General features: G+C 60.0%; 52 protein-coding genes and 1 tRNA gene (2 of these 53 cut by a window edge). 3 read left to right on the forward strand and 50 right to left on the reverse strand.

The genetic code is table 11. The annotated features are described in order from the left end of the window. The 22 genes from VI215_09370 to VI215_09475 all read right to left on the reverse strand — a co-directional run. A protein-coding gene (locus VI215_09370) for a DUF2795 domain-containing protein (protein HEY6192516.1) crosses the window boundary here: on the reverse strand, positions 1 to 87 show its 5' end (the start). The gene continues 138 nt to the left of window position 1, outside the view; 87 of the gene's 225 nt are visible here — the first part of the coding sequence; the start codon lies at positions 85 to 87; its stop codon lies off the left edge, out of view. A gap of 84 nt (positions 88 to 171) precedes the next feature. Next, positions 172 to 1167, reverse strand: coding sequence for a M23 family metallopeptidase (locus VI215_09375; GenBank protein HEY6192517.1), 996 nt, complete (start codon positions 1165 to 1167; stop codon positions 172 to 174). A gap of 100 nt (positions 1168 to 1267) precedes the next feature. Then, positions 1268 to 2284: an HPr(Ser) kinase/phosphatase gene (hprK, locus tag VI215_09380; GenBank protein ID HEY6192518.1), complete on the reverse strand. Its 1017-nt coding sequence runs from the start codon at positions 2282 to 2284 to the stop codon at positions 1268 to 1270. Then, on the reverse strand, positions 2281 to 2640 hold the full coding sequence (gene raiA / locus VI215_09385; protein ID HEY6192519.1) for a ribosome-associated translation inhibitor RaiA: 360 nt from the start codon (positions 2638 to 2640) through the stop codon (positions 2281 to 2283). Before raiA ends, hprK begins: the two co-directional genes overlap by 4 nt. A gap of 39 nt (positions 2641 to 2679) precedes the next feature. Next, a complete protein-coding gene (locus VI215_09390) occupies positions 2680 to 3585 on the reverse strand; it encodes a tyrosine recombinase (protein ID HEY6192520.1) in 906 nt (301 codons plus the stop codon). Between the two features lie 9 nt (positions 3586 to 3594). Beyond that, positions 3595 to 5925 carry a type I DNA topoisomerase gene (gene topA, locus VI215_09395; protein ID HEY6192521.1) on the reverse strand — a complete coding sequence of 777 codons (2331 nt, stop codon included), beginning with the start codon at positions 5923 to 5925 and terminating at the stop codon, positions 3595 to 3597. An 18-nt stretch (positions 5926 to 5943) separates the two neighbouring features. After that, positions 5944 to 6369, reverse strand: coding sequence for an rRNA maturation RNase YbeY (gene ybeY, locus VI215_09400; protein ID HEY6192522.1), 426 nt, complete (start codon positions 6367 to 6369; stop codon positions 5944 to 5946). After that, positions 6366 to 6830: a hypothetical protein gene (locus VI215_09405; GenBank protein ID HEY6192523.1), complete on the reverse strand. Its 465-nt coding sequence runs from the start codon at positions 6828 to 6830 to the stop codon at positions 6366 to 6368. Before VI215_09405 ends, ybeY begins: the two co-directional genes overlap by 4 nt. A gap of 104 nt (positions 6831 to 6934) precedes the next feature. Continuing rightward, the gene (locus VI215_09410; GenBank protein ID HEY6192524.1) at positions 6935 to 7144 is read right to left on the reverse strand and encodes a cold shock domain-containing protein; all 210 of its coding nucleotides are present in this window, start codon (positions 7142 to 7144) and stop codon (positions 6935 to 6937) included. 94 nt (positions 7145 to 7238) lie between these two features. Beyond that, positions 7239 to 8183 (reverse strand): MBL fold metallo-hydrolase, encoded by a 945-nt coding sequence (locus VI215_09415; protein HEY6192525.1) that lies wholly within the window; start codon positions 8181 to 8183, stop codon positions 7239 to 7241. Beyond that, complete coding sequence (locus tag VI215_09420) at positions 8146 to 8658, reverse strand: gamma carbonic anhydrase family protein (protein HEY6192526.1); 513 nt, start codon at positions 8656 to 8658, stop codon at positions 8146 to 8148. Before VI215_09420 ends, VI215_09415 begins: the two co-directional genes overlap by 38 nt. After that, a complete protein-coding gene (locus VI215_09425) occupies positions 8655 to 9527 on the reverse strand; it encodes a DUF3108 domain-containing protein (protein HEY6192527.1) in 873 nt (290 codons plus the stop codon). Before VI215_09425 ends, VI215_09420 begins: the two co-directional genes overlap by 4 nt. A gap of 31 nt (positions 9528 to 9558) precedes the next feature. Continuing rightward, positions 9559 to 11163 carry a S41 family peptidase gene (locus tag VI215_09430; protein ID HEY6192528.1) on the reverse strand — a complete coding sequence of 535 codons (1605 nt, stop codon included), beginning with the start codon at positions 11161 to 11163 and terminating at the stop codon, positions 9559 to 9561. Between the two features lie 78 nt (positions 11164 to 11241). Then, the gene (locus VI215_09435) at positions 11242 to 11979 is read right to left on the reverse strand and encodes a glycosyltransferase (GenBank protein ID HEY6192529.1); all 738 of its coding nucleotides are present in this window, start codon (positions 11977 to 11979) and stop codon (positions 11242 to 11244) included. A 70-nt stretch (positions 11980 to 12049) separates the two neighbouring features. Then, the gene (locus VI215_09440) at positions 12050 to 12691 is read right to left on the reverse strand and encodes a hypothetical protein (GenBank protein HEY6192530.1); all 642 of its coding nucleotides are present in this window, start codon (positions 12689 to 12691) and stop codon (positions 12050 to 12052) included. Next, positions 12681 to 15206, reverse strand: coding sequence for a TonB-dependent receptor (locus VI215_09445; protein HEY6192531.1), 2526 nt, complete (start codon positions 15204 to 15206; stop codon positions 12681 to 12683). The genes VI215_09440 and VI215_09445 overlap by 11 nt, the downstream gene beginning before the upstream one ends. Before the next feature lie 2 nt (positions 15207 to 15208). After that, the gene (gene lysS / locus VI215_09450) at positions 15209 to 16681 is read right to left on the reverse strand and encodes a lysine--tRNA ligase (GenBank protein HEY6192532.1); all 1473 of its coding nucleotides are present in this window, start codon (positions 16679 to 16681) and stop codon (positions 15209 to 15211) included. A gap of 132 nt (positions 16682 to 16813) precedes the next feature. Beyond that, on the reverse strand, positions 16814 to 18982 hold the full coding sequence (locus VI215_09455; GenBank protein ID HEY6192533.1) for a hypothetical protein: 2169 nt from the start codon (positions 18980 to 18982) through the stop codon (positions 16814 to 16816). A gap of 8 nt (positions 18983 to 18990) precedes the next feature. Further along, positions 18991 to 21234 (reverse strand): S9 family peptidase, encoded by a 2244-nt coding sequence (locus VI215_09460; protein ID HEY6192534.1) that lies wholly within the window; start codon positions 21232 to 21234, stop codon positions 18991 to 18993. A gap of 36 nt (positions 21235 to 21270) precedes the next feature. Beyond that, entirely contained in the window at positions 21271 to 23085 is a 1815-nt protein-coding gene (locus VI215_09465; GenBank protein HEY6192535.1) for a M14 family metallopeptidase, read from the reverse strand. Positions 23086 to 23092: 7 nt separating this feature from the next. After that, on the reverse strand, positions 23093 to 23230 hold the full coding sequence (locus VI215_09470; protein HEY6192536.1) for a hypothetical protein: 138 nt from the start codon (positions 23228 to 23230) through the stop codon (positions 23093 to 23095). A 10-nt stretch (positions 23231 to 23240) separates the two neighbouring features. Further along, positions 23241 to 23459 (reverse strand): PspC domain-containing protein, encoded by a 219-nt coding sequence (locus tag VI215_09475; GenBank protein ID HEY6192537.1) that lies wholly within the window; start codon positions 23457 to 23459, stop codon positions 23241 to 23243. Between the two features lie 117 nt (positions 23460 to 23576). Here VI215_09475 and VI215_09480 point away from each other — a divergent pair, with 117 nt between their 5' ends. Continuing rightward, positions 23577 to 24824 (forward strand): acetate kinase, encoded by a 1248-nt coding sequence (locus VI215_09480; protein HEY6192538.1) that lies wholly within the window; start codon positions 23577 to 23579, stop codon positions 24822 to 24824. A gap of 14 nt (positions 24825 to 24838) precedes the next feature. Here VI215_09480 and VI215_09485 read toward each other — a convergent pair whose 3' ends face one another. From VI215_09485 to VI215_09570, 18 genes are all read right to left on the reverse strand, one after another. Continuing rightward, complete coding sequence (locus VI215_09485) at positions 24839 to 25570, reverse strand: pseudouridine synthase (GenBank protein ID HEY6192539.1); 732 nt, start codon at positions 25568 to 25570, stop codon at positions 24839 to 24841. A gap of 92 nt (positions 25571 to 25662) precedes the next feature. Further along, positions 25663 to 26406 carry an SMC-Scp complex subunit ScpB gene (scpB, locus tag VI215_09490; protein HEY6192540.1) on the reverse strand — a complete coding sequence of 248 codons (744 nt, stop codon included), beginning with the start codon at positions 26404 to 26406 and terminating at the stop codon, positions 25663 to 25665. Continuing rightward, positions 26406 to 27131, reverse strand: coding sequence for a segregation/condensation protein A (locus tag VI215_09495; protein HEY6192541.1), 726 nt, complete (start codon positions 27129 to 27131; stop codon positions 26406 to 26408). The genes scpB and VI215_09495 overlap by 1 nt, the downstream gene beginning before the upstream one ends. Positions 27132 to 27319: 188 nt before the next feature. Continuing rightward, positions 27320 to 28300 (reverse strand): tryptophan--tRNA ligase, encoded by a 981-nt coding sequence (gene trpS, locus VI215_09500; GenBank protein HEY6192542.1) that lies wholly within the window; start codon positions 28298 to 28300, stop codon positions 27320 to 27322. Positions 28301 to 28355: 55 nt separating this feature from the next. Then, positions 28356 to 28859 carry an HNH endonuclease gene (locus VI215_09505; GenBank protein ID HEY6192543.1) on the reverse strand — a complete coding sequence of 168 codons (504 nt, stop codon included), beginning with the start codon at positions 28857 to 28859 and terminating at the stop codon, positions 28356 to 28358. A 272-nt stretch (positions 28860 to 29131) separates the two neighbouring features. Next, complete coding sequence (locus VI215_09510; GenBank protein ID HEY6192544.1) at positions 29132 to 30583, reverse strand: pitrilysin family protein; 1452 nt, start codon at positions 30581 to 30583, stop codon at positions 29132 to 29134. Positions 30584 to 30590: 7 nt separating this feature from the next. Continuing rightward, positions 30591 to 31940: a pitrilysin family protein gene (locus tag VI215_09515; protein HEY6192545.1), complete on the reverse strand. Its 1350-nt coding sequence runs from the start codon at positions 31938 to 31940 to the stop codon at positions 30591 to 30593. Positions 31941 to 32271: 331 nt separating this feature from the next. Beyond that, a complete protein-coding gene (locus VI215_09520) occupies positions 32272 to 33801 on the reverse strand; it encodes a Do family serine endopeptidase (protein HEY6192546.1) in 1530 nt (509 codons plus the stop codon). Between the two features lie 102 nt (positions 33802 to 33903). Continuing rightward, positions 33904 to 34695, reverse strand: a complete 792-nt coding sequence (gene recO, locus VI215_09525; GenBank protein ID HEY6192547.1) for a DNA repair protein RecO — start codon at positions 34693 to 34695, stop codon at positions 33904 to 33906. Next, positions 34692 to 35744 carry an S-methyl-5-thioribose-1-phosphate isomerase gene (gene mtnA, locus VI215_09530; GenBank protein ID HEY6192548.1) on the reverse strand — a complete coding sequence of 351 codons (1053 nt, stop codon included), beginning with the start codon at positions 35742 to 35744 and terminating at the stop codon, positions 34692 to 34694. Before mtnA ends, recO begins: the two co-directional genes overlap by 4 nt. 9 nt (positions 35745 to 35753) lie before the next feature. Then, the gene (locus tag VI215_09535; protein HEY6192549.1) at positions 35754 to 36677 is read right to left on the reverse strand and encodes a PfkB family carbohydrate kinase; all 924 of its coding nucleotides are present in this window, start codon (positions 36675 to 36677) and stop codon (positions 35754 to 35756) included. A 4-nt stretch (positions 36678 to 36681) separates the two neighbouring features. Next, positions 36682 to 38316 carry a M20/M25/M40 family metallo-hydrolase gene (locus VI215_09540; protein ID HEY6192550.1) on the reverse strand — a complete coding sequence of 545 codons (1635 nt, stop codon included), beginning with the start codon at positions 38314 to 38316 and terminating at the stop codon, positions 36682 to 36684. A 41-nt stretch (positions 38317 to 38357) separates the two neighbouring features. Then, positions 38358 to 39755: a M20/M25/M40 family metallo-hydrolase gene (locus VI215_09545; GenBank protein HEY6192551.1), complete on the reverse strand. Its 1398-nt coding sequence runs from the start codon at positions 39753 to 39755 to the stop codon at positions 38358 to 38360. 380 nt (positions 39756 to 40135) lie between these two features. After that, a complete protein-coding gene (locus tag VI215_09550) occupies positions 40136 to 41176 on the reverse strand; it encodes a PDZ domain-containing protein (GenBank protein ID HEY6192552.1) in 1041 nt (346 codons plus the stop codon). 114 nt (positions 41177 to 41290) lie between these two features. Next, positions 41291 to 41755, reverse strand: a complete 465-nt coding sequence (locus VI215_09555) for an NUDIX domain-containing protein (GenBank protein HEY6192553.1) — start codon at positions 41753 to 41755, stop codon at positions 41291 to 41293. A gap of 2 nt (positions 41756 to 41757) precedes the next feature. Further along, positions 41758 to 42489: a pseudouridine synthase gene (locus VI215_09560; protein HEY6192554.1), complete on the reverse strand. Its 732-nt coding sequence runs from the start codon at positions 42487 to 42489 to the stop codon at positions 41758 to 41760. A 115-nt stretch (positions 42490 to 42604) separates the two neighbouring features. Continuing rightward, positions 42605 to 43723, reverse strand: a complete 1119-nt coding sequence (locus VI215_09565; GenBank protein ID HEY6192555.1) for a hypothetical protein — start codon at positions 43721 to 43723, stop codon at positions 42605 to 42607. A 104-nt stretch (positions 43724 to 43827) separates the two neighbouring features. After that, on the reverse strand, positions 43828 to 45639 hold the full coding sequence (locus VI215_09570; protein ID HEY6192556.1) for a long-chain fatty acid--CoA ligase: 1812 nt from the start codon (positions 45637 to 45639) through the stop codon (positions 43828 to 43830). 488 nt (positions 45640 to 46127) lie between these two features. On the opposite strand from VI215_09570, the gene VI215_09575 reads away from it, so the two are divergent. Then, positions 46128 to 48896, forward strand: coding sequence for a vitamin B12-dependent ribonucleotide reductase (locus VI215_09575; GenBank protein HEY6192557.1), 2769 nt, complete (start codon positions 46128 to 46130; stop codon positions 48894 to 48896). Positions 48897 to 48937: 41 nt separating this feature from the next. Beyond that, on the forward strand, positions 48938 to 49381 hold the full coding sequence (locus tag VI215_09580; GenBank protein ID HEY6192558.1) for a hypothetical protein: 444 nt from the start codon (positions 48938 to 48940) through the stop codon (positions 49379 to 49381). A gap of 4 nt (positions 49382 to 49385) precedes the next feature. On the opposite strand, the gene rpiB is transcribed toward VI215_09580, so the two are convergent. The 10 genes from rpiB to VI215_09630 all read right to left on the reverse strand — a co-directional run. Continuing rightward, a complete protein-coding gene (gene rpiB / locus VI215_09585) occupies positions 49386 to 50039 on the reverse strand; it encodes a ribose 5-phosphate isomerase B (protein HEY6192559.1) in 654 nt (217 codons plus the stop codon). Then, positions 50036 to 50482: a septal ring lytic transglycosylase RlpA family protein gene (locus tag VI215_09590; protein ID HEY6192560.1), complete on the reverse strand. Its 447-nt coding sequence runs from the start codon at positions 50480 to 50482 to the stop codon at positions 50036 to 50038. The genes rpiB and VI215_09590 overlap by 4 nt, the downstream gene beginning before the upstream one ends. After that, complete coding sequence (locus tag VI215_09595; GenBank protein ID HEY6192561.1) at positions 50479 to 51567, reverse strand: mannose-1-phosphate guanylyltransferase; 1089 nt, start codon at positions 51565 to 51567, stop codon at positions 50479 to 50481. The genes VI215_09590 and VI215_09595 overlap by 4 nt, the downstream gene beginning before the upstream one ends. Positions 51568 to 51592: 25 nt before the next feature. Beyond that, positions 51593 to 52705, reverse strand: coding sequence for an alanine racemase (gene alr, locus VI215_09600; protein ID HEY6192562.1), 1113 nt, complete (start codon positions 52703 to 52705; stop codon positions 51593 to 51595). Positions 52706 to 52792: 87 nt separating this feature from the next. Further along, positions 52793 to 53212 (reverse strand): ATP synthase F1 subunit epsilon, encoded by a 420-nt coding sequence (gene atpC, locus VI215_09605; GenBank protein ID HEY6192563.1) that lies wholly within the window; start codon positions 53210 to 53212, stop codon positions 52793 to 52795. 35 nt (positions 53213 to 53247) lie between these two features. Beyond that, positions 53248 to 54654 carry a F0F1 ATP synthase subunit beta gene (gene atpD, locus VI215_09610; protein HEY6192564.1) on the reverse strand — a complete coding sequence of 469 codons (1407 nt, stop codon included), beginning with the start codon at positions 54652 to 54654 and terminating at the stop codon, positions 53248 to 53250. Between the two features lie 240 nt (positions 54655 to 54894). Continuing rightward, entirely contained in the window at positions 54895 to 55872 is a 978-nt protein-coding gene (locus tag VI215_09615) for a YpdA family putative bacillithiol disulfide reductase (GenBank protein HEY6192565.1), read from the reverse strand. Positions 55873 to 55951: 79 nt separating this feature from the next. After that, positions 55952 to 56024, reverse strand: a tRNA-Thr gene (locus VI215_09620). A gap of 6 nt (positions 56025 to 56030) precedes the next feature. Beyond that, entirely contained in the window at positions 56031 to 56432 is a 402-nt protein-coding gene (locus VI215_09625; GenBank protein HEY6192566.1) for a 4Fe-4S binding protein, read from the reverse strand. A 178-nt stretch (positions 56433 to 56610) separates the two neighbouring features. After that, positions 56611 to 57671, reverse strand: the 3' portion of a protein-coding gene (locus VI215_09630) for an aspartate ammonia-lyase (protein ID HEY6192567.1). The gene runs 319 nt beyond the window's last position; 1061 of the gene's 1380 nt are visible here — the last part of the coding sequence; the start codon falls outside the window, past its right edge — the gene reads right to left on this strand; it ends in the stop codon at positions 56611 to 56613.

Genomic DNA, 57671 nt, shown 5'->3' on the forward strand with positions numbered 1-57671 from the left:
ACGCATCGCATAGTCTATGAGCTCTTCCTTTGTGGCGGGCCAGGGAGCTTCATCGAGATACGAAGCGAGTTCCATAGTCCAAATCATCGTGCACTCCTCGATCGTCCGATTGCTTCAATACAACTAACAACAGCCAACGTTCAATGGTTCAATGATTGTACCGCATGCCGCTCAGCGTGCCGCAACACGGGCACGGTAATCGAGGGGATTGACATCATCCAGGAAATAGTCGGCGGGATTCTTGCTCACACCGTTGTACCGCACTTCATAGTGGAGGTGGGGACCGCTTACAAGCCCTGTCTTGCCGCTCTTTGCAATCAACTGGCCGCGCACCACGTGCTGACCCGCATGGACAAGGACTTTGGAAAGATGGGCGTACAATGTCTGGTATCCGTAACCGTGCCGGAGCACGACCGTGATGCCGTACCCTCCGCCGCTCTGTCCGGCCATTTCGACGACGCCGTCGCCGGCAGCCACGACCGGAGTGCCGACATCGTTGACGATATCAAGTCCTTCGTGCGTCTTGAATATTCCAAGCACCGGGTGCATCCGCAAACCGAATTCCCCCACCGAGTAGAACCCCTCCATCGGTTTCAGCGCGGGGAGCGCGGAGAAGTACCCCTTGTTGTACTCGGATTTCTTTACGATCTGCCGATAGCTCTGCTCCTGAACTTTGAGCCGGCCTTCAAGTTCCCGGAGCGTCGCGGAAGCGGAACGCATCACGCTTCCCGCATCGCCCGGAGCGGACTCGGGATCGGCTGCGGCGCCGCCAGTTCCGGCGGTCGCAGCCGCGTCATCGAGCCGGGGGAGGTCCACCAGCAGCCGGAGGCGGTTGCCCTGCTCGTTCAACAGAGCGAACGCGCCTTCCAGTTCCTTCAATTTGCCGTTGATTCCGGCCATCCGTTCCTGGAGCGCCTCGTTCTCGCGCTGGAGCCGGGTCGCACGGATATATCCGAGACCGAGAGGATCCTCGAACAGATGATTCGCCAGCAGCACGAGGACGAGACAGAGCAACGTGGAAAGCGCCACGGCGGCGGCAAACTTGAGCGGAACGCGCTTGACGCGGCGAAGGCGGGATCCGTCTTCGAGGCAAAAATATTCCCGCCGGTGCCGTTCTCCCGGACGAATACCGATCGAGATCAGTTTTTTGATGAACCTCAGTGCCACGTTAGTGCTTAAATTGGAGAAAAGAAGGCGTTTTTTAAGAACTTCCGAAAATAAAGAATATTTACCAGTTTGTCAAGGGTTATCTTGACGGCGACCGGGGCTATTCGAAGTCGTGTTCGAAGTAATCGATCGCCCGTTCGCCCATATGTTTGGTCTTCTCGGTGATCACCGCCTCCAGCCGCTTCGAGAATTCCTTGGCCGCATCGTAGCCGTAATGTTTCAGGAGGTGGTTGAGGGCGATCACTTCGCAGATCACCGTCACGTTCTTGCCGGGGAAAATCGGAAGCTCGACCCTCGGCAGCTGCACCTCGAGAATCGCGATTCCCTGGTCGTCGAGCCCGGTCCGCGTGTAATCCTGATCGGGACGCCATTCCATCAATTCGATGACCAGTTCCACCCGCTTCTGGAACCGGATCGCCCGGATGCCGAACATGCTCCTGACGTCGATAAGGCCGAGGCCCCGGATTTCCATGAAATGCTTGACGAGGTCGGTTCCCGACCCCATCAGAATCCCCTCCCCCTTCCGGGTGATCATCACGACGTCGTCGGCGACGAGGCGGTGCCCCCGCTCGACGAGGTCGAGGGCGCTTTCGCTCTTCCCGATCCCGGAGCGGCCGACCAGCAGGACCCCGACCCCGTACACGTCGACGAACGACCCGTGGACCACGGTCTGGGGCGCGAATTGGTCGTCGAGAAAATCCGAGAGAAAATAGATGAATTTCGTGGTCTCGAACGGAGTCCGGAGGACCGGCACCTTGTGCTTGAGCGCGGCCTTGAGAAGGATGTCGTCCACCTTGTTGTCGCTCGTGACCACCACGCAGGGGACGTCGAAGCAGAAAATCGTTTCCAGCGCCCGCGCGCGCTGGTCGGGTTCGAGCTTTTCGAGGTAGCTGACTTCGGTGTTGCCGAACACCTGGACCCGGTCGTAGCGGAACAACTCCACGAACCCCGCGAGCGCCAGGCCGGGGCGGTGCACGTTCTTGTCGGTAATCTCCTTGTCGAAGCCCAGGTCGCCCGTCAGGGACGTCAGGCGCAGCCGCTCCTTGTTCGATTCCACGAGGAAACCGATCGTGATGCTGCTCTTTTTCCTCGTCTCCTTCGCGCTTTCGAGACTCATTCCTCCTCCCCGTTCACAGGCTGCGTGCTGTCTTCCTTGACGCGGCGGAGCGCCTTTTTATTCTTCATCCGGAGCTTCATCTTGTACTTCGCAAGCCGCCGCTCGAGCTTGCCCACGGCAAGGTCGATCGATTTGTAGAAATCCTCCGACTTGTCCTTCGCCGTGAGGACGGTCCCGTCGACATGCAGATTGATCTCCGCGGACTTGACGCTCTTGAGGGTGCGCTCGAAACTGAGGATGACGTCGCTCCGAACGATGCCGTCATAGAACTTATCGAGCTTCCGGATCGCGTCGACCGCATGTTTCCTGATCGCCGCGTGGGGCTTGAAACGCCGTGCCGTAAAATGGATTTCCATGGTGTTGTCCCCCTATGCATTGAGGTTCGCCGGATCTCATCATGCTTTCGGATGAGCCTGTTTATAAATACGCTTGAGCCGGTCAACTGTTACATGGGTGTACAATTGCGTTGTCGAAAGACTTTCATGCCCGAGCAGCTCCTTCACGGCCCGGAGATCCGCGCCTCGGTTCACCAGGTGTGTGGCGAACGTATGGCGCAGAATGTGCGGGCTCTTCTTGGCGATGTCCGAAACGAGCCCGATGTAGCGGTGGACGACCCGGTAGACCCCTCTCGCAGAAATGCGCCGGCCGCGGTCCGAGAGGAAGAGGGCGCCGGGGTCGCGCCGGGAGCCTTTCGCGCCGGATTCTTCGTCTCTCCGGAGCCGGTAGCTGCGGATCGCCTCTTTCGCTCTTCGTCCGAGCGGTACGATCCGGTGCTTGCTCCCCTTGCCGAGGACTTTGATGGTCCCGTCGCTCAAATCGAGGCTCGCGGTATCCATCTGCACAAGCTCGTTCACGCGGATTCCCGTCCCGTACAAGAGCTCCAGGAGCGCGCGATCGCGGAGGCCGTTGACGGTGGAAGTGTCGGGAAGGGTCATCATCGTTTCCACAGCCGGCTCGTCGAGAAAAAGCGGGAGGCGCCTCGGCAGGCGGGGGGATGAAACGGCCGCCGCGGGGTTGTTCGCCAGCGCGCCGCGCCGGACCTGCGCGTCGAGAAAAGACCGTACGGATGAGAGCTTCCGCGCGGCGCTCGTCTTGCTGGCCCCCCGCTCCAGGAGATCTCCGAGGAAAAGCCGGATGGTCAGGCGATCGATCCCGTTCAGGTCGACGGGCGCGCCCGATCCGTGCCGGAGGAGAAATTCATGAAACTGGGAGAGGTCGTTCCCGTAGGCGGCAATCGTATGAGGCGAGTACCGTTTCACATCCGAACAATGATCGAGATATTCGCGGATCGCGCGTTCCATCGGCCCTCTTCAGCCCGCCAGAGCGGCGGCCTCCTCCTCCCTGGCAATCTCCGCCTTGCAGGAGGGACACTTCAGATACTCGCCCCGTTTCTGCGAGAACTTGAGGACCATGTAGGGAGATCCGCACGTGTCGCACACCCTGTTCAGAGGCTTGTCCCATGACGCAAAATCACACTCGGGATAGCGGGAGCAGCCGAAGAACGACCGCTTCCGCTTCGTCTTCCGCTCGATGACATCCCCCACGGTGCACTTCGGACATTTGACGCCGGTGGAAATCGGCTTGGTGTTCTTGCATTTCGGATAATTGGAGCAGCCGAGGAACGTGCCGAACTTGCTCGACCTGACGAGCAACTCGCCGCCGCACAGCTCGCACTTGAGCCCGACGAGGTGCTGGTGTTTTTCCTGGTCCTCGGGCAGCGGCTTGGTGTTCTTGCAGGTGGGATAGCCGCTGCATGCCATGAACTTCCCGTTGCGGCCCCATTTGATGATCATCGGCTTTCCGCAGAGCTCGCAGGCTTCCTCGGTGACCACCTGCATCGACTTCTTGATCGCGGTGGTTTTCTGGGAGACCCGCTCCAGGGATTCGCTGAACGGCCCGTAAAAATCATCGAGGACGGTCTTGTAGTCGCTCTTTGCCGACGCGATCGTATCGAGCTCCTCCTCCATCTTCGCCGTGAACTTTACATTGAAGACCTGCGGAAAGTGGGTGGTGAGAAGCCGGTTGACCTCCATGCCCAGGTCGAGCGCGTAGAGTTTGCGCTCGCGTTGTTCCACATAGTTTCTGTTCATGATCGTTCCGACGATCATCGCGTAGGTGCTCGGCCGTCCGATCCCGAGCGCTTCCAGTATTTTCACGAGGCTGCTCTCCGTGTACCGGGGAGGGGGCGAGGTTTCGTGCCGGTGCGGGATCAGGTTCCGGAGCTGCGCCGCCTGGCCGGCTGCGAGATCGGGCGGCAGCTTCTCGTCGGCCACTTCGGGATCTTCCTCTTCGCGGTCGCCCTCGCGATCGGCCGCGTCCTCGTACACCTGGAGGAATCCTCTGAACGTATAGACGGAAGAAGTCGCCTTGAACACGAAAGGGCCCCCTTCCACGAGCACCGTGGTGGTCTCCATCACGGCCGCCTCCATCTGGCAGGCTACGAACCGGTTCCAGATCAACTCGTAGAGGTTGTAGAGCTCCTTGTCGAGATACTTCCTGACCGCCTTGGGGGAGTATTTCATCGAGGTCGGGCGGATCGCCTCGTGGGCGTCCTGTGAGGTTTTCTTCTTCTTATAGACCTGGGGGGTTTTCGGCACATACTCTTTCCCGTAGTTATTCAGTATGTGCTCCCGGACCGCGGCGACGGCATCATCGCTCAGCCGCGTCGAATCGGTCCTCATGTAGGTGATCAGGCCGACGGAGCCTTCCGCGCCGAGTTCGATCCCTTCGTAGAGTTTCTGCGCCAGCTTCATGGCGCGGGATGCGGAGAGCCGGAGCTTCCGCGAGGCCTCCTGCTGGAGCGTACTGGTGATGAACGGCGGCAAGGGATTCCGCCTGGTCTCCCGCTTTTGGACGCTCGAAATGGCGTACGCGTGCTTCTTGATCTCCTCGATCGTGGCCTGCACTTCGGGCTCGGAACGGATATACGTATGCTTCGCGGCCGTCCCCCGGTGCTGGATGTCGGCGAGATTCTCCTTCGAAGGAACGAACAGGTCCTTTCCCCCCATCCGGACGAGCTTCGCGAAAAACGGGGCGCCCCCGCGGGACAGGAACTCCCCGATCACCGACCAGTATTCCGTCGGACGGAACGACCTGACCTGCTCTTCACGCTCGCAGATCAGCCGGAGCGCAACCGATTGCACCCGCCCCGCGGAGAGTCCGTAAAAAAGGGTCTTCCAGACAAAGGGGCTGACCTTGTATCCGACGATCCGGTCCATGACGCGGCGCGCCCTCTGGCTGGCAACCAGATGCTCGTCAATCCTTTTGGGTTGCCGCATCGCCTCGGCGATCCCTTTTTCGGTGATTTCATGGAAGAGCACGCGGAAGATATTGGGATTCTTCGCCGTGACTTCCTCGGCGATATCCGCCGCGATCGCTTCTCCCTCCCGGTCGGGATCTGTCGCGATGAACACCGTTCCGGCGCGGGAGGCCGACTCCCGGAGGTCTTCGATGACGCCTTCCTTCCCCGCAATCGTCTCAAACGTCGTCGCAAATCCGTCTTCCACATCGACGCCGAGCGTGCTTTTGGGAAGATTCTTGATATGGCCGACGGAGGCCTTTACGACGTACTCCTTCCCCAGGTATTTGTTGATCGTTTTCGCCTTCGCGGGCGATTCCACAATTATCAGCGACTTATCCACCGTTCGTCCCTTCCAGATTCATCTGCTCAACCTCAGAAGATATGCGTCCTCGAGCCGGCTCATCTCGCGCTTTTCGCGGGCGAGCTTGTCATCATAGTCCAGCAAATGCAACACACCGTGAATCACCAGCCGGGCCGCTTCGTTCTTCAGGGTCACGCGGTACCGGCGGGCCTGCCTCCGGGCCTGATCGAGATTGACGTACACCTCACCCTCGACGTACTTCCCGGGGCCGTCCCCCAGGGGGAAGCTGAGAACGTCCGTGGCATGCCGGCGGCGGAGATACGTCGAATTCAACCGGATCATCGAACGGTCGTCTATATAGATAATCCTCAGTTCCGCCCGTTTCCTCCGTTCACCAGTCAGAACACGCCTCGCGATCCGGATAGTTTCATCCCGCCGCAAGGGCCGCCGCGAGGCGGCATGAAACACGCTCACGCTGATCATGAGGGCTTTTTTCGCTTGCGGGCCTTCGGGGCGGGCAGAATTCCCTCGGTCAGCGAGAGAGCGATGCCGGAAAGCATGATTTCGGGGCCCAGCTGCGTGAAGTCACCGGAGAGGAGTTCCCGGTCCACGTTCGCATAGAGGGAACACCCCCCCTCTTTCTCGACGATCAGGCCGGAGAGCTTTCCCTGATACTCCCCGACAAAGGTCACCTCGTTCAGCATCGTGCTCACGACAAACCCGGAGCAAAAATGAAGCTGCAGGTGGGCGCTCGGGGTGTAGACGGAAACCAAGTTTCCCCGGCGCTTGCCGATCGGAAGGTCCGGGTAGATCTCCACCGCAAGTTTCCGGCCCGTGCCCTTGTTCTCGAGCTCGTACCGGATATTGTTCCCCTTATGCTTTGCCGGGACCCCGAGCGCACGGCTCAGTTTCTTAAAGTCCTGTACTTTAAATGCGAACGCCATTCCGCTTCCTGATCCTTATCGTCAGCATGAGAATAAAAACCCCGACTGTTCACTCGCACAGACGTGCACACTCGGGGATGCTCCAACCCTCCGTCGTGGTCTTCTTATGAGACCACCACGACGTTGTGGGCCTGCAACCCGTTCTTCCCCTCCTGCACATCGAACTGAACCACCATCCCCTCCTTCAGCGACTTGAACTCATTTTCGGTCTGGATCGAGCTGTAGTGCACGAAAATATCCCCTCCCCCTTCCTCCGGCACGATGAAGCCATACCCCTTTTTCCCGTCGAACCACTTGACCCTGCCTCTTGTCATGGACGTGTCCTCCTCCTGGCCGATGAAAAGCGCGCGTTCGGTTGTGCAAATATAATAGAGGGTCGCTATCAATGTCAAGTAGGGGCGGTGACGCTCAGAGATCCAGCTCCATTCCCTCCGCCGCCGCGATGCAGTCGAAGGTGTACTGGCGTTTGCGAATTTCCTTCCTGCACTTCTTGAGGATGTCGTCCACCTTCTCGTCGCCGTGCGCCGGATCGTGGTGAAAGAGGATCAGCCGCTTCACGTTCCCTTCGGCCGCGACCTTCAGGGTGAACAGATAGTGGGAGTGTCCCCACCCGACGCGATCGACGTACTCTTCCGGCGTGTAGGTCGCATCGTGGATCAGGACGTCGGCATCCCGCACAAAATCGAATATTCGCTGGTTCGGATCGCCCGTGGACTTCAAAAAACGGTCGATAATGACCTTGTCCACGTTGCGGATCGATTGCGCGGCCCGGCGGTCGAACGGCTCGTTGTCGCTGATGTAGACGAGCACCTTCCCTTTCGATGCGATCCGGTACCCGATGGCGAAGGTCGGATGGTTGACGAATATCGTCCGGACATGGGCGTCGAAGACGTCGAATTCCTCCTCCACGACTTTCCGGAACTTGAGCGTCGCCTTCAGTTCGTTCAGCTGAACGGGGAAATAGACCTTGTTCATCTGATCGGAGATCATTTTCTGCAGGGAAACTTTTTCGGTCTCGCCCCCGATGATCGTCAGCTCATTCCCCGAGATGAAGGCGGGCTTGAAGAAGGGAAATCCCTGGATATGGTCCCAGTGCATGTGGGAAATCATCAGATAGGCCTTGATCGACTCGCCCCTCTCGATGAGCCGCTCCCCGAGGTTCCTGATGCCCGTTCCGGCATCCAGGATAATCAGCTCCTTGTTCGCGAGCCGAACCTCCACGCAGGGCGTGTTCCCCCCGTACCGCACCGTCTGTTTCCCGGGAGTGGAGATCGAGCCGCGGGTCCCCCAGAAGACAAGCCGCATCGGGGTGCGGTTATGTTGCGTCCCGGTATGTTTTGACGTAGTCGACATAATGTTGGGCAGACTCTTCGAGCATCAACCGCTCCTCCGGCGACAACTTCCGGACGACCCGGGCGGGAACTCCCGCAGCCATCACCCCTTCCGGAATGAGCGTGCCGGGGCGGACGACGGAGCCGGCCGCGAGGAGAGTATAGGAATTTATTCGTGCATTATCAAGGACTATGGCCCCCATTCCGATCAGGCAGAAGTCGCCGACCGTGCACCCGTGGAGAATTGCCCCGTGCCCGACGGTGACATTTTTCCCGACACGGAGGGGAAATTTCGCATGCGTCACATGGAGGAGGCAGCCGTCCTGGATATTGGTTCGCTCTCCGATCCGGATCGAGTTGACGTCTCCCCGGATGACGGCGTTGAACCAGACGCTGGAATCCTGCCCGATCTCCACGTCGCCGATGATCTCGGCGCTTGCGCAGAGGAAGGCGGATTCGTGGATCGCCGGGGCGGTTCCGCGGTAGGGGTGAATCATTTCTCCGGCCCCCCGGGGGCACGGGGAGGAACCCAGCCGCCGCGCTTCCATTTCATCAGCTCGATGCGGATATTGCCGAGGACCACCTTCATTTTCGCGATCACCGGGACCCGCGCCGCGTCGTTCGTGAACCAGCCTTCGAAGCCGCCCGTGAGCCCGATGAGCCCGACAAACCCGGCAGTCCCTTCGAAATGGACGAGATCGATGGGGTAGTCGACCGCCTCGATCCGCTCCGCGACCCGATCGGAGGAAAACCTGATCGTGGTGGTGCCCTTCTTCTCGCTCACGATCGTCGGGATCGTCATTTCGCGGTTCGTCAGCACCTCGGTGCGCGCGAGGAAGAAGAGGGACAGCCCGTCCTGGAAGAGGGTGTCGAGCCGGAGCGTATCGCGCCGGTCGATGCGGGAGCTCCCCGCCGTCCCCTCCTCGATCAGGACACGGTGCCTGTCGTACTGGTATGTGTATTCGTCGGTGACATATCTATCGCCATCCTTCTTCTTGCTGTGGAACCAGGCCGAGTGGATCGGTTCGCCGATGTGATTTTCATACACGGCATGGAGGTTGACGAGAGGGACGCCTTTGTACGAATCGATGTGGGCGGTCGCTTTGTAATAGGGGTCCTGGCCTCCTGCCTGCCTGTTGACAAGCTTGATCCGGACCTGTCCGATGTCGATCGGGCCGAAGCTGACGTTGTAGGTGAGTTCCTCCCCGACAAAAAAAACCGAATCATCCGGGGGGAGGGGCTGAGCGGGGAGCTGGAACCCGGGATCGACCGAAGAGGAAGCGCGCGCCCGCGCGGGGATCGCGACCAGCGCGAGAAGACAGAGAAACGACGCTCCGGACCGCCACCCGGGAGAGTTGCTCAGCAACAATCACCCTGATTGCTTGGAAGCCCCGTTCTCAGCGGATTCCTGCAATCTTCTCCGCCTCGGGGAAGAGAGTGATGGCTTTCTGGAACTGAATGTCGTCCTGCTGCTGAAATACTTTCCAGAGGCCTTCATTCCCCCAGATTGTCCGGGCAATTTCGCCCTTGATGCGCGCCTTCAGGATCTGCGCGTCTTTCTCCCATTGTGCGGGATCGACGGTGACCCCTTTCTTCTTCACATCCGCCTCGAACGACGCCATCATCTCGCCGGTCACGTTGAAGTCGCGCACGAATTTCCCGACGTTTTTCTCGTATTCCGAATGAACGTTCTTTCCGTTTTCGTCCATATACCGGAGAGCGAAGTTCCGGAAGGCCGCCTTGCTCGCGATCTGCGAGAACAACGACGACGCCTTTTCGCCCCGGACAATGTAATCGGGTGTGATTCCCCCGCCGCCGAACACCGTTCGTCCGCCCGCCGTCTTGAAGACCGTCTTGGTGGAATCCTTTTCTTCCTTGTGTTCGACGTTCTCGCCCTCGACTTCGGTCTTCTCGTAGGGCGCCTTCCGGTAATCGTCGATGTCGGCGCCGTACGGCCTCTGGATCAATCGTCCCGACGGCGTATAGTAGCGGGCGATGGTCAACCGGAACGCGGATTTATCGGGCAGATCGATCTGGCGCTGAACGAGACCCTTTCCGAAGGTCGTCTCCCCGACGATCAACCCCCGGTCCCAATCCTGGATCGCTCCGGAGACGATCTCGCTCGCCGAAGCCGACCCGTGGTTCACGAGAACGATCAACGAGACGTTCGAGAAACTTCCGCCGGCGCTCGTATACTCTTCGTTAAACTCCCCTCTCCGTCCCTTCGTGTAGACAACCTTCTTTCCCTTCGGAAGGAGCTCATCGGAGAGCTTATACGCCTGCTCGAGGTAGCCGCCGGGATTATTGCGCAAATCGAGGATCAGTCTTTTCATCCCCTGTTTGCGAAGCTTCTGGAGCGCCGTAACGAATTCGTCGTGCGTCGTCGCGGCAAACCGGTTCACGCTCACATAGCCGATGTCGTCTTTGACCATGAACGAGACGTCCACGCTATAGAGGGGGATCTTATCCCGTGTGATGTCGAAATCGAGAAGATCCTTCTCTCCGGTCCGGTAAATCGCCACTTTCACATGCGTCCCCTTGGGGCCGCGCAGTTTCTTGGGGACGTCGTCCCTCTTGATTCCGACCGACGAGGAGTCGTCGATCCTCACGATCTTGTCGCCCGCGAGTATTCCGAGCGCCTCGCTCGGCCCCCCCGCGACCGGCGCAACGACGATCAGCGTGTCGTTGATAACGTCGAATTCCACCCCGATCCCCTCAAAACTTCCCTGAAACTCTTCGTTGATTTTCGGGACATCCGAGGCGGGAATATAGACCGAATGCGGGTCAAGATTGCTCAACATGCCGTTAATGGCGGCATCGACGAGCTTGGGGGTGTCTATTTCGTCCACGTAATACTTTTCGGCGAGGCTCAACACGTCCTTGATCTTGCTCAGGCCTTCGAAAATGTTATCGCCCGAGATGACATTGTTGAGCTGCACTCCCATCAGGAGGGCAACGACAAACAGGATGCTCACGGTGGCGAGGGAAAAACGCTTCTTCATACGAGTCCTATTCTGAGAAAATCTCTCTAAAAAGTATATTTAAAAAACGCACGAAAGTCAAGCATTCCGGGACCTGCGTCACCTCACCGGTTTCCACGATTTGACGAGGGAGCGGTGAAATGCGAATGCGGTCAGGCCATTGAGGAACCAGAGGAGGATGACGGAGAGATATCCGAGCTGCCGGTACCGCCTCGGCGACTCGTACACGGTAAGCGTCCGGTCGAAATGAACCCTCCCCGTGTGCCTCAACCGGACAAACAACTCATAGTCCTCACCGGCCGCCATCTTCGTGTTATACCCGCCGATCCTGCGGAACATCTCCGCACGGATCACGTGGCATTCGCCTCTCCCCATGCCCATGCCGATCTCATTGAGGAACCGGCAATACCAGTTGAAGAAACCATGGAAGAGCCGGTCGGTCGTGCCCTCTTCATCGGGGTCGATGCGGACATTGCACGTCGCCGCCGAGACGCTCTCGTCACAAATAATGGAACCCATGCGCCGGAAAAAGAGTTCCGGATCCGCCAGACGCACATCGGCGTTGAAGAACATCAGGATTTCTCCGCGGGCGGCCTGCGCGCCGAGATTGCGGCCGATCGAAATATTTTGCGGACACCCTTCGCCGTTCTCGATCACCACGTCCGCCTTCGCCCGGGCGACCGGGAGGGTCTGATCGGTGCTCCCCCCGTCGCTCACGATGATCTCGAGGTTGTACCGCTGCCTGAGCCCGGAGGTGAACTGGTCGAGCGTGCCGCCGATAAGCTTTTCTTCCTGGAGCGTGGGAATGATGATGCTGATCAGGGGGGAGGGATTCACAGCGCGGCCCCCTTCGAACGGGCGCCGCCGGAGCGATCGGAAGGGAAGTCCAATTCTAACGTGCGATTGCTCAGCCGCCCCCTCCGCCTCCGCCCCCGCAATAGGGTCCGGTGGAGTTGATGCAGAGGGTGCCGATGAAGACGAATTCGCGCGGGGGTGCCGTGACCACACCGATCTTATTATAGACGGAGATCGACGCCTCCACGACGAATGTCTCCGGGTCGGAACAGACGACGCTGTAATCGCACTGCCGCTCCCTCCGCTCATTCGTAAACACCATTTCGGAGGGGAGGTAGAGGCTGTCGTCGGTCCTCATGTCCCAGGTGAAATCAAGCCCGAATTCCTGCCCCGGAAGGAGCATCATCTTGCCCTCCACCACGAGCGACGGATCGACGAGGTTCTGCTCCGAGAGGGCGATCGTTCTGAAGCGCCTCGGCTTCCGTTGCCACCAGATCCGGACGGAGCCCTTGATATCGACGCTGTCCTCGAAGACCTCATCGAACGTGTTCCGCCCCACGAGCACCATGTGAACCGCCTGATGACCGGGCCTCGCGAGCCGGTTGCTGAGCTGTTCGATGGTCGCGACCCTGAACGACATGATATTGCTCGGAAAGACATAGGTGGGAAGCGATTCCTTGCAGGACAACGGCGCGAGCGCCGCGCAGGCGATCAGCAGGAACCGGCCTGATGCTTTGAGGCCCTTAGAGTTCATACCGCGCTCCGATGGAAACCCTGCGGGGCTCATAGTAGGCCGACGGATCGCCGAGCTGGCCGCCGATCCGGCCGTTCGAGTCGGCCCAGCGGGCATTCACGCCGTTGAAGAGGTTCCGCACGTCGCCGTACAGTGTCAGGGACATCAGCCCCCCGAGCGACAATTTTCGGGAGAATTTCAGGTTTACGTTCGTGCTCGAAGGAAGCCTGGCATTATTCGGAATGAAGGGCTGTGTCGTGTCCTGCGGCGTGTATCCGTTGAGCGTGGGGAAATAGGTGTAGGGACGGCCCGTGTGATACTCCCAGACCGCGTTGCAGGAGATGTCAAACGGAAGGCGCGCGTCAAGAACGAGCTTCACCGTGTGCAGCTGATCCCAACTGAGCGGATACGGCTCGTTCAGCACGGGAAAGCCCCATTGCTGCAGATTGATTCCCTGGTTGACGTAATCGCTGACACCCTCCGTTCGCATGAGCGAGTAGGAGAGCGATCCGGAGATCCGTTCGTCGCGGTAGCGGGACAACACGAGCTCGAGGCCCTCGGCGTTTGCGAAGGCGTTATTGACGTATTCGGCAAACCCGAAATCGCCCGCCAGGCGCGCCTTCGAAGGGAGGAACGTCTTCGAATCGATCTGGTCGATGAACTCCTTCTTGAAGTAGGTCACGCTGAGCAGGGTCTGGGCGTCGAGGCCGTATTTCACTCCGACTTCCCACGCGTGCGTGCGCTCGGGCTTCAGGTCGGGATTGCCGACGAGCACGCTCACCCCGTTCCGGAGCTGCTGGGGATTGGTGCCGGAGTAGAGATAGTCGAAGAGCGGAAACTGGAAGTAATGGCCGTAATTCATGATGAGCAGCATGTTCCACATGATGGGGAAGGAAAGCCCCAGTCTCGGGCTCAGCTGCCTTTTGACGGTCGCCGGGACGTACCGGGTGACCTGCGACTGGTATTGGCCGGAAGTGCTGTCGGGGGTGACATATTCGACAACCGGCCTCTCGCTCCGCGGGTCGAGAAACTCGTAGCGGAGGCCCAGATTCACGACGGCGCCGTCTTTTTCGACCTCCAGTTTGTCCTGGAGATAGACGCTCCCGGATCTGGGGAGATAATTGTAGGCCGAACTGAAATTAAGCTGCGGCTCGTCCGGAAGGACCTTGCCGAAATACGTCGTCTGCGGCTCGTATTTCAACACGTTCGAGGAGATATTGTACTGATTGAATTCGGCCCCGATCTTCATGATATGCTCGGGATTGATCTGAATGTCGAGGTCCCCCTTCACCGTGTAGATATTCTGCTTCGTGTCCGACCACCAGGCGCGGTCTCCGCTCGTAATATACTGAAGGAAGAAATCGTATTGATAGGGCGCAAGCGGGATGCTGTTCTGGTCGCCGTCCCCGATCCTCGACCGGAGATAGTACTGGCTGAGGTCGATCCGGTAGTGGACGACGTCGGAAATCGCGTGGGAAAGCGACGCCGTTGTCCGGTACGACGACCGGCTCCGCTTGGGCAGGCCGCCGAGATTGAAGCGCCAGCTGTATTCGTAATCGCGCCACCAGCTCATCGAGTAGACCGTTTGCGCCGTAATCCTGACCCTTGGGGAGACGTTCCAATCGAGCTTTCCGAGGCCGCTCAGGTCCTTCTGGACCGGCGAGGCGAAGAATTTATCCAGGTCCTGCCACCAGCGGGTGTCGCTCAGCTGCAGTGTGTTCGCCGCAAAATAGTGGAGCCGGTCTTTGATGATGGGACCCGAAAGCGTTACCTCCGTCTCCGTCGAACGGTTGTTCTGCTGATCCCACCCGCCGGCGAACCAGTCGTCTTTTTCGACCCGCACGACCGCGGAATGTTTGTCGCCGCCGTGGCGCGTGATAATGTTCACGACACCCGAGAGGGCATTCCCGTACTCCGCCTCGAATCCGCCCGACTGGATCGAAAACTCGGTGATGGAGCTTTTCGGGATGGCCGAGCCCGCGCCGCCCGCAACAACATCCTGAAGGGGAAGGCCGTCGACGAGGTAGACCACCTCGGAGGACTTTCCTCCGCGGACATTGCCTTCGGCGGTGACGCTCGGGAAGAGCGAGAGGAGATCCTGGACGCTGTGGACGGGGAGTCGGTCGACTTGCGAGGTATTCAGGGAGAAATTCGTGCTGGTGACATCCTTCTCGATCATCGGGCGCGACGCGACGATCTCGACCTCCGACACCTCCACCGCCGAGGGCACGAGCTCGACCGTCAGGCGGGTCCGGATGTCGGAATGGATGGCGACCTCTTTGTAGGTGAGGATCTTGTATCCGATCGTCGAGAAGCGGACGTTGTACGTCCCCACCGGGATGTTCGTGATCTGGAACTGGCCGTCGCTGTCGGTGGCTGCGCCCTGCATCGATCCGACGATGGAGACGGAAACGCCCGCAAGGCCTTCCCGGCTTTCCTTGTCGACGACTCTCCCCTCGAGAATGCCGGTCGTTCCGCCGAAGGCGGACGAGAGGGAAACCACCACAAAAACGAGGACAACGGCGATCCGCAGCATTCTCAATGTTCGGGTTTCATCTGCGGAAAAAAAATGACGTCACGGATCGAATCCTGATCGGTGAAAAGCATGGTGAGACGGTCGATGCCGATCCCGAGCCCCGCCGCGGGAGGCATCCCGTATTCGAGCGCCCGGAGAAAATCCTCGTCGAGCACCTGGGCTTCTTCGTCCCCCCGCGCGCGCAGTTTCATCTGCTCTTCGAAGCGCGACCGCTGGTCGACCGGGTCGTTCAGTTCGCTGAACGCGTTGCACAGCTCGCGGCCGTTGACGATGACCTCGAAGCGCTCGACCAGCCCCGGCTCGGCGCGGTGACGCTTGGCGAGCGGAGACATCTCGACGGGGTAGTCCGTGACGAAGGTCGGCTGGATCAGCTTCGGCTCCACAAATTCGCCGAAGATCCCGTCGATGACCGCTCCCGTTCCCGCGCCGGCAGGGAGATCCAGGCCGAGCCCGCGGGCGAGCTTCAGCAGTTCCGCTTCGTCTTTTCCGCGGATCTGTTTGCCGGTGTGCTCTTCAATCGCGTCGTACATGCTCACCCGCTTCCAGGGCGGAGTAAAATCGATCTCCCTCCCCCCCACCTTCCACCGGGTCGAACCGTTCGTCTCGACGGCGGCGGTGCCGATCAGCTCTTCCACCAGGCCCATCATCCAGTGGTAGTCCTCATACGCGACGTAGAGTTCCAGCATCGTGAATTCCGGGTTATGGTTCTTGTCCATCCCTTCATTCCGGAAATCCTTCGCGAACTCGTAGACTCCGTCATACCCCCCCACCACGAGGCGTTTCAGGTAGAGCTCGTCCGCGATCCGGAGGTACAACTGGATATCGAGCGTGTTGTGGTGGGTGACGAACGGGCGTGCGAACGCCCCGCCGTAAACGGGCTGAAGAACGGGCGTCTCGACTTCCAGATAACCCCTGGCGTCGAGAAACTTGCGCATCGAGGAGAGGATCCTGGCCCTCTTAATGAACACCTCCCTCACCCCGGGGTTGACCAGAAGGTCGACATAGCGCTGGCGGTACCGGAGCTCCTTGTCGGCAAACGGGTCGAACACCGTGCGCTCGCCCTGTTCATCCACTTTTTCCTTCACCACCGGGAGCGGCCTCAGCGACTTCGAAAGAAGTTCGAACCGGCCGGCGTGCAGCGATATCTCGCCCGTCCTCGTGCGGAATGGATACCCGTCCACCCCGATGATATCGCCGAGATCGAGAAGGCGGAAGGCGTCGTACGGCTCGCCGAGCTCGTCGCGCTTCAGATAGATTTGGATTTTTCCCTTCGAGTCCTGAATATGGCAGAACGAAGCTTTCCCCATACGCCGGATCGAGACGATGCGGCCCGCGGCCGACACCGTACGATGGGGAGCATCGTCGGAGAAACTCTCGATGATGTCTCTGGAGAAGGCCGTTCTCTTGAAGAGGTACGGATAAGGGTTGATACCCCGGCGCCGGAGCTCTTCAAGCTCTTCGCGCCGGCGAACCATCAACTCATTGAGATCTTCGAGAGGAGACTGCTCGGGAGAGGCTGGCTGCTGCTTAGAATCCACTCACTGACCGTCTATCGAATCAAATCGTTTATTGAATAGTATACCGAAAACGGGGTAAAGAAGCAAGGTTTAGCGGATCAGCAGCAGCTTTTTCGACGCGAAGAAGACTTCCCCGGGCCCCCGGGACTCATCCACCACGCGCAACTGGTAGAAGTAGACTCCGCTCGGCCGGTTGCCGGCGTCCCACGACGCCGTATAGGTCCCGGGATACTTTCGTTCGTTGACCAGGACCGAGATCTCCTCGCCGGCGAGATCATAAATACGCAGGTTGACGAACGCCGGACCGGAAGCGAGTCCGGAACCCGGGGAGCCGGCTCCGATCTGATACCGGATCTCCGTTTTCGGATTGAACGGGTTCGGATAATTCTGGGAGAGCCGTGTCTCTACGGGAAGAGCCCCTGTATGAAGCACGGAGCTTACCGTGGGAGAGACCACCGGCCGGACGCTCCTGTAGACCGTGCCCCGGTAGGTTCCCGCCAGAACCCGGTTGTCCGCATCCTGAAAAAGAGAAAGCACAAAATGCTGCTCAAGCCCGCTGTCTCCGGCGGCGGACCAGGTCGCTCCCTCATCCGAAGATCTGTAGATGCCGCCGTTCGTTCCCGCGAGCAGCGCCTGCGCGCCGGAGGGGAGAAGCGTGTAGACGTACCCGTTCACGAAACTCGCGTTCACCCATGTCGCCCCCTCGTCGGTTGAGCGGAATACTCCTCCGTAGACGCCCGCAAAGAGATGGCCGACGCTGTTCACGGCCAGAGTCTGGATGTCATTGCGGATCAACCCGCGGCTCGCCCACGTCGTTCCGCCGTCCGCCGACTCATAGACGCCGTCCCGGGCGGTCCCCGCGTAGAGTGCGCCTCCGGGCGCGGATGTGAGATAGAAAACCTTTGAGGCCGAGAGTCCCGAAGGAACCCAGGTCGCGCCGCTGTCGGCGGACCGGTAGACGCCGAATCCGGTGCCGGCAAAGACGTTCCCGTCCGGCGTTGTCGCGACGGAGTATGCAGAACCGCTGAAGGGTGTCAGGTTCAGCCAGCTCGCCCCCTCGTCGGTGGTCCTGGAAACTCCGCGCTCGCTCCCGGCGTAGATCGATCCGCCTCCCGGTGCGATGGAATAGATATAATCCCCGGTCACATCCGCGGGCAACTGCGTCCATCCCACGCCGTTCGGGGCGGACTTGAACACGCCGCTCCCGAGCGTTCCGGTGAGGAGCGTTCCTGAAGGCGCGGCTGCGATCGTGAAAACATCTTTGCCCCGTATGTCGGAACCGGTCCAGCTGGCTCCGTCGTCCTGCGACTGCTGTGTGCCCGCCGCCTCGCTCGAAAGGAGAGTGGTATCCGTGCCGATCAATACCAGCGTCGTGAAGACCCTCCCGGCGGGACTGACGAGATCCCACACGCCGGAACTATTGTCCCGCCTGTAGGCGGCCCCGTCGGCGAGCGCCCAGAGTTCTCCGGAACTCCGGGCGGCCACGCACGTGATCAGATGGTTCGACAGCCCGAGCCCCCTCCACGAACCTCCGTTATCCGTCGATTCGAAGATGCCCCCGAACGTATTGAGCGGCGGAGTGGGGCTCGGGATCGTTCCCACCAGAATCGTGCCGGGCAGCGTCACATTGATGGTGCTCACCGGGTAGGTGGAGAGAGATTTTCCCCACGATTGCCCTTCGTCGGCCGACACATAGACTCCGCCCGCCCTGCTCCCGACGACAAGGTTGTTGGAGTGGTCGACCGCCGTGACAATATCGAGGTCGGCGGCGAAGGAAGGGGCGGAGAGGAACGACTGGGAAGGCCCGACCGGGATCCACGAGGAGCCGGTCCATCGCACGATGTCCCTGTTGCCATACGGATCGACTCCGAACACGACGCCCGAATCGCTGATCATCAGCGCCTGAATGAATCTGAAGCTTGTCGCGAGTATCCGGGTCCAGTCGTTCGGCACGCCGTTCCAGGAAAACAGCTGGTAGCGGGCTCCGACATCGGGATCGGAGAGACGGGTCGCCACACGATCGCCGTTGACCGCCAGTTGCAGGATCGTCGTCGACGAAGGGAACGCGAGAATCGATTGGAAGGAGATTCCCCGGTCCGCGGACTCGTAAATCACCCCCCGGTGGTTTGTCGCGAACAACCGCCCCGTCGACGAGTACATGATCGTGTCATAGCCGGACGCGCCGGAGAGGTCCTGCCAGGTGAGCGGCTGTCCGAAACAGTTGCCGGCAACCGCAAGAACAACTATCAGGCGCCGCATCATCCGTTTCAAAGCTTTTCGAGAAGATAGTCGGTGATTTTCGTGAAGAGCTGGGCCCGCACCTTGCCGGTGCCGATCCCGTGGAATCCGCCGGGATAGAAGGCTGTCTCAAATTGCTTCCCTTCCTGGATGAAGGCGTTCACCATGCTGACGGTGTTCTGCCAGTGCACGTTGTCGTCCGCGGTCCCGTGAATTTCCAGGAGATTTCCCGTCAGCTTCCCGGCATGAGAGAGCGGCGCGCTTTCCTCGTATCCGTCGGGATTCTCCCGGGGAGTGAGCATATACCGTTCCGTGTAGATCGAATCGTAGAACTTCCAGTGCGTGACCGGGGCGACCGATACGCCGGTTTTGAAGACACCCGAACCGCTCAGCATCGACATCAGCGTCATATATCCGCCGTAGCTCCAGCCCCAGATCCCGATCCTCGCGCCGTCCACGTAAGGAAGCGCCGCGAGGTACTTCGCCCCCTCGATCTGGTCGTGGGTTTCCCACTTCCCGAGATGTTTGTAGGTCACGCTCTTGAATTCCTTCCCGCGGGCGCCCGTACCCCGGTTATCGACACTGGCGATGACGTACCCCTTTTGGGCGAGTATCTGATACCAGAGGAAGTTCTGGCCCCCCCAGCTGTTCCGGACGGTCTGCGATCCGGGACCTCCGTAGACGTACATCAGCACCGGATACTTCTTCGCGGGATCGAAATCGAGAGGCTTGATCATCCAGCCGTTCAGCTCGACGCCGTCGCTCGTCCGGAAGGTGAAGAACGTCTGCGGGCTGATGCGAAAGTCGTTGAGAGCGCCGACCTTGCCGTCGTCGACGACGCGCAACAGCGAGCCGTCGCTCTTCCGCAGGCTCAACCGCGCCGGGGTGTTGACATCGGTGAACGTGTGGAGAAAGACGGAGCAACCGGGGGCAAAATTCGCCGAGCTGCTTCCGTCCTCCTTGGTGATTCTCCTGAAGCCCTTCCCGTCCAGCCCCACGGCATAGACTTCGCGGTTCAGCGGGGAGACGACGGCGGCCGTGAAGAACAGGGTGCCCGATGCCTCGTCCACCCCGTTCAGCCGCTCGACATCCCAGTGCCCCTGCGTGATCTGCCGGATCAATTTCCCGTGCAGGTCATAGAGATAGAGATGTTCGAACCCGTCCCGTTCCGACGGCCAGATGAATTGGTCCGATTTCTTCAGGAACGTGACGTCGTCGCTGATGTCGATCCAGGTGCTCTCGATCTCGGTCAGGATCACCCGGGAGCTGCCGGTCGCGGCGTTCACCAGTGCAAGCTCCAATTTGTTCTGGTGCCGGTTGAGCCGTTCCACCGCCAGGAGCGCCGGGTTATTGGTCCAGAGGATGCGCGGGATGTAGGTATCCTGCGTCGTGTCGAGCGGGGCGCCGATATCGGCCCAGGCGGTTTTTTTCGTATCCAGGTCGACGATGCCGATCCTCACGATGCCGTTCGGATCTCCCGCTTTGGGATACCGCATCCTGTTGACCGCCGAATGGAGCGGAATGAAGTTGACGATGGAGAATTCCGGTTCGCGGGTCTCATCGATCTGCCAGTAGGCGATATGCTTCCCGTCGGGCGACCACTGCCAGCCGTTGATCAGTCCGAATTCCTCCTCGTAGACCCAGTCGAAATGGCCGTTCAGGACATGCTCGCCCCCGTCGGAGGTCAGCTGTGTCTCCGTGTCGTCGTCGAGGCGGTGGACAACAAGATTGTTCCCGCGCACGAACCCGATCATCGATCCGTCGGGCGAAAACCTCACGTTCAGCTGCTCCTCCGGGCTGTCCGTGAGCTGCCGGAACTTCCTGCTCCCCAGGTCGTAGAGGAAAAAGTTCCCCCCCGTTTTAAGGCTTCGGGCCGTGAGGGTCCCGGTAAACAAGACCCTCCCCCCATCCGGAGACCAGGTGTAATTCTGAACGGAAAAGGGCTTGTCCCCTTTCTTGAGCACCAGGGCGCCCGCATCGACCAGCTTCGTCTTCTTCCCCGAGCCGACGTCGGCCCTCCAGATATCGGTCTGCTTCGCCGAGGTATCGGTTTCGAGATAGGAATACGCCTTCCCCTTCTCGATCCATTGAAACCCTCGGATGCCCTTCGGGCTGAATTTTCCCTTGACAAACACATCTTCGATCGTAAAATCCTTCGTCTTCTGCGGGGGCGAAGATTTCGATTCCTGGCCCCGGCCGCAGGCGATCATGACCGCCAGGGTGATCAGGAGGCGGCAGGCCCTTGTGGACGGAATTCGGAAAAAACTATTCATCGGGTGGTCCTTTCTGGAGAACGTGGTTTCGGGAAATCAAAAACGGAATGGTTCGGTCTGGAGGGGCACGTCCGACATCAGGCGCGCCACGGGGTAGCTGTTCACCTGGGGATCCCAGTAAGGGGATCGTTGATAAAAGAAATTCAAACGCGCCCCCGGGCTGTGGGCGAACGCGGTGTCTGCGGCCAGTCTCGTCTCAAATTCCTTCTTCAGGTTCGGATCCTTCGCGAGCATCTCCGAGGCGAGCGGTTCCATGACATAGTTTTCCGCGTATTCCTTCTGCTCAAAGATCGCGTCGAAGAATCCCCATGCGGCAAATGCGTCCGGGGCTTCCGGTTCGAGGGCGTTCAGCGCCACCCGCGCCGCACGCTGGTTGAGCCGGACAACCGCAGTTCCCGCGGGATAGGCTCTCCGCTCCTTCACGTTCTCGACGGAATAGGTCACGGGATGGCGGCCCTCGAACGGAGCCTGCTGCCAGTGCGCGTGCGAAAAGCGGTACGTTTCGACCTCCACCTCGATGGGGACGGTCAATCTCTCGATCCGCACCCCGTGCATGTCGAGCCGGTCAAGCACCTCGGTCCATTGCTGCGGAATGAGATACGCCCGGGGCGGAACGACGGTTTTGGTGACGATCGAGCTGTCGAACCGGGGGATATCCGCCTCGAACGGCTCGTGTGTGTACCGGATCTTCTCTCCGCCCGAGATCGTGCTCTTTTCGTTCTTCTGCTTGTATCCGAGAAAGTGCACCGTGGCGTTGGGCTTGTCGGCCATGCTGAATTGGAGGGGGTACGGTTGGCGGAAGCCCTCCTCCGCCTCGGAGTCTGCGCTCGAGACCGCGCGCCGGAGCTCGCGGTACTGCTGGCCCACGCGCTCGATGGTGGCTTCGAGCGCCGCTCGGGTGGCTTCGACCCGGGTCTTGTAATCCTTGAGCATGTGCGTCTCGATGAGGAGCCCGGGCCTGTTCTGCAACGGCGTGTACGACGTTGAAAATCGCGGGGGGGTCACGGATCCGAGAATTCCCAGCAACGGGTCCGTATCGTCCTTCAGGAAAATATACGGGATGACGGAAACCCCGGCGGAGGTGAGCTTCGACTCGAGAAATGGTATGTAGCCCCGGGTGATCCAGGCGCGGACGGGCGCCGCCACATTCTCATGCGTCTCGATCGAATAGGTGAACACGTGCTGGAAATCGGCCCCGTCCGTCACGTGGCAGTCCACGAAAAAATCGGGCAACCAGGAGGTATAGACCTTCAGCCACGCCCGCGTCTCCGGCGCATCGGCTTTGAGGTAGTCGCGGTTGAGGTTGAGATTTTGCGCGGTGACACGCCATCCCATCTCCTCGGGGCCGTTCTGATTGATCCGGTTGAAGGGTCCGAACCTCTCGTGGCCGTCGACGTTATAAACCGGTATCACGAGCAGGATCACATGGTCGAGGAGCGACGCTTTCGATTTTGTAATTGCCATGTCCCGCAGGAGCATCAGGCAGGCGTCCTTGCCGTCGATCTCGCCGGCATGAATGCCGTTCTGGATCATGACGACCGCTTTGCCGCTGCGGCGGGCGGATGCGGGATCGAACGCCCCGTCGCTCGACGCGATGACAAGCTGGAGGCTTCTTCCCTCGGGGGTCCGGCCGAAGCTGTCGACTCTGATCCATCCGGAGGCGGCCTGTAACCGTCTGCAGTACTCGATCGTCTCCGCATACCGGGGGGTCTTCTTGAAGCCGCTCAGTTCGTACGCGGTGAGCCACTCTTGAGGAACCGCCTGGGAGGCGAGAGGCGCGCTCTGCACCAGCAGGACGAGAGAGATGAGAAGGCCGCGGAATGATTGGCGCAGAGGGCCGGCCGGGATCACAGGGAGATCATAGAAAGTGGACCGCGAGAACGATGAGGAGAGCCATAACGGCGACAAGGAAGCAAAATGCCACGACCTTCGAAGCAAACCAGAGAATCTTGAACGGAAGCCAGACCGGGAGGGTGATAATCTTCAGAAATGTCATCATCAGGGAGTCACGCTCCGGGGCGGCTCTCCGCCTGTTCCTGCTTGCGCGGAGGTACGATCCACCAGGCGATGATGTACGCGAGCACGAACGGGATTATTCCGGTCACCACCCCGGCGATCACCGCGATCAGGCGGATGATCGTCGGATCGGTGTCGGTCATCTCGCCGATCCCGCCGCAAATCCCGGCGAGTTTCTTGTTCGTATCCGAACGGTACAGGCGCTTCATGGGGGAGGAAATATGAGCGGATCAATATACGAACATCCCCCCGGATATTCAAATCCGCCCCCGCAGCTCTCCCTCCCGGTTCTCCCACGGAAAAGGGAAAATTCGTATCTTCCCGCTATGAACATACTTGTCCTCAATTGCGGCTCTTCTTCGGTGAAGTTCCAGGTCATTCAGACCGACCTCGAATCGATCGAGCGGGGCACCGACCGGCGGCTCGCGGGCGGGTCCGTCGAGCGGGTCGGAAGCCAGTCGCTCATCACGCTCGAGTCAGAAGGGCATCCCAAACTGAGGCAAACGGCCCCCCTGCGCGATCACCGGGCGGCCCTCGATTATGTGCTTCGCTGGGTCATCTCGCCGGCCTCCGCGATCGCCGATATCCATTCGCTCGCCGATCTGCACGCCGTCGGGCACCGCGTGGTCCACGGCGGCGAACGGTTCACGATGTCCGTCCTGATCGACGAGGATGTGATGGGAAAGATCGAAGAGAGCATCGAGCTCGCCCCGCTGCATAACCCCGCAAACCTCAAGGGTATTACCGCGGCGCGCGAGCTTCTCGGCCCGGGAATCCCCCAGGTGGCGATTTTCGACACCGCATTCCATTCAACGATGCCCGAATCGGCGTATCTCTACGCGATTCCGTATCAGCTCTACCGGCGGCACCGGATCAGGCGGTACGGGTTCCACGGAACCTCGCACCGTTATGTCGCGTTCCGCTACCGCCAGCTCACCGTCCGGCAGCGGGAAGAAACAAACCTCGTCACGCTCCACCTCGGCAACGGCTGCTCGGCCTGCGCGATCAAGGGGGGCGAGTCCGTCGACACGTCGATGGGGCTCACACCCCTCGAGGGGCTGGTGATGGGCACGCGTTGCGGAGACCTCGACCCCTCCGTGCTCGAGTTCATCCACCACAAGGAGGGGATGTCGCTTTCGGAAATCGACACGATGCTCAACAAGCAGTCGGGGCTCCTGGGCGTTTCGGGATTGACGAACGACATGCGCGAGCTTCTCGACGAGGAGCGCGAAAAAAAGGATCGCCGTGCGAGACTGGCGATCGAGATGTTCTGCGCGAGGGTCAAGAAATATATCGGCGCTTACCTGGCCGGGATGAACGGCGCGGATGCGATCATCTTTACGGGAGGGATCGGTGAAAACAGCCCCGCGATCCGGGAGCGGATCTGTGCGGGGCTCTCATGGCTGGGGGTGGAGCTCGACCATCAGAAGAATTCGACGATGACGAACGGGAAAGAGGGGGAGATCACCTCGCCGGGCGCCCGGCTCAAAGCGTTCGTCATACCCACGAACGAGGAACTCCTGATCGCCAGGGATACGCTCCGGACCGTAGAGGGCGCGCCCAAGCGCTGGTAAGAACCCAGCGGGAATCAGACGGTGAGAGTCTCCTTGATTCCGGCGGACTCCTGAATACGGCGCACTTCGGATTTCCGCAGGTACCTCCACTCCCCCCGCTTCAGCCCCTCATAGGTAATGCCCCCGTACCCCACCCGGTCCAGTTTTTCAATCTGGTAACCGAGCGCCTCGAACATCCTGTGGACCTGCCTGTTCTTTCCCTCATGGATGATGATGCCCACGACCATGTTCTTGCTCTTTGGAAGAACGTGCAATTCCGCGGGAGCGGTTTTCCCTTCGGAGAGGCGAATCCCCTCCGCAAGCCGCCGGATGTGCTCGGGCTTGACCGGCTCGGTGAGTGTCACTTTGTACGCCTTGTCCACGAGGTTTTTGGGGTGCATCAGGGCGTTTGCAAATTCCCCGTCGTTCGTCAGAATGAGAACCCCGGTGGTATTCCGATCGAGCCGCCCGACGGGGAAGACCCTCTCCTTCGTCCGAACGTACTTCAAGACCGTGGGCCTGTCCCGCTCGTCACTCATCGTGGTAATGCAATCCCTGGGTTTGTTGAGCACCACGTAGACAGGTTCGTCGAGAATCAACACCTGTTTCCCGTCGGCGAACACCTGGTCCTTGCCGGGGTCGATCTTGAGGCCCAGGACCGTCGCGACGGTTCCGTTCACCGAGACCCTCCCTTCGGTGATCATCTGATCCGCCTTGCGGCGCGAGACGATTCCGGCGGCGGAGAGATATTTATTGAGGCGCATCATGACCGGAGCTCAGCGTGAGAGATGATCGGGTGGGCCAACCTGGAAGAAGGGGAAAGCGGGCAACCGGCGCGTCCGCGCGAGGGACGGGCGTTTCAGGGAGAAAGATTCTGATCGGCCGGGGGCGGCTGACCTTCGGCGCCCGGATCGGGTGGGATTTCCTGGAGCTCCCCGTTTTCCCCGACGACGGTTTTTCCGAGCTGTTCCTCGATTTCTTCTTCGGTCTTCCCCATCCGCTTCAGGAGTTCGCGTTCCATCTCGAAGCCCTGGTCCGCCATTATTTCCTCGATCTCGCGGGGCTTCGGCAATTCGGACAAGTCGTTGAGTCCGAAGTGCTTCAGGAAATCCGAAGTCGTGCCGTAGAGAAGGGGGCGGCCCGCCGTGGCGGCGCGCCCGACGATCGTGATCAGACCGCGCTCCATCAGGCGCTGGATCGCATAGTCCGCATTGACGCCCCGGATCGCCTCGATCTCGGGTTTTGTGACGGGCTGCTTGTAGGCGATCACCGACATCGTCTCCAGCGTCGCCTGGGAGAGCTTCCGCTTCGCCTTCTCCTTCACCATGCGGCCGAGCCAATCGGCAAACTCGGGCATCGTCGCGAACTGGTAGCCGCCCGCAACCTGGATGATGCGGAAGGCGCGTCCGGCGCGGACGTACTCCGAGTTGAGGTCTCGGACGACCGACAGCACCTCATCCTCCTTCATCCGCAAACGGGGGCCCGCCTGGTCCGGAGCGCCGAGGATCTCAATAATCTGCCGGGCCGTCAGCGGTTCATCCGACGCGAAAATAAGGGCTTCGACAATATGCCGCCTGCTCTCGGGGGCCTGGGTCTGTTCCATCAGCGTGCCTGCGTCTCCACTCTCGAGATGATGAAATCGTCTTCGTAGTTCGCCGGGGCGAGCTCGATCAACCGGTTCTTGACCATTTCCAGCATCGCCATGATCGTCACGATGATCCTGAGCTTTTCAGTCATGTGCTGGACGAGCTCGAAGAAGGTGACCTGTTCGCGGATGCGGAACACGTCCGCGATGTAGCTCATCTGCTCGTCGATCGTCACGTTGAATAATTCAACATCATGATAAACCTTTTTGGGAGCAGTGTCAAGGACTTTCTTGAACGCCGCTATCAGGTTGAACATCGTGATGCTCTTCAAACTCTCCTCCTGGTCCTCGAGCGCGACATGCCGGGGATCGGAATGGAATCCCTGGCGGTAATACAATTTCACCGATTCGCTCTCGAGGGTTGAAAGGACGGCGCTGGCTTCCTTGAAGCGCTTGTATTCGAGGAGCCTCCGGACGAGCTCGGCGCGCGGATCAACTTCGTCCTCCTCGCCGGGGAGGCTCGGGAGGAGCATCCTCACCTTGATCTGCATCAGCTCCGCGGCCATCACGATGAAATCACCCGCCACTTCAAGGTCGAGGACCTGCATGTAATGGAGGTATTCGAGAAACTCCTTGGTGATCCTGGAGATGGGAATGTCGTAGATGTCCAGCTCATCCCGCTTGATGAAAAAGAGGAGGAGGTCCAGCGGCCCTTCGAATTCCTGTAGTTTTACCCTATACATGCGTATCTCAAGGTAAAAAATTCCCTCTCAAAAAACCAATACGGCAGGGTTTCGGAAGCGAATCATTGTTCTCGTTCCGCCGCTCTGCGGCGGAATGCATAGCGGGGCGCTCCGCGCCCCCGGCCGCGGAGCGGCCGTATAACCCGTTCCCGCGCAGAGCGTGGGAACGAGGCGCGTACAAGGAAACACTACCCGAGCTTCATTGCCGCGCGGGTTTCTTCCATCGTCTGCACGGCAACCTTTTTCGCGCGCGCTTCCCCGTCATGGAGAATCTCCCCCACCTCGTCCATATGCGCCTCGTAGTACGCCCTCCGCTCCCGCAGGGGGGCCAGGGCTTCGATGATGTGATTGGAGGCGTTCGCCTTGCAATCGACGCAGCCCAGCGCCCCGCTCCGGCACCCGGAGGCGATCTCGGGAACTTCCGCCTGGCTGTACTTCTGGTGGTAGGAGTAGACGAGACAGACTTCGGGCCTGCCGGGATCCCCTTTGCGGACTTTCAGCGGGTCCGTCACGGCCTTCTTCATTTTTTTCGCGATCTCCGCGGGCGGATCGGAAAGGAGAATCGTATTGCCGAGCGACTTGCTCATTCGCCTGCCGTCGAGGCCCGGGAGGCGGGCGAATTTCGTGATCCTCCCCTCCGGTTCGGGGAAGACCGCTCCATACTGCGCGTTGAACCGGCGGGCGATCTCTCTCGTGATCTCGAGGTGCGGGAGCTGATCTTCGCCGACGGGCACAAGATCCCCCTTGTAGAGGAGAATGTCCGCCGCCTGCAGGACCGGGTAGCCGAGATGTCCGTAGCTGACGCTCTCGATGTCAAGGTCGCGCACCTGTTCCTTGACCGTCGGGTTCCGCTCCAGCCGCGCCGCGGTGATGAGCATCGAGAAGAGCAGATGGAGCTCTGTGTGTTCCTTGATCTGCGACTGCCGGAACATCGGGCTCTTCTTCGGGTCGATCCCGGCAGAGAGCCAGTCGATGAGCATGTCGATGGAATTCTGATAGAGGAGGGACGTGTCGAGGCTGGTCGTCAGGGCGTGGTAATCGGCGATCAGGTGGTAATTTTCGTACTCACCCTGAAGGCTCACCCAGTTTTCCAGCGCGCCGGCAAGATGGCCGAGATGCAGCTTGCCTGTCGGGCGCATGCCGCTTAGAATTCGCTTCCTGGCCGGCAATACATTCCTGAGGTTGGTGCAAACCCGGCGGCTGGACGATCACCCATCCGGGGGGTTAGTTCATGAAGAGATAGGGTTTCCAGCGCTCGTCGACCGTGCCGACGAAATGCCGGATGAAGGTGACATGGTTCGGTTTCATCGGCTTCCGCAACAACTTCATATGAGCGTCCTCGAGCGTCCTGTTCCCCTTCCGGTTGTTGCAATCCACGCACGCGGTCACGAGGTTCTCCCAGGTGTCCTCCCCGAGCTTCGCTTTCGGGATGATGTGATCCACGGTGAGGGCGACGTCGTGGCATCCGCAGTACTGGCAGCGGTGCCCGTCGCGGCGCAGGATGTTCTTCCGGGAAAGAATGATTTTCTTGTACGGCACGTGAATATAGACGCTCAGGCGGACGATGCTTGGAAACGGCAGGGACATGGAGATGGAGCGGATTCGACGCTCCTCATGCGCCTCTATGAGCTCCGCTTTCCCGAGAAAGAGAAGGATGATCGCCTTCTTGGCGTTGCATACGCTCATCGGCTCGTAGTTCTGATTGAGCACGAGAACCTTGCTGCTCAACTTTCCGTTTGTACCCGGTACGTAATGAGAACTGAAGGCTCGGATCCCTCCTTACGGCATGGCTTTATGGTTGTTGGCGGACATCACTACCTGCTAAAAATATAAAATAAAATCCGATAGTTGTCAACATTACGTTGTCAGGCGGATTGTCTCAAATTCCCCCTGGTTGTCATCCTGAGGGAGCGTAGCGACTGAAGGATCTGGCTTTTTGGCGCCCGAACGGACGGAGATCCTTCGCTGCGCTCAGGATGACAAAGCGAGACAGAACCCCTCTAGGGAAGCGGCTTCCCGTCCGGGTCGCACATGACGACGTCGCCCAGTTTCAGGGCCGTGACGCTTGCCTTGATCTTGGCGAGATCACCCACCACGACGACCGCCATACGGGAGGTGTCGAGGTATTCCTTCGCAACCCGCTGCACCCCTTCGAGGTTTACCCCTTCGATGTTCACCAGGTAATTGGTGTAGTAATCCTCGGGCAAGCCGTAGAGGACGATGTTCTGGAGCGCGCCGGCGATCTGCGCCGGGGTCTCAAAGGCCAGCGCGAAATTTCCGACCATCCCCTTTTTCGCGTACGCCAGCTCCTCCGGGCTCATCCCCTTTTCGCGCATGAGGTTGAGCTCCGCAAGGAATTCGATCAGCGAGCTGTCGGTCTTCTCCGTGACGATGCCGCCCTGCGCGACGAACGGTCCGACCCCTTTTTGAAACCTGAAGCTGGTGAAGGCGCCGTACGTATAGCCGTGCTTTTCGCGGAGGTTCAGATTCACCCGGCTGGTAAACTGGCCGCCCAGCATCCGGTTCATGACCGACACCGGGAAATAGTCGGGCGTGCTGCGGGCGAGCGCGGGATACCCGATGCGGACCTCCGACTGCGGGGCGCCGGGCTTGTCGACGAGGTAGACGCGCATCCGGTCCGGAGCCTTCGGAGCCGGGACCGAAAAGGAGGCGACTTCCGCCGGGGCCCAATTCGCAAAGTCTTCGTTCAGCTTCGGCACGATCATCGCGAGCGTGACGTCGCCCACGACGATCAGCGTCGCGTTGTTCGGCCGGTAGTAGGTCGTGTAGAACTTCTGCAGGTCGGCGGTGGTCATCGCTTTTACCGACGACTCCGTTCCCGAGGCGTTGTGGCCGTAGGGATGCTCCGATCCGTAGAGCACGAACGAGAACGCGTTGTTGGCGATCGCGGGCGGCTGGTCGCGCTGCTGGATCAGGGAGGTGAGACGCTGCTTTTGCAGCCGGAGAAACTCCTTCCCCGGAAATGTCGGGTTCGCCACGACGTCGGTAAAGACCGAAAGCGCCTTGTCGAGGTGCTTCGTCAACGTGCTCAGGGTGACGAACGAGGCGTCCACTCCCGCATTGGTGTTGAACGACGCGCCGATCGCATCGATTTCCTCCGAGATCTGAAGGGTCGTCCGGGTCTTCGTTCCTTCGTCGAGCAGGTCGGCCGCCATCGAGGCGATCCCTGGCTGGCCCGCCGGATCGTGGTCGGCGCCCGCCTGTATGACGAGATTCATCGCGACCACCGGCAGCTCGTGCTGTTCGACGAGCCAGACCTTGAGGCCGTTCTTCAGCGTCGCTTTCTGAATCTCGGGGAGCTGGATCCTGGATGCGGGCCTTCCGGCGGGGCGTTTCGTCCGGTCGAGGTCCGTACGCGCGCCGGCGGGCGCGGCGGCCATCCCGGCCAGTAGAACTGCGAGCATGCTCATTCCAACGATAGAGTTCGTCATGGTTTCCTCACTCCCCCTTCCCTGCCGCCAGCTCGGGCTTCCCGAGCGGGACAACGCTCAGGACCATCCGCGGCTGCGTCAGATATTTGTTGGCGACGGTTCGCACTTCCTCCGGAGTGATCCCCTGATAGAGTTTCATCTGTGTGTTGATGTTCGCGGGGTCGCCCGTGAACGAGTAGAACCTTGCGAGGCTTGTCGCCTTTCCGAGAACCGTCGCGGCTCCGTTCACGACCTGCACCTCGGCCGAAGCGACCGCCTTGTCGATTTCCTGTTGTGTGACGCCGCCGCCGGAGAGCAAGTATTTGAGGACTGAATCGACGACCGTTTCAACCTCGGTCAGGTTTCTTCCCGGCTTTGCCGTCACCTCGATCTGGAAAATCCCCGCGATCTCCAGCCCCTGCTCTCCGGCGCTGGAAGATTGCGCGATCTGCCTGTCGTACTGAAGCGGTTTGAAGAGCCGGGAATTCTTTCCCCTGCCCATGATTTGTCCCAGCACCGTCATCACCGCGCCCTCCCGCGTGTTGAGCGGCAGCGTGTGCCACGTCAAATAGAGCCTGGGCAACTGCACCTTGTCCTCGGTGGTCATCGTTTTCGAGGCGGCGAGACTGACCGGAACCGTCTGCGGCCGGTCGAAACTTTTCCCGGCCGGTATGGAGGCGAAGTATTTTTCCACCAGCGGCTTCGATTCCGCCGGCGTCACGTCACCGGAGATGACCAGGCATGCGTTGTTCGGCGCGTAGTAGGTCCTGAAGAACTGGTGGACGTCCTCGAGGGAGGCGGCGCTTAAATCCTCCATCGAGCCGATCACCGGCCAATTGTACGGATGAGTTTCCGGAAACATGGCGGCGGCGATCTTTTCGTCCGCGGTCCCGTACGGGACGTTGTCGACGCTCTGGCGCCGCTCATTTTTCACGACTTCGCGCTGGTTGTCCAGCTTCGACTGCGTCACCGCCGGGAGGAGAAATCCCATCCGGTCCGATTCGAGGTAGAGGGCAAGCTCGAGCTCGTTGCTCGGAACCACCTCGAAGTACGTCGTGGCGTCCTCCGTCGTGAATCCGTTGATGTTCGCTCCGATTTCCTGGAGGAGCTTGAAGTGTTCGCCGTCCTGGACATGCTCGGACCCCTTGAACATCATGTGCTCGAACAGGTGCGCGAATCCGGTTCGCTTCACCTTTTCGTTCTTCGAGCCGACGTGGTACATCACCACGACCGCGGCGACGGGCGCGGAATGGTCCTCGTGGAGAAGGACGGTCAGGCCGTTCTCGAGCTTGTACTGCTCGAACTTGATATCGATCTGCCCGATGGCCGTTGTAGTCATAAACATAACGATCAGTGCGCCATAATTGAAAGTCTTCATTGGAGTTCTCACTCCCCTCGGGAATTGGGAATTGGGTGACGTGGTCTGGCCTGAATCTACGAATTTATGAATCGAGATGCAAAATTCGGTAGCGCCGCAGTTTCACCTTCTCTCGTCATCCCGGCATGTTTTAGGTCGGGATCTTTATAAAAGAGTTGAAAGTTGCTGACCAGGAGCATGTCAGCATGACGAGGTGGAGGGACGATCGCCAAATTGAGACACCATCCGAAATTCGCGCTTGCCGGTAGCCGCAGCCTTCAGGCTGCGGGAAACAGAAAGCCCCATCCGCGCTGTACGAGAATGGGGCTCTGAATTCGCTCACCGCCCGGGGTCAACCGCCGAGTTGCACGGCGACGAACGCCATCTGGCCCCGGCTGTTTTTTACGCGCAGCAGGACGGCATCGCCCTGTTTGCGCTTCTCGACGACGTCTCTCAGATCTTTCGGCGAATAGATTTCTTTTTTGTCCGCCTCGAGGATGACGTCGCCTTCATGGATGCCCCGTTCGAACGCTTCGCCGAACGCTTCCACGTGAGTTACCACGACGCCCCGGTCGACCGACATCTCCTTCTTCTCGTCGGAGTCGAGCGAACGAACCGTCACGCCGAGCTTGTCCAGGCTCATCCCCTTTGAACTGGTTTCCCGTTCCGTTTCACGGTCCGCCTTGCCGACTTCCGTATCCCTGGCCGCCAGCTTCTCGTCCTTGCGCGAGCGGAGCGTCACCCGTTTCTCCGTCGTCTTCCCGTCCCGGAACACCTTCAACGTCACCTCGTCCCCCGGGTGTTTGCGGGCGATGTACGTCTGCAGCTCGTTCGGGGCGTTCACCTCTCTCGCATCCACCGAGAGAATGACATCGCGTTCTTTGATGCCGGCGGATTGCGCCGCCCCGTCCTCGACGAGCGTCTGGACGATCACTCCCTGGGCCTTCTCCATGCCCAGCGCTTTCGCGGTCTTGTCGTCCACCGTCCCGATCGTCACGCCGATATACCCCCGCCGGACTTTCCCGTTCTTGATGATATCCTCCGCCACATAGCGCGCGAGGTTGATCGGAATGGCGAAGCCGTAACCCTGATAGCGTCCGTTCGTCGTGGCGATCGCCGTGTTGATCCCGATGACTTCGCCGCTCAGGTTCACCAGAGGCCCGCCGCTGTTGCCGGGGTTGATTGCCGCGTCGGTCTGGATAAAGTTCTCGATGCCGTAGTCGTCGCTGATGATGCGGATGCTCCGGCCGAGCGCGCTCACGATTCCCGCGGTCACCGTGCCCTGGAGTTGAAGCGGATTGCCGATCGCCAGAACCCACTCGCCGATCTGGAGCTCGTCGGAGTTTCCGAACGCGGCGGCGGTCATCTCCCTGGCGTCGACCTTGATGACGGCGAGATCGGTGGAAGGATCTGTTCCGATGATTTTCGCCTTCATCTCGTGGCGGTCGTTCATGTAGACTTCGACGCGATTCTCATCCGCCCCCTCGACGACATGATTATTTGTCAGGATGTATCCATCCGCACTGATGATGACCCCGGATCCCGCCCCCTGCTGGGGCTCCGGCTCGGGCGCCTTGGAATCGGGCCCGAAGAAGTGGAAGAACTCGTTGAGGTCTCCGTCCCCCCCTTTTTTCGCCTTGGTGGTCACGGTGATCGCCACGACGGTGGGGGAAACAGCCTTGCTCACATCTATAAATGCTTTGCTGAATGCTTTGGCGTCGACATCGACATGCTTGATCGGAGTGCGCCCCCCGAGTTTGACCTGCGGATCGCCCGCGAAGCCGGGCTCCACGCCCCCCTTGAAGCTGGAGACGAGCACCACACCGAAAACGATCCCGATAAAGATCAGGAATATTGCCGCCAGGATTGATTTGCGAGACATAGGAACCTTACTCCTCGATTGAATTATTGAAGTGATCGGACATTACTATTATACTGTCCTCCCGCGGCGAATGTTTCAACACCGCAGGCAGGCATGGGGAGATCATATTGCACGGTCCAGAATTCTTGAAAACACTTTGTCCGACTTCAGAGGACGGAGTCCGTGGACGTGATACCGCAGGTACATGCCCATAAATTCCCGAATCTGCTCTGAGGTCTCCGGATCGAACTCCATCCCGGAGGCCTCCGTTGCGGTTGAGATTCCGGAGAGGCGTTCGAGCGCACGCAACACTCCCCGCTCCAGAAGAACGGTCTGTCCGGCTTCGGGAGAACAGCTCTTGCAGGCGGGCCCTCCTTTTTCGAGATCGAACCGTACCGGATCATGGCCGTCATCGCTCCCGGGCAGGGACTTGCCGCAGGTTGCGCACCGGCCGAAGCCCGGCTGGAAGCCAAGGATCCCGGCCAGGCGCACCTCGTACCAGTAGAACACGCCCGCGGGGTTTTTAGTTGCAGCATCGACTGCGGCGAGCGAGCCGGTCAACAACGAAAAGAGCGGTCCGTTCTCCTCTTCTTCCCGGGTGAGGAGCGAGATCAGCTCGATGATTGCCATGCCGGCGGACATCTTCTCGAGGTCGTCATGGAGCCGGGGATACGAACGGATCAGGTCGCATTCGGCGAGCGTCTGCAAATCCCTCCCCTCTTTTCTGTAGACGACGATCATGTCGTGGGCCATGAGTTCAAGGGAGGCGCCGTATTTGCTCTTCGGCCGGCGCGCCCCTTTGACAATCGTCGCGAGCCGTCCGAACCGCGCGGTGTAGAACGTGACGATCTTGCTCGTCTCGCGATACGGCATCGTTCTGAGGACGACCGCTTCGGTTTTTTCGATGGTGCTCACCCGTTCCTCCCGGCCGCGGCGGAAGGGAGCTTGTGAAAATCGTAGGGAGAAGTGTGGATTCCCGTTTCCGTGACGATCCCTGCGATCAACGATGCGGGCGTCACATCGAACGCCGGCGAATAGACGCGCACGCCCGGCGGGGCGGTGCGCCTCCCGAAACTTTCGACGACTTCTTCCGCGGCCCTTTCCTCGATCGGGATCAGCGCGCCGGATTCGAGGGCCGGGTCGATCGTCGTGGTGGGCGCGGCGACATAGAACGGGATGCCGTGATAGTTCGCAGCGACCGCAAGCGCGTAGGTTCCGACCTTATTGGCCGCATCGCCGTTCGCCGCGATCCGGTCGGCGCCGACGATCACGAGGTCCACATGCATCCGGCTCATGACGAAGGAGGCGGACCCGTCGGTAATGAGAGTCACCTCGATCCCTTCGCGCATCAGCTCCCACGAGGTGAGCCGGGCGCCCTGGAGGAGGGGGCGTGTCTCTGTCGCATACACCCTGACAGATTTCCCGAGCCGGCGGGCGGTCGTGATCACGCTCTGGGCGGTGCCCGACCCGCCGGTGGCGAGCGCGCCGGTGTTGCAGTGGGTCAGGATGGTCGCGCGGCCGGGGACGAGCGAAGCGCCGTGTTCCCCGATGAGGCGGCACATTGTCTCGTCTTCGCGGTGGATCTTGAGAGCTTCTTCCACAAGGAGGGATCTGGCGCGTTCCGGGGAGCCCGCTTCCCGCAGGATCGCGCGCATCCGGTCGAGGGCGCGGAACAGATTCACGGCGGTCGGGCGGGTCGAGGCGAGTTCGTCGCCCGCCCGGTGGACGTCGCGAACGAAGAGTTCCATCGAAGCGCTTCCGGAGTCGGCTCCGGATTCGAGCGCGGCGAGCGCCAGCCCGTAGGCCGCCGCGATGCCGATGGCCGGGGCGCCGCGGATCTTCAGCGTGCGTATCGCATCGGCGACGACGCGGTAGTCGGCTGTATCGACGTAGCGTTCCTCGAGGGGCAGCTTCGTCTGATCAATCAACCGGAGACGGTCGCCGAGCCATTCAACCGACTTCATGCATCCCGGTCACGCCAGCACTTCGGCGTCGAACTTCGAAAGTTCCCGGAATTCACGGAAGCGGTCGTGAATTTCGATGGAGGTCAGGTCTTTCAGACGGTTCAGGCTGAATTGTTCCACGCAGAAGGAGGCAAGGGCGCTCCCGTAAATGACCGCCCGCTTGCAGTTCTCTTCCGACAGGTCGTCGGTCTTCGCAAGCCATCCGATGAACCCGCCGGCAAACGCGTCGCCTGCGCCCGTCGGATCGTTGATCATCTCCAGCGGGTACGCCGGGGCGGCGAACACGATCCGGTCGGTGACGAGCAACGCCCCGTGTTCCCCTTTCTTGATGATGATCATGCGCGGTCCTTCCGCGATGATCTCCTTCGCGGCCCTGATCAGATTCGGCTGGTTTGTGAGCTCGCGGGCTTCGGCGTCGTTGATGATGAGGATGTCCACAAGCTTCAGCGTCCTGCGAAGCTCCTCCCGCTTTCTCTTGATCCAGAAATTCATCGTGTCGCCCACCACCAGTCTCGGCTTCTCGATCTGCTCCAGAACCCTCCTCTGAAGGTCCGGATCGATATTTCCGAGACAGACATAGGTCGTCTTCCGGAACGATTCCGGGATGACCGGGTCGAAATGCTCGAAGACATTGAGCTCCGTGAAGAGCGTGTCGCGGGTGTTGAGATCGTAATGATACCGCCCACCCCACCGGAACGTCTTGCCGTCCTTGACGACCTGCACACCTTCCAGATCGACCTCGCGGCTCTCGAGGAACTCAATATGCTCCTGGGGGAAATCGCCTCCCACAATCCCCACAAGCCGGATCGGTGCGACGAAATAGCCTGCTGCGATCGCGATATAGGTCGCCGATCCCCCCAGCACGTTTTCCACGCGGCCGAAGGGAGTCTCGATGGTATCGATCCCGAGGGAGCCAACCACCAGCAGGCTCATCGCACTACTGGCTCCCGCGCTGGGCCGGCGCCTGAGGGACGGGCTTCCGGGGAAACATGGCATCCCTCATCGCCGCGTCATAGGCAAACGCCGCCATGATGACCGAAGCCTGCTTCAGGTCCTCGGCCTGGGCGCGATCGTACAGGTCCATGGTCGAGTGGTGCGTGCGCGTATCGTACTCCAGGGGATCCTGGATGAACTGAAAGCCGGGCAATCCGATGGCGTCGAACGAAAGATGGTCGGTCCCGCCGGTATTCGACGGCGTCAGCGTCGAGGCGCCCATATCCCTGAACGGGGCGAGCCAGGCGCGGAAGATCGGACGCGCGGCTTCGTTCCCCTGCATATGAACTCCGCGCACCTTTCCGCTCCCGTTGTCGTTGTTGAAGTAGACGGAAAACTTCTCGGCCTCGGGTTTGAGAACGATCGGACCGGGGATCGTATCGGCCGGGCCTGTTTGCCGTTCTCCGAAATGATTCTTCACGTACGCTGCCGAACCCAGGAGGCCTTCTTCCTCGCCGCTCCAGAGCCCGATGCGGATGGTGCGTCTCGGCTTCAGGTCGAGTTTTTTCAGGAGCCGCATGGCTTCGAGGCACACCGCCGACCCGGTGCCGTTGTCTGTCGCTCCGGTCCCGCCGTGCCACGAGTCATAGTGCGCGCCGATCATGACGACCTCGTCCTTGAGGTCAGACCCGGGGAGCTCGGAAATGACGTCGTAACTCGAATCCTCCTTGTAGAAATTCACCTCGAGGTTCATCTCCAGCTTCGGATGTTCACCCTTCTGGATCATCCGTACGAGCCGGTTGTAGTGCTCTGCTCCCACGGCGATCTGGGGAGCGATGCGGGGGGCTTTGGGATCGTACACGCTCATCCTTTTCGCGAAGGGCGTATCCGGATGATAGGCGATGCCCGCCTGCTGCACGAAAATGTTTCCGCCGTCGCCTCTGCTGACGGTGAGAATCGCCGCCGCGCCTTCCTTCTCGCAGAGTTCCTGCTTGTGAAAGCCGGTGAGCGCCCTCGCTCTCTGCTCGGGTGTCATGCGGAACCCGCGGCCGCGCCTCTGCGCGGGAGTCATGTCGGCGTTTGCGAGTTTGAGCAACGTCGAGTCGGCATCCCTCGTTCCCTCGGGATCAAAATGCGCTTTCACATCGACAGGGTCGCTGATCAGCACAAATTTGTTTTTCAGTTTTCCCCGGTACGTTGCGACCTCGCTGTCGGTTTTGGCGTCGAGGTAGACGATGTCTCCGGAGACGGTGCCGCCCGTGCCCGGTGACCAGGCCTTGGGAAAGGAGATCAACGGGAAATCCTGCGACCCCATGACGTTCGCCGAATAGCGTTTGAGCGACCAGCCTTTGCCGAACGGACCCCATGCTTCCAGGTGTGAATTCGCAAGCCCCCAGGAGGCGAGTTCCTTGACCGCCCAATCGGCGGCTCGCTTGTACCCCGGGGAGCCCGTCAACCTCGGGCCGTACACATCCGAGATATAGCTCAGGATCTCCATCACCTGGGAGCGGTTCATTCCCTCGTCCCGAATCTTTGACACCGCGGAAGTATCGATTTTTTCGTCCGCTCCGCGGGAACCCTGGGAAAAGCCGCATTGAACCAGCGCAACGGTGAGAACAACCAGGACCAATTTTGACATATGCACCTCTTTCTGCTGATGAAAGTTTATGTGAAGCAACCTCAGAGCCCTTCCTGGGCGAGAACATAACAGAGGATCGCAAGAGAGATGGCGCCCAGTTCCAGTTCCCTCTCGTTCACTTTGTCGATCGTATCGCTGTCGGAATGATGGTAGTCGAAATAGCGCTGCCCGTCGACTCTCAGGCCGATCGTGGGCACCCCTTTCCTCCCCAGCTCTCCGATATCGGCGCCCCCTCCTCCCTTCGAGATCCGGTCCGCATCGATCGGCTTGAAGAGGTACGCCCACCGGGCGACCTTGTCGATCGTCAGCGAATCGGCGGTCACCCCGAATCCCCTCGGAGTAAAGCCTCCGGCGTCCGTTTCAATGGCGGCGACCGGCTTTTCACCGGGCCGGCCTCTCTCGGCGTAGGCCTTTCCTCCGCGCAAACCGTTTTCTTCGTTCATGAAGAGGACGGCGCGGATCGTTCTCCTGGGGGTGAGTCCGAGTTCTTTCAATAACCGCAATGCTTCCATGGAGTGGCTGACACCGGCTCCGTCGTCATGAGCGCCGCGCCCCTTGTCCCAACTGTCGAGGTGGCCGCCGACAACGATGACTTCTTCGGGATGCTCCGATCCTTTGAGTTCGCCGATGACGTTGGCAGACTCGGTGTCCGGAAGCATGCGGCAGGCGAGTCTGAGCCTGACGCGGAGTGAATGGTTCGCCTGGAGCATGCTGTCGAGCAGGTTCGCGGCCACCGTGCTCAGGGCGGCTGCCGGCACTTTCGGAAGGCTGTCGTTGTAATTCATCGCGCCCGTGTGGGGGACGTCGTCGATCCGGCTCGTCATCGAACGCACGAGGGCGGCGACACCTCCGGCGCGCGCGGCTTCCGACGCGCCCTGACCCCTCTGGTTTACGGCTCCGCCGTAGGCCTCAAACGTGTTATACTTGCTCCTGTCGAACGGGCGGTTAAAAAAGACGATCTTCCCTTTCGCACCCTCGCCCATCCCCCGCAACTCGTCGAACGACTTCACTTCGACCACTTCGGCCGTAATCCCGTCATCGGGCGTGGCGATACTCCCCCCGAGGGCGCACATCGTGAGGGGCACCGTCTTGTTCGAAGAGCCGATGATCGAAGCTTCCTCGACGGAACCCCGGACCCAATGCGGCACGATCACGGCCTCGGTGTGCACGTTTTGAAAGTCGAGATGTTCCATCGTCTGTTCCGCCCACTCGACTGCGCGGCCGGCTGCGGGCGATCCGCTCAGCCGGGCTCCGACCGTCCCGGTCAGCTCACGGAGGATCGAGTACGCCTTCCCGGACGCAAGCCCCGACGCGACAATCTGACTCACGATCCTCTCATACCTGTGCTGGACCGCCGTATCCGCCGGCTGGGCCGATCCGTGCAGGGTGAAACCGAGGGCGGAGAGCGGGAGCCAGGCGACGAACAAGCGTACATTCATACTGTCTCAATCCTTCCGAAAAAAAACGCCGGCATTCCAAGTAGTCGGTATCCGGTCCCGCAGAGTCGGGAGTCAGTCGGATACGCCGGAACGGCGTGCGTCAGCAGATTCTTGATGCGGGGAAACTTCGATTTAGGAAACGGAGAAATATACGAAAATATTCCGCAAAATCAATCAGGGAGGGGGTAGCCGCGACCCGCAGGCCGCGGAGGTGATGGTAGGCGCGACCAGGAGACGACCCGAGAGGTATCGGTGGAGGTCGTTCTTGTAGGGGCGACGCATGCGTCGCCCGGGGTGATTACGAAATATCTGTCCGTGCGGGCGGGGCATGCCCCGCCCCTACATCGACACTGTACTTTACCGCAGCCCAATGGCTGCGGCTACAGGTTCGAAAAATGCGTTTGGAGGTTGTCATGGAGTTCCTGAAGACCGTTCTTGAGCTGTGTCTTGAATTCCCGCAGGAACTCTCTCAGGGCCTCCATGGTGCGTAAGGTGAATTCATGGTATCCAGGCTCCCGGTCATGATACCAGCGTTGTCCCATTCCCGGGATCCGGGTGCTGCCCGACATTCCTTCCTCCTCCCCCTCTGAGTCCTCGTCGCGATCAGGCCTCAGCGAGAGGGTAAGAGGTTTTCCTTTTCGCATGACTTCCACCGCAATCGCCTCCTTCTTGCTGTTCAGGAGCTCCTCCCGAAGGTCTCCGATATCGCGAATGGAATTCCCTCCGGCCTTGAGGATCACGTCGCCCGCCTTGAAGCCTGCGGTATCCGCCGCGGTTCCCTTCTCGACTTCCGTCACGAGGACTCCCTTTCCTTCAGGCACCTCAAAGTATTCCGCAAGTTGTTTCGTGAGTTCCTCGACTTCGAGACCGGACAACTCTCCCATCCCGACGTCCCGGCGAAGCATGCCGGGGCCGTGTGGAATCCGGGGGATGCGGGGCATGAGCGGCATCCGCGGCGCGTAATGAAAACCCCGCCCGCCAAAATCAAACGAGTAGGCGCGAACTCCCGGTTCGCGTCCGATCTCGGCCGTCACCGTTTTGTGTTCTTTTTTCCGCACGATTTCGACCGGGACAGACCTCTTCGGTTTTGTCCGCTTGACCAGTTTGGTGAGATCCCTGGAGCTCTCGATCTTCTCTCCGTCGAACCGGATGATCACATCGCCTTCCTTTATTTCCGCCTTCTCAGCCGGACTCCCCTCCTCGACGTCCGCGACATAGGCCCCGCGGTCGACGGTAAGGTCTTCCTTTTTTTTGAGTTCCGCCGTGACATCCTGGACGGCTACGCCCAACCGGCCCTGATCCCTGGTATTCTGAAAGATGTACGTCCCCGCGGAAGATCTCGATTGTGCGGAGACGGCGGAGAGAGATGATGCTATCGCGAGCGTAATAGCCCCGGTTTGAAGAAGTGAGCGGATCGTCATAAGAGCTCCTCGGGTTGAATGAAACGACAGTGGTGACAACGGTCTCACATTGTTAGACCCCGGGAGGCCCGAAACGGTTGACATCGGGTAGTCGCGCGGGGGACGGGAGCAAACTCATTGAATTTGGGTCAATTGGGAGGCTTCCCCTCCTCCGGCGATGAACTCATGCACAATTTGGAGCCCCGTCCGCTGGCCGGGCCACACCAGTTTCCGGGAGGCCTCCTCCCGGGGAAGCCACAGAAAGTCGGAGTGTTCGGATGAGAGCGCGGGGGACACGCCGGACGCGACGCGTGCGGCAAAAAGCGGGCTGAGGTTGACGGCGTGACTCCGGGTATCGTAGAAGCTGTTGACATGCGGCGCCACCCAGAATGCCTCGGGAGACAATCCCGTTTCTTCGTGCAATTCCCGCAGAGCCGCCTCGACGGAATTCTCACCCGCCTGAATCGTCCCGGTCACGAATTGCCAGATACCCGGGTAGAGCTTTTCGCCCGCAGACCGGCGGAGGAGCAGGTAGAAGGGGATCCCCTTTTCGATCTTGAACACGCAGACTTCCACCGTGTCGGAGACGGGTTCCCGCATCCTCATTCCTGAGCGGGCCGGGAGAGGAGTTCGACCTCCCGTGCGGTGAGATACCGCCACTCCCCTTTTTTCAAAGCGCCGAGGCCGAGCCCTCCCATCTTCACCCGCATGAGCGAGACGATTGCATACCCGAGTTGTTCGCACATCCGCCGGATCTGTCGGTTCTTCCCCTCGAGTATCGTCAACTCCAGTATTGTCCCGCTCTCGCGCGAAACCGCGGCGGGAAGAAGTTTTTCCCCGTTGATGCTCATCCCCTTTTCAAACATTTCGAGATCGGTGTCCGAGGGAGGCCGGTCGAGGCTGACCCTGTAGGTTTTCGGGATTTTCGACCGGGGGTTTGTCAGCCTCTCGCCGAGCCTGTTGTCGTTCGTCAGCAGGAGCATCCCCGAGGTGTCCTTGTCGAGCCGGCCGACCGGAAAGAGCCATCTCCCCTCGTCGCCGAGCACATCATACACGGTGGGGCGGCTCCGTTCATCGCTCCTCGTCGTCACCACGCCTTCCGGCTTATTCATGAGAACGGTGACGATCCGCTTCCTGGGGAGGATCGAGCCGTCGACCAGAAACCGATCCTCTCCGGGAGAACAGCGCGCGGAGGGGTTCCGCACGATGCGCCCGTTGAGACTGACCCGCCCGCTTCGGATCAATTCGGCGGCGCGGGAACGGGAGGTGTAACCGAGTTTTGAGAGCGCGCGGGCCAGGCTCACGGCCCTGACCGCCCCCTTTTTCGCATTCATGGCTCCTGGCGAGCGGGCTCTCTCTCAACCCTCACCGGCACCTTCGGGCCCGGAACGAAGAAGCCCGGGACACCTGAAGGGTGCCGGGCTTCTGCCAACGTTCGCCGTGCGCCGATCACACAAGAATCTCTTCCGGCTTCGTAAAGAGCAGATGGTCGTGGAGATAATGCATCAGCAGGAAGGAAAGGACGACGATATAATAGCACTGGTCGAACGAGATGCCGAGAGTCGGGCTGAAATAGATCAGCAGTCCGATCACCGAGACGGCTCCGGCGGTCAGGCCGACATTGAAGAGGTAGTAGCGCCAGGTCCTTCCGTCCTCGGACATCTTGTCGATGAACTTTGTGCCGATCTCCCCGCGCTCGTGGCGTAGCCTGTTGATGTAATAGGTCAATCCAAGATACTGGAAGGAATGCCATGCGTTAAAACCCTGGAATGCCACGTCGAGATTCGGAAAGGCGGGGATGCAAAAGGCCACCGCGGAGGTAAGCGATATCAGAATAATCTTGGGATAATGGGCCGTCCCGAGCCGGATCTCGTTGATGGTCTTCCAGATGAACAAAATGGCGGACGACACGAACACCGCCGTCACCAGGTAAAAGATATAGTCGGTCTTCAGAAAGTCGGGAAAGAAGATCTTGTTGGAGCCGATATAAAAGTCTTCATGGATGAACTTGTAGGTGGCAATCGGATAGAGCGCCGAGAAGAGCAGCGCGTAGTCGATCATCCGTGACGACCAGGAGAGGGATCTTGCCGCCTTTTTGTTGTAGCACTCCACGATAAACGCCGCCTGGTGAAGGATGTGGATTGACGCCCAGAAGAAAAAGAACGTGATCAGGAACTGAAAATGCTTCACCCCCAGGTAAATCACCACGATGGGGATCAGCACCGAGCCGGCAAGGAGGAGCTTATGCTTGCTCGAAAAGGTCTTGTCGAAGACGGTCCGGGTGTAGGTGGCGTACATGTGGGGGCCGCCGATGAAGAGGGCGATCGTTCCGTTGACCAGATTCCGGCTCGCGTCGGCGTCCCATATGTATTTGATGCCGAGCCCGGCCAGCATACTATTAATATAGGGGGTCGCCTCGTTCGCGAAGACGAAGGTCAGAATCGGGACCGCGACCAGCACGGCGCTCAGGCTTATGAAGGTGAGATCCCAGCTCTTGCTTCTGAGCCACAACCCTTCCGAGATGATGCCCGTACGGGATTCAACAGCAAGGGAATAGGCAGAGTTCATTAGTCAGGTCTTCATCAAATGAATGCAATCCGGAGCAGGTAAGGGGAACCGTAACTCAAAAAAATCCCTCCAATTATACCCATTTTCCTTTCAAGAGTCAAGAATTAGCCGAACCGGGCATACATCCTCTCGATCTCGTCCTTGAACAGGCGTTCCACGACTTTCCTCCGCACTTTTAACGTCGGGGTGAGTTCGCCGTTTTCGGCGGTTAGCGGACGGTCAAGTATCGTAAAGTTGCGAACGCGTTCGTAGTTCGCAAGATGTTTTTGCAGAACGGCGACCTCGTTTTCGAAGAGAGCCCGGATTTCGGGCCGGTTGGCAAGCGCGCGCGGATCCCCGTCCGGGAGATTCCGGGTACGAGCATGCTCTTTGATGCGATCGAAATTGGGGACGATCAGTGCGGTCAAAAACATTCGCCCGTCGCCGATCAGGACGATTTGATCGATCAGCTCGCTCTGCAGGAAGAGGTTCTCGATCGGTTGCGGGGCGATGTTTTTGCCCCCGGAGGTGACGAAGAGATGTTTCTTCCGGTCGGTGATGACCAGGAAACCTCTCTCGTTGAAACTCCCGATATCGCCCGTGTGCAGCCAGCCCTCCGGATCGATCGCCTGCGCCGTCGACTGGGGATCGTTCCAGTACCCTCTCATCACGTTCGCACCGCGGGCAAGAATCTCCCCATCGGGGGCGATGCCGACTTCGACGCCCGGGATCGGCATCCCGACCGTCCCGAACTCGTACCTGTCGAGCCGGTTGAAGCTGATCACAGGCGAAGATTCGGTCATTCCGTATCCCTCGATGATCGCGATACCGGCGGCCTCGAAAAACTCCCCGATTTCCGGGGCGAGAGCCGCGCCGCCCGAAACGAGAAACCGGATCCTCCCTCCGAAGAGCTCCCGGATCTTCCTGAACACGAGCCGCTCCGCGATGGCACGTTGAAGACGGAGAAGGTGGTACCCCCTTCCGGGTTTTCCCGCGCGGGCGAAGCGTCCTCCGACCCCCAACGCCCACTCGAAAAGCCGGCGGCGGAGCGCCGACTGCCCGGCCAACCCCCTCCGGAGGCGGGTGTAGACACGCTCGAATATCCGGGGCACCATCATGACGACGGTGGGCCGCACCTCGGTGAGGTTTTGCCGGAGGGTCTCCGGGCTCTCCGCGAAAGCGATCGTCACCCCGCAGGCCATCGCCGTATAGTAACCCGCCATTCTCTCGTACGAATGCGAGAGAGGAAGGAACGAGAGGACGCGGTCCTGGTGCGTGAACGGGATGCACTCCGCGGAACCGATAATATTGCTCGTCAGGTTGCGGTGCGTGAGCATGACGCCTTTCGGATTTCCCGTCGTCCCCGAGGTATAGATCAGCGTGAGAAGATCGTCCTCCCGGACCGGTTCCGGAGCGGCCCGGGGAGCGCCTGCCATGTTCATCACGGCGGAGAACCGGATAACCCGCGGGTCGTCCGCGCCCTCGTCGCCGGAAACGAGTATGATCTTTTTCAGGCCGGGAAGATCCGCTATCACTCCGAGCACCTTCCGCAGATGCGACTGGTTGGAGACGAGAAGATACTTCGCTCCGGAGTCGGCGAGAATGTACTCGACCTGCCTGGGGGTGAGCGTGGGGTAGATGGAAACATTTACGGCGCCGAGCCTCATCATCGCCATGTCCGCGACGATCCACTCCGGCCGATTCTCGGAGAGTAAGGCGAACCGGTCCTCCTTCCTCACGCCGAGCGCGGCGAGACCGGAAGCGAACCGCTCCACCATTATTCTCAATTCCGCGTAGGTGAGGTTCCGGTACGCTCCCTCCGATTTGTACATGATCGCAGGGCGGGGATCCGCCTCGAATTTTTCGAAGATCCGCTCAAACATCTGCACGATCGTGCTGAACTCGACGGCCGGACCGAAGCCCTCAGGCTTGATCATGATTCAGACTTCGGCCGGATGGGGGACCGATAGGGGCCGGCTATGCGATGAAACGACTCTCGAGAGGACATCTCCTGAAAATAAACTCCCCGCACCTAAGAAGCAAGAACGCCTGTCATATGCCCCTTTTTGGCCTTGCAGGCGGCCTTCGGCGGACGCCGCTGTCTCGTGCCGGCACCGGGCTATGATAACTCCGGGGTCGTCTCGGAATACAGCGGCAGTACCTATCAAAATTTTTTCACTTTTTACTTGACTTCTTACCGCCAACTGTATATATTTCGTCCCGATCTCACTCCCCAGGAGGAGGGGGAGTTGAGATTTTCCATTTTCCCGCCGTACGATCGCGATATTCTTGAAGGACGAGTGAGGTTGAGGATATTCAGCCGCAATGACAGGTCTTACGCTGGTGGAGCGGATCCTCGGGAAGCAATCCTTCTCCAACCCTATTAATTTTGTAGCCAATCCACACTTTTCAGGAGCATCCAATCATGCCCAACCCAGAAGCGGCAGTTCACGGAAAGAAGAAATCCGTTTCACCGGCTGCCGGCGCAAGCCCAAGGCCCGGCCACGGTTTATCCTTCCGCCGGCATTACACCAAACCCGGCATACATCCGTTCGACATGATCGAATGGGAATACCGGACCTCCGTCATCCAGAATGAAAAGGGAGAAATAATTTTCGAGCAGAAGGATGTCGAAGCTCCGAAGTCCTGGTCGATGACGGCGACGAATGTCGTCGTCTCGAAATATTTTCACGGCAAGCTCGGGAGCCCCGAGCGCGAAACCAGCGTACGGCAATTAGTGGACCGCGTTTCTCGCACCATGGTCGAGTGGGGAAAGAAAGGCGGTTACTTTGCGACAGAGGAGGATGCCGAGACATTTTACTCCGAGCTGAGTTTTCTGCTCGTCAACCAGTACCTGTCCTTCAACAGTCCGGTCTGGTTCAATGTCGGGATCGAAGAACGGCCGCAATGTTCGGCCTGCTTCATCAATTCCGTGGACGACACGATGGAGTCCATCCTGGAACTTGCGAAGACCGAGGGCCGGCTCTTCAAGTGGGGCTCGGGAACCGGATCGAACCTCTCCGCTCTCCGCTCGTCGCGTGAAGGCCTCTCCAGCGGCGGCACCGCCTCCGGCCCTGTCTCCTTCATGAAGGGCTATGACGCGTTCGCGGGTGTCATCAAGTCGGGCGGGAAGACCCGGCGCGCCGCCAAGATGGTGATCCTCAACGTGGACCATCCCGACATCCTCGATTTTATCCGGTGCAAATCGGAGGAGGAAAAGAAGGCGTGGGCGCTGATCGATGCCGGCTATAACGGCGGATTCAATGTTCCGGGCGGAGCGTACGATTCGGTTTTTTACCAGAATGCGAATCACTCCATCCGGGTCACGGACGACTTCATGCAGGCCACGCTCGACGACAAGGCGTGGACGACCAAATCGGTGCTCCACCGGGAGACGATGGATACGTACCGGGCGAAGGACCTGTTGAACGAGATGTCCGAAGCGGCCTGGATCTCCGGGGATCCGGGGATGCAATTCCACACGACGATCAACAACTGGCATACCTGCCCCAACAGCGCCCCCATCAACGCTTCCAACCCGTGCAGCGAATATATGTTTCTCGACGACACGGCCTGCAATCTCGCCTCCCTGAATTTGATGAAGTTCAGGTCGGATGACGGTGAGTTCGACATCGAATCCTTTTGTCACGCGGTCGCGATCACGATCAGCGCCCAGGAGATCGAGGTCGATAACGCGAGTTACCCTACTCCGAAGATCGCCGCGAACAGCGCCGAGTACAGGCCGCTGGGGCTCGGGTATGCGAATCTCGGCGCGTTGCTCATGGCGCGGGGACTCCCCTACGATAGCGAGGAGGGGCGCGCCTACGCCTCGGCCGTCACCGCATTGATGTGCGGACAGGCCTACAGACAATCGGCCCTCATCGCCCGGGAGGTGGGGCCCTTCAGGGGGTTCGAGAGGAACCGGGAACCGATGCTGAGGGTGGTCAAGATGCACGGACTGGCCGCCGATAGAATCGAAAACAACTACGTGCCCGGAGATCTCCTCACGGCTTCGAGAAAAGTGTGGGACGACGCGTATGCGACCGGGCGGGAGTACGGGTTCAGGAACTCGCAGGCAACGGTTCTCGCACCGACGGGGACGATCGGATTCATGATGGATTGCGACACGACCGGCGTCGAACCCGACATCGCCCTGGTGAAATACAAGAAGCTCGTGGGGGGAGGGTTGCTCAAGATCGTCAACCAGACCGTCCCTCTCGCTCTCAAGAAGCTCGGATATATCGACGAGCAGATCGAACATATCATCGCGTACATCGACAAGAATGACATGATCGAAGGCGCTCCGCACCTCAAGGAAGAGCACCTGCCGGTGTTCGATTGCGCGTTCAAACCGGCCCGCGGACAACGCTCGATACACCACATGGGGCACGTGAAAATGATGGCGGCGACCCAGCCGTTCATCTCCGGCGCGATCTCGAAGACGGTGAACATGCCGAACGAAGTCCGGGCGGAAGACATCGCCCGCACCTACCTGGAAGCGTGGCGGCTGGGGCTCAAGGCGATCGCGATTTACCGCGACGGATGCAAGAGGACACAGCCCCTCAACACCAGCCTCGACCAGCTCGTCAACTCCACGAAGCAGAAGGCGGTCCGGAGAAGATTGCCCGATGAGCGCAACGCGGTCACCCACAAGTTTTCGATCGCCGGACACGAGGGATACATCACGGTGGGGCTCTACGAGGATGGGATACCGGGCGAGCTCTTCATCACGATGTCGAAGGAGGGATCGACCATTTCGGGCCTGATGGACGCGTTCGCGACCTCCGTTTCGATGGCGCTCCAGTACGGCGTGCCGCTGAGGGTGCTCGTCGAAAAGTTCTCGCACATGCGGTTCGAACCGAGCGGGTTCACGGGAAACCAGGAGATTCCGATCGCGAAATCGATCTGCGACTACATTTTCCGCTGGCTCGGCAAGAAGTTTCTGCCGGCCGACGAACAGCCGGCGATCCTCGACGTCCTGAACGGCAACGGGGGCCGGGCCGCCGTCGAGCCGGTGGCCACTCCGAAGATCTATCTGACGAGCTCCGGGGAAACCGCAACGTCAAGGGCCGAACGGGAAGTCTACCGCGCCCAGGCGGATGCCCCTCCCTGCCACGCCTGCGGCAGCATCATGGTCCGGAGCGGAACTTGCTACAAGTGCACGAATTGCGGAGAAACCTCCGGTTGCTCGTAGGCAAAAAAAGCCTTTCCCACACCGGCCATAGGAGGGTCACCATGAAGCGCCACATGCACCGCGTGAGCCTGTTCGCTTTGCTCCTGGCGGGAGCGCTCTGCTACTCAGGGTGCGACTTTGACAAAAAGGAATTCATCGATACCGCCAGGAGCACCTACGAATCGTTTTACAACAACAATACCCGGATCACCGACAGTACGATCGACTGGAATTCGATCCGGATTAACGGGGATGACGTGGGCCGGCTCTACATGCAGATGACGACCGACTATGACCGGATGGCGTTCCGGAGAGCGCAGATCGTCAGACTCAGGACCATCTGCAGCATGAAGGGGTGGAATGTTCAGAACGTCAAGAACTGGAGGATCAAAGACCGCGGCGTGGAAAGCGCCTCGGTGATCGGCGACGCACCGGGCGGTACGATCCTTCTTTCCCTGCGGAAATTTCAGGCGGAAAAAAAGGTGGGGCAGATAGAAGTGCGCTGAGCCGTCAGGGGCGCTTTTCGATATCCGAGATCTTGTCGAGGCGTTTCTGGTGCCTCCCTCCGCCGAATGACGTTTCGAGCCAGACCTTCGTAATCGATTTGGCGGCCTCCGGGCCGATCGCCCGGCCGCCGAGAGTCAAAACATTCGCATTGTTATGTTCCCTGCTGCTTCGTGCGGAGAATTCGTCGGAACAGCAGGCGGCACGTATCCCGCGGACCTTGTTGGCGACGATCGCAGACGCTATTCCCACCGCATCGATCATGATTCCCCGCGAGGCCTGACCCAGGGCCACCATCCGCGCGACGGCGTACGCAAAATCCGGATAATCGCATGCCTCTTCCGAGTAGGTCCCCAGATCGACCACCTTGCATCCCAACCCGGAAAGGAACGTCTTCAAAAGCTCTTTGAGCGCGTGGCCTCCGTGGTCGCTTCCGATGGCGATCACTTCCCCGGTTTCCCCCTTTGGCGCGAGCGGAAGGGCCGGGGCGGGCTGGGAAGATTCCGGGTTCCTGGTCTCGAGTCGGATCCTGAGCTGTCGCGCCCGGTCCCGCGCCGCGTCGGTGACGATCGCGCCGGGGGGTAGCTGGATCGACTTCTCGCCCCGCTTCGCGGCCTCCAGCACCGCCTGCTCCGATATCAGCTTCTTTCCCATGGTCATTGCCGCTTCATGGATGCCGAATCCCCGAGCTCCAGCACCTCGAGCCTGACCGGTGCGGTCCCCGAACCGATGAGTTCTATCTCCTTCGCGGCCGCAAGCGAAAGGTCGATGATGCGGTCGTCCTTGAAGGGACCCCGGTCGTTGATCCGGACAATGACCGCCTTCCCGGAGTGGGTGTTGGTCACCCTCACCCTCGTGTTGAACGGAAGCGTTCTGTGCGCCGCGGTGAACCGGTTCATATCGTACACTTCCCCGTTCGAGGTTTTGCGGCCGTTGAATTCCTCCGCATAGTAGGAAGCCATCCCTTCTTCAGAGAAAGAGAATTCCCCGCCGGATCCCTCCTGGTGGGAATGCGCAGAGGTGAACCGGGGGGATGGGACGCACCCCGACAGGCCGAGGAGAAGGAGCGAGATCAATCCGGTGCGCGCAACGGCGGCGGTCATAGGAACTCGTTCAATTGTTTTCGCCTGAGAAAATCGACGATCTCCTTGACGTTTTGCGATTCCCCGCGCTTGCAGACCAGGACGGCGTTGTCGGCGGCGATAACGATCAGGTCGTCCACCCCGATGGTGGCGACAAACTTGTCCCCCGCGTGGATGAGCGTATTCCTTGTGTCCTGAAGGGAGACCCGGCCCGTGACGCTGTTGCCGTGGTCATCCTTCCCGGAGATACGGTACACCTCGTCCCAGGAGCCGACGTCGCTCCAACCGAAATTCCCCTTGATCACATAGACTTCCCGGGCTTTTTCCATCACGCCGTAGTCGATCGAAATGGGCCGAATCGTCCTGTAGGCGGTTTCAAGCACATGGTCGTACTTGTCGCCCCCGACCGCATCCCCCACTTTCTTGAATTCCGCGGCCATCTCCGGAAGGAGCTTCCCGATCTCGGACAGGATCGCATCGACCCTCCAGACGAACATCCCGCTGTTCCAGAGAAAATCTCCGCTCTGGACAAATTGCCGGGCGGTTTCGCTGTTCGGCTTCTCGGCGAACGTTTTCACCCTGAACACCCCCCTGGAAAAATAGGGGTTTTTCCCGTCGTCCTCATCGACGACCTGGATGTATCCGTACCCTGTCTCCGGACGCGTCGGCTGGATGCCGACGGTGATCAGCCTTCCGGATTCGTAGGCGACCCAGATGGCAAGGTTGAGGATGCGCCGGAATTCATCCTCGTTTTGCATGACGTGATCGGCCGGAAGGACCACCATGACCGCCTCGGGATCGAGCCTCTGGATAAAGAGGCCGGCGAGCGCGATGCACGGCGCGGTGTTCCGCCCGAGCGGTTCGAGGATGATGTTTTCGGGGGGGATGTGCGCGAGCTGTTTCGCGACGAGGGGCCGCTGAATTTTGTTGGTGACCACGATGGTATGTTTCTCATCGATGAAGCTGCCGATCCGCTTTACGGTGTTCTGGATCATCGTCCCGCGATGGACGATTTCGAGAAGCTGTTTGGGGGATTTCTCCCTGCTCCGGGGCCAGAACCTCGACCCCACCCCTCCCGCCATGATCACCGCATAGACATTTGGCATGTTCGACCGACGCTAGTGCGCTGAGTTAGTGAACATACGACCTGGGGACACGCGCCGTGATTCCGGTGAAGACCTCGTAGGGAATCGTCCCCACTTTCTCGGCGAGATCCCAGGCGGTGATCTCCTCCCCGCCTTCCCGCCCGAGCAGCACGACCTCATCCCCGACGTGCGCGTCGCTTCCCGCCCCCACATCCACCATCAGCTGGTCCATGCAGACGATCCCGACCACCGGATATCTCCGCCCCCGTATCAGGACCTCCGCCTGGTTGCTCAGCCGCCGGCTGTAGCCGTCGCCGTAGCCGAGAGGAACGGTTGCGATCCGGGTTGCGGAGGAAGTAAAATACGTGCGGCCGTAGCTGATGCTGGTATTCGGAGGGACATCCTTCAGAAACACGATGGTCGATTTCAAACTAAGGACCGGCGCGAGCGGAATGCTCCGGGTCGTCTCCTGTGTCGGATACATGCCGTAGAGCATGATCCCGGGCCGGACGAGGTCATAGTACGACCGGGGGAGATCGATGATTGCGCCGCTGTTCGCGATATGCCTGAGCGGGATTTGGATCCCCCGCTCGCCGATGGCGCGCAGGACCCCCTCAAAACGGTCGAGCTGAACCATGGCGAACGATTTGTCGCGGTCTCCCGAGGTTGCGAGATGACTGTAGATTCCGGCGACCTCGAGCTCGGGCAGACGGGCGACATCCTCGACGAAGCGGGGGGCATGCTCGCTCCGGACGCCGATCCGCTCCATGCCTGTGTCGATTTTCAGGTGAACCTTCGCCCTTTTTCCCGCCGATTTGCACTGCGAGGCGATGTGGCGGGCCAGCTCCAGCGACGAGACCGTGATTTCAAGATCATGCTGAATAAATTGATGGACTTGATTTCCAAGCACGCCGCCGAGCACGAGCGTGGGTGTCGTGATTCCGTTCCGGCGCAGCTCGATTCCTTCTTCAAGAAATCCGACCCCGAGATAGTCCGTGCCGAAATCGGTCAACGCCTGAGCCACTTCGACCATTCCGTGGCCGTACCCGTTCGCCTTGACGACCCCCATCACCCGGACGTCCGGCCCCACTTGCCTCCGGACCCCGTCGAAATTGTCCCTGAGGCACTTCAGGTCGATCTCGGCCCGTGTCAGTCGCATATTCGACAAAAAATATACTCTTTCCGGTCCTGAATGTCAACGCATGAATGGGAGCCGGGGGCGACCCGGTAAACAGGTGGGGAATGGTCAGGCGGGTTGATGTTCGGCCCTTTGAACGACCCGCAACCGGTTGATCGCGCGTGCAAGAGCGCTCCGGGCGCTGGCCTCGTCAAGGTCGCCGCCCTTTTCGGCGAGAAGGCGGATGGCCCGCTCCTTCGCCGCCAGAGCGCGCTCCCGGTCGATTTCGTCCGACCGCTCGGCCGTTTCGGCGAGCATCACGACATGGTTCTTCTTGACGTCGACGAACCCCCCGCTCGTCGCAAAGCGTCTTACGTTTCCCTCGGTATCGGTGAGTTTCACCTCCCCGATCCCGATCTCGGCGAGGAGAGGGGCGTGATTATAGAGAACCTGAAATCCGCCGGCGGTTCCGGGGGCGGTAAAGCTTACCACGTCGCCGCTGAAGAGCAGCTTCGCCGGCGTGACAATCTCCAATTTGAACGTCTTCACTGACATCCGCTCATCGCCAGAGTGGCCGGGCGCGCTTACGATGCTTCCTTCTTGTGGCGTTCGACCACCTCATCGATCGTGCCCGCCATGAAGAAGTGGTTCTCCGGGATCTGGTCGTACTCGCCGTCGACGATCCCCTTGAATCCCCTGATCGTATCCTCGAGCTTCACATATCTCCCCTGGAGGCCCGTAAACTGCTCCGCGACGAAGAACGGCTGCGAAAGAAACTTCTGAATCTTCCTTGCACGCGCCACGGCGAGCTTGTCGTCATCGGAGAGCTCATCCATCCCGAGGATGTTGATGATATCCTGAAGATCCTTATAGGTCTGGAGAACTTCCTTTACCCGCTTGGCCACCGAGTAGTGTTCCGCTCCGACGATCGAAGGCTCCAGGATCCGGGAAGTGGAGTCAAGCGGATCGACGGCCGGGTAAATCCCGAGCTCGGAAATCTGGCGGCTCAGAACGGTCGTCGCGTCAAGGTGACTGAAGGTCGTTGCGGGGGCCGGGTCCGTCAGGTCGTCGGCCGGTACATAGATCGCCTGAACCGAAGTGATCGAGCCCTTCTTGGTGGAAGTGATACGCTCCTGCAGCTCCCCCATCTCGGTCCCGAGCGTCGGCTGGTATCCGACGGCGGAAGGCATCCGGCCGAGCAACGCCGAGACTTCCGAACCCGCCTGGACAAACCGGAAGATGTTGTCGATGAAGAGGAGCACATCTTTCCCCTCGGCGTCGCGAAAATACTCCGCGATCGTCAACGCCGTCAGCCCCACGCGCTGCCGCGCTCCCGGGGGTTCGTTCATCTGTCCGAACACGAGCGCGGTCTTGTCGAGCACGCCCGACTCCTTCATCTCGAGCCAGAGGTCGTTCCCCTCGCGCGTCCGCTCGCCGACCCCTCCGAACACGGAATACCCGCCGTGGTGGATCGCGATATTATGGATCAGCTCCATGATGACGACGGTCTTGCCGACGCCGGCGCCGCCGAAGAGGCCCGTCTTACCCCCTTTTGAGTAGGGCTCCAGTAGGTCGATGACCTTGATGCCCGTCTCGAACATTTCCTTCTGCGTGGTGAGATCTGCAAACGGGGGCGGGGACCGGTGGATCGGGAGCCGGGTCTTCCCCGTCAGTGGCGGAAGCGTATCGATTGAATGGCCCACCACGTTGATGAGGCGTCCCAGCGTTTCGGGCCCCACAGGGACCTCAATCGGGTTGCCGAGATCGTAGGCCTTCATCCCGCGGACCAGGCCGTCGGTGGTGTCCATGGCGACGGCGCGGACCCTCTCTTCGCCGAGATGCTGCTGCACTTCGCAGATCAGCTCCTCGTCCACCCCCTCGACATTCTTTCGCGGGATCCGGACGGCGTTCAGGATTTCGGGGAGTTTGCCCCCGGAAAAATCTATGTCAACGACAGGTCCGATCACCTGTACGATTTTGCCTTCGGTCATGAAATTCCAGTTTGTTGAAAGGGTGAGCCGGGCGGCGCCCAGCGGCGTCCCGGATTCGCAACAGCGTAAATGCGGCGATAATATAGGGATTTCGGCGACAAGAAGCAATCATTCCGCCGCTTCGGTTGTGCCTCACACCGTCGGATCCTCGTTCCCACGCTCTGCGTGGGAACGCATACTGCGGCGCTCTGCGCCGCAACTGGCCTGACATGCTCCGCTAGAGGCTGGTGGGTCTTCCCTCTACACCCTCCCCTTCAAACAATCCACGATCTTCTTCCCGTGTCCCCTCCCGTTTTCTATGAAGACCCTGTTGTTGAATCTTCCCCCCACCATCCCGCCCGCAACGAAAAGGTTCGGGACATTCGTCTCCATCGTCTCCGGATTATGGACGGGCGCCAGGGAGTCGGCCTCTATCCCGATGCCGAGCGACTTCAGAAAGCCGATCTCGGGCCTGTAACCGATCAGGATAAACGCAAAATCGGTCTCCTCCTCCTCGCGTGTCCCGTTCGGACCCCGCACGACGGTCGAGCCCGGCCGGAATTCTTCCACGGTCGTCCCAAACCGGGTCCGGATCGACCCGTCGGCGACCCGGTTTTCAAAGTCGGGGAGGATCCAGTATTTTACTCCCGCGGTCAACGCGGGCCCCCGGTGGACGAGCGTCACACGCGCACCGTGCCGCCATAAATCGAGCGCCGCCTCAACCGCGGAGTTCTTCCCGCCCACGACCAGCACCCGCTGCCGGTAGTACGGGAGCGGGTCCCGGTAGTAATGGGAGACGTGCGGGAGGCGTTCGCCGGGGACGTCGAGCGGATTGGGCGTTCCGTAATAACCCGTCGCAACCACGACGGCGCGTGCATGGTGTTCAGCGCCGCCCGACATCCTGAGCATAAATCTCTCCCCCTCCTTCACGGCGGAGAGGACGGCGTCGTAGAACGATGCGTGAAGCGCATAGTGGTCGGCGACGCTTCGGTAATAATTGACGCAATCGAGCGTCGTGGGACGCGTGGAGGGGACCACGAAGGGAACGCCGCCGATCTCGAGCAATTCTGGAGTCGAAAAGAAATACATCTCGCGCTGGTAGCGCTGGATGCTGTCGACGATGCCGCCCTTATCGGCGACGAGGTAGCTCATCCCCGCGTTCCGGGCTTCTATCGCGCATGCGAGTCCGGCCGGACCTGCCCCGATGATGAGAAGGTCGTATGTGTGTGGGTGGCTCATAAAAAAACATCCTGTCGCCTCTAGGACAGGATGCCTGCGATCGGGATCGATCGATGTCCCGTGTTCTTCGAACCTGCTGAGCTGAAGGTCGGATTTGAACCGACGACCTGCGGTTTACGAAACCGCTGCTCTACCAGCTGAGCTACTTCAGCGAAACGTCAAATCTGCGGTTTTTCCCCGTAGAAGACCGTCGGAAAAAACTCCCCCACTTCCGCGGGGGCATCCTTCATCCATTCCTTCTCCGGAAGGACCGTTCTCTGCGTCCAGTCCCGTGCAACCTCGGGGGCCTTTTCCGTATCGATCATCTCGATGGTATCCCAGGGGCAGTACTTGACGCAGAGCTTGCAGCCGATACAGACATCCAGGTCGATTTCGACCAGTTTCTTGTGGACATCGTACTGGGGCCCGGCAACGACGTAGATGCAATCGACGGGACAGACCTCGAGACACACCTCGCAGCCCGTGCAGCCCGACTGGTTGATAACCGCCAGTTCCTTCGGCTTCTTCTTGCGCGCGGGGGCCGCCGGTTTGGGCTGAACTCGCGCTTGTTCTTCTGCCATCGATCTATCGCTCAGTTTCGGGGTGATCGAATCATCGGTACAATAAACCAAAATTCCGCCAGAGATTCAAGTGCCTTTTGGCTGTCATCCTGAGGTTGCGGAGCAACCGAAGGATCTCGACGCCGATGGATTGAGATCCTTCGCTTCGCTCAGGATGACAGTTCGTTTCATCATCCGGTCAATGAATGCCCGGTTCCGTCATCCCGCGAAGGTTGAAAACCTCTTCGAGTTTTTCTTCCGACATAAGCCCCTTCTCCAGGACGAGCGCCTTGATCGACTTGCCCGACCGGAGATATTCCTTGGCGATTTCCGCCGCCTTCGCGTAGCCGATGTGCGGATTAAGGACCGTCACGATGCTCATGCTTCCCCGGGCGTACTCGGTGCACCGCTCTTCGTTTGCGGTGATCCCGTCGACGCAGAACTTCACGAAGACGCCGATCGAGTTCGTCAATATCTCAACTTCATGGAGCAGATTAAACGCCACAACCGGCATCATGACGTTCAGCTCGAGCTGTCCGGCCTGCGCCGCGAGGAGAACCGTCTGGTCGCAGCCGATCACCTGGAAACAGACCATGTTCAGCATCTCGGCCATGACCGGATTCACCTTGCCGGGCATGATCGAGGAACCCGGTTGCACGGGCGGAAGCACGATTTCCGCAAGTCCCGTTTTCGGCCCTGAGCTGAGAAGCCGCAGGTCATTCGCGATCCGGATCAGGTCTTGTGATAGATTCCTCACCGCCCCCGAAAGTTCGGCAAACGGGCGCAGGCTTTGCATCGATTCGAAATAATCGTCGGCCATCCTGAATTTGACCTTCAGCGCGCGGCTCAGTTCGGCGACCATCAGTTCGCGGTATTTGGGGTGGGCGTTCAATCCGGTGCCCGCCGCAGTACCGCCGATCCCGAGCTCAGCGTTGCTCTCGGATGCGGCCCTGATCCTGTCACGATGCTTCCGGACGTTCACCGCGTACGCCCCGAATTCCTGTCCAAGCCGCACCGGGACGGCATCCTGAAGGTGTGTCCGGCCGGACTTCACGATATGGTCGAACTCCTTCGCCTTCCGGGCGAACGACTGCTCCAGAACATCCATCGACGAAAGAAGCCCCTCTGAGAGCATCACGGCGGCAATCCGGATCGCGGTGGGACAAACATCGTTCGTCGATTGAGCCATGTTCACGTCGTCGTTCGGATGAACGAGTGAGTAGTCCCCCTTTTTACCCCCCAGGAGCTCGATGGCCCGGT

The sequence above is a fragment of the Bacteroidota bacterium genome, assembly GCA_036522515.1.
Lineage (GTDB): Bacteria > Bacteroidota > Ignavibacteria > UBA10030 > SZUA-254 > VBOC01.

Coding starts and splice junctions, on each gene's coding strand:
- VI215_09575 (HEY6192557.1), top strand. CDS start 46,128: ATGCCCAACCCAGAAGCGGCAGTTCACGGAAAGAAGAAATCCGTTTCA.
- scpB (HEY6192540.1), bottom strand. CDS start 26,406: ATGGAACAGACCCAGGCCCCCGAGAGCAGGCGGCATATTGTCGAAGCC.
- VI215_09455 (HEY6192533.1), bottom strand. CDS start 18,982: ATGCGGCGCCTGATAGTTGTTCTTGCGGTTGCCGGCAACTGTTTCGGA.
- VI215_09480 (HEY6192538.1), top strand. CDS start 23,577: ATGAACATACTTGTCCTCAATTGCGGCTCTTCTTCGGTGAAGTTCCAG.
- VI215_09415 (HEY6192525.1), bottom strand. CDS start 8,183: ATGTCGACTACGTCAAAACATACCGGGACGCAACATAACCGCACCCCG.
- VI215_09410 (HEY6192524.1), bottom strand. CDS start 7,144: ATGACAAGAGGCAGGGTCAAGTGGTTCGACGGGAAAAAGGGGTATGGC.
- VI215_09555 (HEY6192553.1), bottom strand. CDS start 41,755: ATGCGGGAACCCGTCTCCGACACGGTGGAAGTCTGCGTGTTCAAGATC.
- VI215_09625 (HEY6192566.1), bottom strand. CDS start 56,432: ATGGCAGAAGAACAAGCGCGAGTTCAGCCCAAACCGGCGGCCCCCGCG.
- hprK (HEY6192518.1), bottom strand. CDS start 2,284: ATGAGTCTCGAAAGCGCGAAGGAGACGAGGAAAAAGAGCAGCATCACG.
- rpiB (HEY6192559.1), bottom strand. CDS start 50,039: ATGACCATGGGAAAGAAGCTGATATCGGAGCAGGCGGTGCTGGAGGCC.
- VI215_09475 (HEY6192537.1), bottom strand. CDS start 23,459: ATGAAGCGCCTGTACCGTTCGGATACGAACAAGAAACTCGCCGGGATT.
- VI215_09550 (HEY6192552.1), bottom strand. CDS start 41,176: ATGACGATCCGCTCACTTCTTCAAACCGGGGCTATTACGCTCGCGATA.
- VI215_09540 (HEY6192550.1), bottom strand. CDS start 38,316: ATGTCAAAATTGGTCCTGGTTGTTCTCACCGTTGCGCTGGTTCAATGC.
- atpD (HEY6192564.1), bottom strand. CDS start 54,654: ATGACCGAAGGCAAAATCGTACAGGTGATCGGACCTGTCGTTGACATA.
- VI215_09460 (HEY6192534.1), bottom strand. CDS start 21,234: ATGAATAGTTTTTTCCGAATTCCGTCCACAAGGGCCTGCCGCCTCCTG.
- VI215_09590 (HEY6192560.1), bottom strand. CDS start 50,482: ATGACCGCCGCCGTTGCGCGCACCGGATTGATCTCGCTCCTTCTCCTC.
- VI215_09445 (HEY6192531.1), bottom strand. CDS start 15,206: ATGCTGCGGATCGCCGTTGTCCTCGTTTTTGTGGTGGTTTCCCTCTCG.
- raiA (HEY6192519.1), bottom strand. CDS start 2,640: ATGGAAATCCATTTTACGGCACGGCGTTTCAAGCCCCACGCGGCGATC.
- VI215_09495 (HEY6192541.1), bottom strand. CDS start 27,131: ATGTATAGGGTAAAACTACAGGAATTCGAAGGGCCGCTGGACCTCCTC.
- VI215_09565 (HEY6192555.1), bottom strand. CDS start 43,723: ATGAACTCTGCCTATTCCCTTGCTGTTGAATCCCGTACGGGCATCATC.
- VI215_09405 (HEY6192523.1), bottom strand. CDS start 6,830: ATGGCGTTCGCATTTAAAGTACAGGACTTTAAGAAACTGAGCCGTGCG.
- mtnA (HEY6192548.1), bottom strand. CDS start 35,744: ATGAAGTCGGTTGAATGGCTCGGCGACCGTCTCCGGTTGATTGATCAG.
- alr (HEY6192562.1), bottom strand. CDS start 52,705: ATGCGACTGACACGGGCCGAGATCGACCTGAAGTGCCTCAGGGACAAT.
- VI215_09485 (HEY6192539.1), bottom strand. CDS start 25,570: ATGATGCGCCTCAATAAATATCTCTCCGCCGCCGGAATCGTCTCGCGC.
- VI215_09390 (HEY6192520.1), bottom strand. CDS start 3,585: ATGGAACGCGCGATCCGCGAATATCTCGATCATTGTTCGGATGTGAAA.
- VI215_09515 (HEY6192545.1), bottom strand. CDS start 31,940: ATGAAGACTTTCAATTATGGCGCACTGATCGTTATGTTTATGACTACA.
- VI215_09595 (HEY6192561.1), bottom strand. CDS start 51,567: ATGCCAAATGTCTATGCGGTGATCATGGCGGGAGGGGTGGGGTCGAGG.
- VI215_09520 (HEY6192546.1), bottom strand. CDS start 33,801: ATGTCTCGCAAATCAATCCTGGCGGCAATATTCCTGATCTTTATCGGG.
- ybeY (HEY6192522.1), bottom strand. CDS start 6,369: ATGATCAGCGTGAGCGTGTTTCATGCCGCCTCGCGGCGGCCCTTGCGG.
- VI215_09545 (HEY6192551.1), bottom strand. CDS start 39,755: ATGAATGTACGCTTGTTCGTCGCCTGGCTCCCGCTCTCCGCCCTCGGT.
- VI215_09430 (HEY6192528.1), bottom strand. CDS start 11,163: ATGAAGAAGCGTTTTTCCCTCGCCACCGTGAGCATCCTGTTTGTCGTT.
- VI215_09535 (HEY6192549.1), bottom strand. CDS start 36,677: ATGAGCCTGCTGGTGGTTGGCTCCCTCGGGATCGATACCATCGAGACT.
- VI215_09510 (HEY6192544.1), bottom strand. CDS start 30,583: ATGACGAACTCTATCGTTGGAATGAGCATGCTCGCAGTTCTACTGGCC.
- VI215_09440 (HEY6192530.1), bottom strand. CDS start 12,691: ATGAACTCTAAGGGCCTCAAAGCATCAGGCCGGTTCCTGCTGATCGCC.
- VI215_09580 (HEY6192558.1), top strand. CDS start 48,938: ATGAAGCGCCACATGCACCGCGTGAGCCTGTTCGCTTTGCTCCTGGCG.
- VI215_09470 (HEY6192536.1), bottom strand. CDS start 23,230: ATGACATTTCTGAAGATTATCACCCTCCCGGTCTGGCTTCCGTTCAAG.
- VI215_09420 (HEY6192526.1), bottom strand. CDS start 8,658: ATGATTCACCCCTACCGCGGAACCGCCCCGGCGATCCACGAATCCGCC.
- VI215_09570 (HEY6192556.1), bottom strand. CDS start 45,639: ATGATCAAGCCTGAGGGCTTCGGTCCGGCCGTCGAGTTCAGCACGATC.
- VI215_09560 (HEY6192554.1), bottom strand. CDS start 42,489: ATGAATGCGAAAAAGGGGGCGGTCAGGGCCGTGAGCCTGGCCCGCGCG.
- VI215_09615 (HEY6192565.1), bottom strand. CDS start 55,872: ATGAGCCACCCACACACATACGACCTTCTCATCATCGGGGCAGGTCCG.
- lysS (HEY6192532.1), bottom strand. CDS start 16,681: ATGGTTCGCCGGCGCGAAGAGCTTGAAGAGCTCCGGCGCCGGGGTATC.